Genomic DNA, 57,671 nt, shown 5'->3' with positions numbered 1-57,671 from the left:
GTGCCGGCGGCAGTGCGGGAAGCGCTAAATAATCCTATCGGTTCGCCGCCGCTGAAGGAAGTGGTGAAGGCGGGCGATAAAGTCGCGATCATTGCCAGCGACATTACCCGCCTGTGGGTCAAACATGACCAGTTTTTGCCGGTGCTGCTTGATGAACTCAATGCTGCTGGTGTGCCTGACAAGGACATCAAACTGGTTGTTGGTCTCGGCGCCCACCGTTACCACACCGATAAGGAAAATGTCATGGTTTATGGTCAGCAGGTCGTAGACCGCGTCGAGATTGTCCAGAGCCATGCGCAAAATGAGGAGGACTTTGTTTATGTCGGCAAAACGTCGCGCGGCGTTGAGACCTATCTCAACAAACATGTTGTCAATGCCGACAAAGTCATCCTTACCGGCGGCATTGTTTACCATCTGATGGCTGGTTTCGGCGGCGGTCGTAAGGCGATCATGCCCGGTGTGTCAGGTTATGCCACCATTCAGGGCAATCATAGCTATTGTCTCCATGACGAAGTGGGCAAGGGCATTAGCCCTCACTGCGTTTCCGGTAAATTGGAAGGCAACAATATGCACGAAGATATGACCGAAATGGCGGCCATGCTTAATCCTGCCTTCTTGCTCAACGCCGTGTTTACGCCCGAGGGTCAGTTCGCCCGGTTTGTGGCCGGTCACTGGTATGATGCTTGGCGGGAAGGCTGTCGGACTGTCGAGGAGATCTTCGGCGTGCCGGTCAGAGGCAAAGCCGACTTGGTTATTGCATCGGCCGGCGGTTTCCCCAAAGACATTAACCTCTATCAGGGATCCAAAACGATTGATAACGCTTTCATGGCCGTAAAAGAAGACGGTGTTATCATCCTGCTCTTGGAATGCCGTGACATAATGGAGCCGCCTGATTTTAGCGGCTGGTTTAACTACGAGTCGCTGTACGACCGAGAAGTAGCGCTGCGCAAAGGTTTCACCGTGCCAGGCTTCATCGCGCTCAAGTGCGGTCTCATGGCGGCAAAAGTGCCGCACATCGTTGTTACTTTGCCGGAAAACAAGGCCTTTGTTGAAAAAGCCGGCATGATTGCCGTAACCACCATTGAGGAGGCCATGGCCCTGGCCGAACAAAAACTGGGCCGTAAAGACTATACCATTACGGTCATGCCCCACGCCGCCAATACGGTGCCGCTGGTGCAAGAATAAGGACGCTGCCTTATTATCAGCCCCCGGAATTGTCTGGGGGCGTTTTATTGTTTGTCCGCCCTTCGGGCACACTAAAAACATTGACAGGAAAACGCCGCAAGTTTATACTATATACTATACGGGGGTATAGTATATAGGGGGTGACTTAATGCTGACAGAAGCGGAAAAAGAAGTCCTCCGCGTCCGGTTGCGCCGGATTGGGGGGCAGATTAACGGTATTGAAAAAATGCTTGATGAAGGGCGCTACTGCGTGGATATTCTGCAACAGGTGACAGCGGCCCGGGCCGCCCTTAATAAAGTGGCGCTCCTCATCCTGGAGAGCCATGCCAAAAGCTGCCTAGTGGCAGCTGTTCAGCAGGACCGGGCCAACGAAGCCATTGATGAGCTGATGGATTTTCTCGATAAATTTACGCGATGATGAAAGAAGGTATGCATTATGGCAAACTTGCAATCGGCAACTTTAAAAATCAGCGGCATGTCGTGTGCGGCCTGCGCTAGCCGCGTGGAGAAGGGGTTGGCAGCGCTGCCTGGCGTGGCCAAAGCGGTTGTTAACTTCGCTGCCGAAAAAGCGACGGTGTCTTATGACAAGGACCAAATCAGCCTCCGCGATATGGCAGCTAAGGTCGAAGAACTGGGCTATCAGGTCGTTAAGGATAAAGCCGAATTTAAAATTACCGGTATGAGCTGCGCGGCCTGTGCCCGGCGCATTGAGAAGGGGTTGGCGGCCATGCCTGGCGTCTACTCGGCCGTCGTCAACCTGGCCATGGAAAAGGCGACCGTGGAGTTTAACCCAGGCGAACTCTCCGAAACTGAAGTTAAGGCGCTGGTGGAGCGACTGGGCTTTGGCGCCCATAGCCTGGCGGACACGCGGGAAATTGACCGCGAACAGGCGGCGCGAGACAGTGAAATCCGCAGCCAGCGGCTGCGCCTCCTTATTTCGGCTGTTTTTTCTTTCCCGCTCCTCTGGGCGATGGTGCTGCATATGCTCGGAGTGGGCGGCGCTACCGCCCAGCTGCTAATGAATCCTTACCTGCAGTGGGCGTTGGCTACGCCGGTTCAGTTTATCGCCGGCTGGCAGTTTTACCGTGGCGCTTATTTAGCGCTGCGCGGTGGCGGGGCCAATATGGACGTGTTGGTTGCACTTGGGACTTCAGCGGCTTACTTTTACAGCATTGCCAATGTGCTGCGTGGCTTGCCTGACTTGTACTTTGAGACTTCGGCCATTCTTATTACCTTGATCATCCTGGGCAAACTGCTGGAAGCACGGGCCAAAGGCCGCACGTCAGAAGCGATCAAAGCGCTGATGGGCCTGCAGGCGAAAACGGCGCGGGTCGTGCGGAACGGGCAGGAAGTGGACGTACCAGTGGAAGGGGTCGTGCCAGGGGATATCGTTGTCGTCCGTCCTGGCGAAAAAATTCCCGTTGATGGTGTGATTGTCGAAGGCACTTCGACCGGTAGATGAGTCAATGTTGACCGGGGAAAGTATTCCCGTCGACAAAAAGGTGGGCGACGAGGTGGTCGGCGCCACGATCAACAAGTTTGGCGCCTTTAAGTTCAAGGGCAACCCAAAGGTGGGGCAAGGGATACGGCCCTAGCCCAGATTATTCGCATCGTGGAAGAGGCGCAGGGGTCGAAAGCTCCCATCCAGCGGTTTGCGGACGTCGTTTCCGGTTATTTTGTGCCGGCGGTAATAACCTTGGCCGTTCTTACTTTTCTGGTTTGGTATTTTGTCCTGGATCCCGGCAACTTTTCTCGCGCCCTCGTCAACTTTACGGCCGTGTTGGTCATTGCCTGCCCCTGTGCGCTTGGTTTAGCCACGCCTACATCTATCATGGTGGGTACCGGTAAAGGGGCGGAGAACGGTATTCTGATAAAAGGAGCGGAGCACCTGGAAAACGCGCACCGGCTAACGGCGATTGTTCTGGACAAAACGGGGACGATAACTAAAGGTGAGCCGGCAGTGACGGACATTGTATCTCTAAACGGCCAAACTGAGACCCAGCTGCTCCATTTGGCCGCGGTAGCCGAGAAAAATTCGGAACATCCCTTGGCCCAGGCCATTGTTCGCCATGGGCAAGCCCAAGGGGTGGCGAGCGGTGATGCCGCGGAGTTTGCCGCCATTCCCGGCCATGGCGTGCGGGCACAGGTGGACGGAAAAACCGTCCTGGTAGGAACGCGGAAACTGATGCGGGAAAACGGCGTTGATTTCGCTGTCAGTCTCAGCCGGGTGGAAGCTCTGGAACAACAAGGGAAAACCGTTATGCTTATGGCGGTAGATGGTAAACCCGCCGCCTTGATTGCCGTCGCCGACACCGTCAAGGAACACTCGGCCGCAGCGGTGGCGCAGCTAAAAAAAATGGGGCTGGAAGTCTGGATGATTACCGGGGATAACGAACGCACGGCCCGGGCAATTGCGCGCGAGGTGGGCGTTGACAATATCCTGGCCGAGGTACTGCCTGAGCATAAGGCGGAAAAAGTGCAGGAACTTAAACAGCAGGGCAAAGTGGTGGGCATGGTCGGCGACGGTATTAATGATGCGCCGGCGCTGGCTATCGCTGATGTTGGTTTTGCCATTGGCACCGGTACGGATGTGGCCATGGAGGCGGCCGATATTACTCTCATACGCGGCGATTTGCGCGGCATTGTGGCTGCCATTCAGCTCAGCAAGGCTACCATGCGCAATATTAAGCAAAACCTCTTTTGGGCGCTTATCTATAATTTGTTGGGGATTCCAATCGCCGCGGCCGGATTTCTGTCGCCCGTTCTTGCCGGCGCGGCCATGGCCTTCAGTTCGGTTTCCGTGGTAACCAACGCGCTGCGGCTGCGGCGGTTCCGGCCGCAGCTTTCCTAGAGTCCCACCGTGAGCACTGCGGGGGTTCTTGCTGCCTGGCGGCAGGAAAGCGGCGGCGTCAGCCAGAACATTTGGAAAATTACGGGATATTGCCTGGCCAGCCGGGCATACTAACGATTGTATCAAGAGGAGAGGATTAGTGTGCGTTTTGAAGTAAGTGAGGATATTTTTCGGCTCTTTCCTACGGCATGTTTCGGCGTCGTCGTGGCCGCGGATTTCCAGCCCCGGGACCAAGAGATGGTTGCCCGGCTCTTGACGGCGGCGGTGGCGGCGGCGCCGGCCAAATTTCCCGACGGGGTACGTAGCCACCCGTCAATCCGGGTATGGCGCGAGGCGTTTACCAAAATGCAGTTAAACCCGAACAAATTCTTAAGCTCGGTGGAGGCGCTGCATACCCGGGTTTATAAATCCGGGCATTTGCCGCAAATTAATCCTATTGTCGATCTGGTTAATGCCCTTTCGCTTAAATATGTGCTGCCCATGGGGGCGCATGACCTGGAGCGCATGACAGGGGATATGCGGCTGCGGCTAAGCCGTGCAGGCGACGTGTTCACGCCGTTCGGCGAACAACAGGCGGAAGTTGTGCCGCCCGGCGAGATTGTTTACGCCGACGATGTTGAGGTGCGCACGCGCCGCTGGGTGTGGCGACAGGGCGAAAAAGCGAAGATCGTTGTTGAGTCGCGGCATATCTTTTTCCCGATTGACGGTTTCGCCGATGTTAACAAAGCCGATGTCTTAGCCGCTCGCGATGAGCTGGCCGAGCTCGTCACCAGGCTGGGCGGACGGGCAACCGTGTTTTTCGTCGACTGTGACTGTCCCGTTGCCGAGTGGGACTAGAGGTAAGCGAAAAGTTATGCCAAGACTTGACTGGTAAACTTTCGGCGGTTTATAATTTTAATAAACCGATTGGAATACTAGGAATTAGAGGTGCATTATGGCAAAAATTGCGAAAAATCTAACCGAACTAATTGGCAATACACCCCTGCTGGAGCTGGCGAACTATAACGAGCGCCAGGGGCTTAAGGCCCGCGTTGTCGCCAAGTTGGAATATTTTAACCCGTTGGGCAGTGTTAAAGACAGGGTAGGCTACGCCATGATCCAGGATGCCGAAGAGCGGGGGCTGCTCCATAAAGACTCGGTCATTATCGAGCCCACTAGCGGCAATACCGGCATCGGCCTGGCCTTTGTCGCCGCGGCCAAAGGCTACCGGCTCATTCTCACCATGCCTGATACTATGAGCGTCGAACGCCGCAGTCTGCTGAAAGCCCTTGGCGCCGAGCTTGTGTTGACGCCGGGCGCGGAGGGGATGAAGGGGGCCATCCGTAAGGCGGAAGAACTGGCGGCCGAATTGCCGAACGCATTTATCCCTCAGCAGTTTCAAAACCCCGCTAACCCCGCTATGCACCGCCGGACGACAGCTGAGGAGATTTGGCGTGACACAGACGGACAAGTTGACATATTTGTCGCCGGTGTTGGTACTGGCGGTACGATTACTGGCGTAGGAGAAGTGCTTAAGGAGCGCAAAAAAGACGTGCGGGTTGTCGCCGTAGAGCCCTACGATTCGCCGGTCTTATCAGGGGGGCAGGCCGGTCCCCACAAGCTTCAGGGAATCGGCGCCGGTTTTGTCCCTCCTATACTCAATACCGGCATTATTGACGGCATTGTTAAAGTAAAAACGGAAGAAGCTTTCGCTACGGCCCGTAAGTTAGCCAAGGCTGAAGGGCTGCTGGTTGGTATCTCCAGCGGCGCCGCTCTCTTTGCCGCTACCGAACTAGCGAAGCAGTCCGAGAATGCGGGCAAAACGATTGTTGTTCTCTTGCCTGATACGGGTGAGCGATATTTGTCTACGCCGCTGTTTCAGTTCGAAGATTGATTATTTAAGGCCCTGCGCTATGCAGGGCTGTTTATTTTAGATGCGAGTTGTACTTATTGGAAACTCGGCGCCATAGACTGTTTCTGTGGATTTTTCCCAGAATAGGAGATGGCGCCTGTTGAAAAGGAACTGCGCGCTGGCAGCTGTAATCCTGTAATTGTGTCGGAACGGCTCGCTGGTTAGTGACAGAAACAGAAATTCCAATTAATAATAAGTTGACAAGATAGGGTAGAACGGCTATAATAAATAACTGTCAACAACATCTGCTGTGACTCCGTAGCTCAGTTGGATAGAGCGTTTGACTACGAATCAAAAGGTCGCAGGTTCGAATCCTGCCGGGGTCGCCACTTCAAGTATAACCGCCAAGATCGGCGGTTTTTTATTTTTGCCGTAGGTAACTATTTTCTTGATTTGCTTGACTGGAGCGCCTACTATTCAGGAGTGTTTTGAAATTATGTTTGGCAGACAACTGGTCAGGCGATGTTATAAGTTTCCGAAGTGTAAGCAAGTCGGCGGATAATGCTGTTTATAAAATGGTGCCCGGCTTTGCATAAGGCCGATATAGCAAAGAAGGCGCTAAAAAGATAGGTTAAACGAACAATTTTGTCGAAAAAAGGTCTTGCGACAAATGGGCAAGTCTGCTATACTTACCGTTGCTGCTACTCGTAGCGGCGCGACGAAAATAATTAAAATTATGCTTGACATAATTGGGTAAGTCTGATAGAATATACTTCGTCGCGAGAAATGATCATGGTGGCTGTGGTGAAGAGGCCAAACACGGCGGATTGTGGCTCCGTTATTCGAGGGTTCGAATCCCTCCAGTCACCCCACAAGTTTTATATAGGGGCGTAGCCAAGTTGGTAAGGCACGGGACTTTGACTCCCGCATGCGTTGGTTCGAGTCCAGCCGCCCCTGCCAGTGTGACCCACTAGCTCAGTTGGTAGAGCACCTGACTTTTAATCAGGGTGTCGATGGTTCGAGTCCATCGTGGGTCACCATTTCTTTGTGTGAGGAAAATTGACAGATATTGGCCGTCTGTGATATGATATTGGCATATCTAAGTTAGTATGCGGGCGTGGCGGAATTGGCAGACGCGACGGACTTAGGATCCGTTGGGCAACCGTGGGGGTTCAAGTCCCTTCGCCCGCACCAATATAAAGAGATAAGGCTTCACGGTATTTTAGTCGTGAAGCCTTTTTTCAATTTGTACAGCAAATAACGATAGCGGCGGCGTTTGGCTAGCCAGTGGCAGTGTTTTACTGGACGCTGCCAAAAAAGCTGCCCATGGGAGGGCAGCTTTTTGGTGTGATTATTCGTAATCGTTGTTGGCGTCAGCTTTGGCGGTCAGGGTGCCATATTCGGATTTACTGGCTTTTTGCTTGCTGGCAGTATTGGTTTTGGAAGTGTCCGACGACGTATATTCGCCATTAACGTCTTGCGTCGCCGTCAGGGTGCCGTACTTGGATTTGCTGGTCTCAAGTTTTTGTTTGTCCGCCATGTGTTAGAAAGACCTCCTTTGTGGATTTGTTTGGGGTCCATTATTTATTTTCGCTTGCAATGACGGACAAATACCTGGAAGTTTTAGCATAAAGACATAAATTATTATTCCAGCTCTTCCAATTTTTGCAGACCACCGTTGCGGCCTACGACAATCAGTACGTCGCCGGCTTGGATTTTTTCACCGGGATTAGGCGGGACAATAATTTGCTCACCACGTTTAATGGCTACGACGTTGGCATCATATTTTTCCCGCAGCCGCGATTCGGCTAGTGTTTTGCCCACCAGGCAGCGGGGAGCGCTGGTTCGATGAGGCTGAGGTCGGGCGACAGTTCGATATAATCAAGGACGTTGGTCGAGACAAGATTGTGCGCTACTCGCTGTCCCATATCCCGTTCGGGATATACTACCCGGTCGGCGCCAATTTTCGCCAGCATTTTGCCGTGCAGTTCATTGCGCGCCTTGGCGACAATATATTTAACTCCCAGGTCTTTTAATAGCAGCGTGGTCAAGACATTCGCCTGGATGTCTTCGCCAATGGCTACGACGACAACATCAAAGTTGCGGATGCCCAGCGCCTTAAGCGAATTCTCGTCGGTTGTATCGGCGATGTAGGTATGAGTAACCTCGTCGGCCACCTGCTGTACCCGTTCCTCCTCGGTATCGATTGCCAGCACTTCATAACCCAGCCGGGAAAGCGTTCGGGCAACACTGGTGCCGAAGCGGCCAAGACCAATAACGGCGAAACTTTTATTCCTTTTCATAAATATATAATACCTCTCTTATGTAACGATATTACCCGATAATAACCCGGCCCTCTGGCAGCTGTAAAGCGCCTTTGCGCGCCCGCAGAGCGATGGCCAGGGCCAGCGTCACCGGTCCCACGCGACCGGCGAACATGGTGAGTATAAGCCAAAGTTTGCCGGCAACTGTCAGTGTCGGCGTGATGCCTGTTGATAAACCAACCGTACCGAAAGCGGAAACAACCTCGAATAAAATGTTCAAAAAGGGCGCCTGCTCAGTCACGGTTAGCGCCAGGGTGACCAATATGACAAGCAGCGCTGACAGAAAGACAACCGTAAAGGCTTTGTAAACGGTAGCTACTGGAATGCGGCGTTGAAAAATTTCAACGTCATTTTTGCCGCTGATTTGGGCGGCGATGGCGAGAACCAATACGCCGAATGTTGACGTTTTAACCCCGCCGCCGGTTGAGGCCGGTGAAGCGCCGATAAACATTAATATGATTAGAAAAAACAGGGTGCCGCTTTCCAGCTTACCAATATCGAGAGTGTTGTAGCCGGCGGTGCGGGGGGTCACGGACTGAAAGTAGCTGGCGAGGAGTTTGCCTTGCCAGCTTAGGCCGCCGAGGGTGTCGGGGTTATTCCATTCCAGCAGGGAAATTACCGCCGCCCCGAAGATGATAAGAAAAGCGGATACGGTTAGTACAAGTTTGGTGTGGAGCGAAAACTTGCTGAAACGGCGGTTGTCCCACACGTCGGCAATGACAGTGAAGCCGATGCCGCCAAGAATGATGAGCAGGGTAATGACGATATTGACGGTTAAGTCGTCCACATAACCGGTCAGACTGCGAAAGTCGCCAAACAAGTCAAAGCCGGCGTTACAAAAGGCGGAAACGGCGTGCCAGTACCCGTAGTAGATACCTCGCGGACCGTAATCGGCAAACCAGCGGATGGCGAGAATGGTCCCGCCGATCAGTTCAATGATGAACGTGGTCTTCATGACATAGATCATCAGGCGCACCACGCCGGCCATTGTGAGCTGATTGAGCGCTTCCTGCATGATGAGCCGCTCGCGGAGCTGAATTTTTTTGCCGATCAGCAGCGCTATCAAGGTGGCCATAGACATGATGCCCAAGCCACCTATCTGAATTAAAGTGATAATGACCAGTTGCCCGAATAATGACCAGTGGCTACCGGTGTCTACCACCACCAGACCGGTAACACATACGGCGGAAGTGGCGGTAAAGAGAGCGTCAACGAACGGAGTGGGTTTACCGCTGGTCGACGCCAGGGGGGAGGTCAGCAGCAGGGCGCCGACGAAGATTAAGCCGGCAAACCCCAGTACCAGCACCTGGTATGGGGTCAGCCGCCATTTCGCTATGTCTAGCAGGTCGTCGGTTCTTGGGTCAATACTCAAAATTATTCCCCCATCAAACATGGATTGGTGAATGGAAAAATAACTCGTCATAATCGGGGCCTATCCGCTCATTTTAATATTCCTCCGTACTTTGTGAAATATAAAAAGCCGGCGCGAACGAAGTGCTAACCCTCTGGCCTAGCGCCCCACGCACCGGCTTGCAAACTCGCGGGACCAAATCCCCGTAGCTTGTCGCCAGACATGCTGCGACTATAGTCTTGACGGTTCTTTAGTTAATACCACAATATCCACGATATGCCCTGTCGAGCGGCCTAAGGCCAATCGGGCAGAGACTATAATGCAAGCAAAAAGAAAGACCGCAGCGGTTATATTGCCGTAGCTAATTTGGTCTTGTAGTCTCGTGCAGTCTAAATAGATTATAGCGCAACGATGGCAGAAAGAAAGTTCTGTTTTAAAGGGCAAAGACACTGTTTTAGGTAGCGACGGGCGGAAAATAAAAAAAAAGCAGGCCCGTCGCTCCTTTTGACGCAATTCCTCACTCTTTAATCGTTTTCCAGTTTCCGGTATAAGGATTATAGTCGCAATCATTTGAGCAGGCGAGCCAACGTTTGGCGGTATCGCTTCCCTGGGCCAGCGGACGGCAATCGGTGCAGGCGTAGCGATATTCGCAGTCCTGGCACTTTTCCACTTGGTCCTTAGTGGTGCGCCAGCATTGCTCAAGTTTTTGACCTGCCAGGATGGTAGCCAGTGATTGGCGGAGAATATTGCCGCATAGCTGGTCGCGTGCGAAAATGCAGGGAATGACGTCACCGGCGGCGGTAATGGCAATTTTGCCGGCTAAACAAGAGTGATAGCACTGGGCCCGGAAAAAGCTTTCCTCATCGGTGAAAAAGGGCGGTCTGATGGGAGGCTTTTGGTATTTGTCCGGTAGCAGCTTGCTATTGTCACCGCGGCCGGTGGGGCGAACGACGTCAGGCGGCGTCACTTCCACGCCTAATTCTTCGCATAGTTTCATAATGTTTTCAGCTTCTTCCTCATTGGCCTTCATGATAATGGAAGCGATGCGCAAAGGTACACCGGCGGCCAACAGTTTACGGACGGCGGCCATCGTCTGATTGAAGCTGCCGGGGTTTAAGGTGACGCGGTCATGGACGGCAGCATTGGCGGCGTAAATGGTCGTGGCAATATTGATTTGGTTGTCTTTAACAAACTTTATACAGTCGTCGTCAATGAGGGTGGCGTTCGTAAAAATTTCAATGAATTCATAGCCGTCCTGGCGGGCGCGCTGGGCTAACTCTTGCCATCGGGGGTAGAGCAGCGGCTCGCCGCCGATAAACTGAATGGCCGTGGCGCCGGCCTGCCGGGCTTCGGTGATAAGGGACAGCCAGCGGTCGTGGGGCACGGCGTCGTAGCCGGCACAGGGGCCGCTGGTAGCGTAGCAGTGCAGGCAACGGTTATTGCAGCTCGCGGTAAGTTCCAGCCAGACAAATTCCAGCTTGGGCGGCGCGACTTGAGGCGGCGCCGGACGCTCGGCCGGTTGGCTCAGGTAAAACGAGCCCAGACCCATGGCCGTTAGCTTGTCGAGAAAAGCCAGCTGCGGCTTGTTTTCCGGCAAAGCGAGGTCGAGCAGATCTTCCAGGGCACTATTTTCGCAGGCAAAGAGAAAATCAACGGCACCTTTATTGATAGAATGCACCTTGCCGGTCTGCAGGTTGTAGATGGCGCCGCGCTTGGCCCCGCGGACAAGGTAGCAGTAGGGGTGAAGGCGATAATACAAAGAACTGTCCTCCTTTAGCGCATTTTTCTACATCATATGCGGCGGCGCCAGTAGGGGTGCGGAGAGAAAAAAGGCGCCGCTTGCGGCGCAGGGAGAAAGGGGAATATGAAGTTTTAAAAAGGAAGGCAGCCATAGCCCCAGTAATAGGGACGGCAGCTGTAACCTCCCCAGAAGTAAGGACGACAGCCATACCACCAGTAGCGGGGACGGCAGGCAAAACGAGGGCGGCAATTGCCTAGTATAAAGCCTAGACCAATTCCCAACCCGAAGAAAGGAACGCATTGGCGCTCACCGGCGCGCATTGCCTCCTCTTCGTCCCAATTCCAGTCATCAATTTCAGGGACATCCCAAGGAGGGCGCTTTCTTTTATCAGCCACTGCCTAATTTCACCTCCCCGATTTTGCGGGTGGTTACCCGTTCTAGTTACATAATATGCACAAGGGTAAAATAGGGTGAAGATTTTAACACAGCGCAGGCAAAACGCCATTTTCGCGCAAAAAAAAAACATCCTGGCAATGACGCGGCGATGCCCTGATGGAATTTTATTTTACTTGGACGAAAACTGAAGGGGTTTGTCGAATTTTATTGAATAACTAAGGGAAGTGGTCCGAGGGAGACGTGACTTATGAACGTGTCTTTTGTTGTGGTCGATGACGATGTTAGTGTCCGCAAAATTATTCAGCACATAATTAACGAATATGAGCTTGGCAAAGTAGTAGCGGAATGCGGCGACGGAATTGCCGCAGAAAAAATTATCCGCGATGTGCGGCCACATATCGCCCTGGTGGATTTGCTGTTGCCTAAGCAGGACGGTATTGAGCTGATAAGAAAGTTAGCGGCCGACCGGCTGGATACATCATTTATTATGATCTCTCAGGTTAATAGTGAACCCATGATTACCAGGGCGTATGAATGCGGCATTGAATTTTTTATTCACAAGCCCATTAACGTTCTTGAAGTTGTATCGGTCATTAACCGGGTAAAAGAAAGTCGCCGGCTAAGGCAGTTCGTTTCCATCATTCAGCAGACGGCTTCGCAATATTCCGTAGCTTTAAAGTCGGCGGAGCAGCCGAAAAATAATTTAAAGACCAATGTGTACCGGATATTTTCCGATATCGGGATTATTGGCGAAGCCGGCGCGAAAGATATTTACCAGATTGTCGAGTTGGTAGACGCTTGGTCGGAAGGAACGGCGAATTACTGTTACCAGTTGAGCGATGTCTATAGCAAGTTGTCGGCCAAAACACAGCAAGATGCCAAAACGATCGAGCAGCGGGTGCGGCGGACGATTGCCAAGGCGCTACAAAATTTGGCCAATCTCGGTATTGAAGATTACTATAATGAGAAATTCCAAAATTACAGTACGGTGTTATTTGACTTTAAAGAAGTGCGGCAGGAGATTAACTTTATTAACGGTAAAAGCACTTACCGGGGAAAAATTAACGTTAAAAAGTTTATCGAAGGCTTGATTTTTGCCGCTAAGCTGAACTGATTGGTTTTTGACAACTCCGAAAGATGGTGAATAGCATGCACCTAGTACTAGCTCGCAATCAAGAGCGCAACAAACTGTTGGTTAACGCTATCATGCTGGTAACACTTACCAGCATGATATTTATTTATCCTTTTGACAATCAGTTTCGGTTTACCTTGGGAGTAGCGGTGCTTTCCACCCTGCTGCTTTACTTTGCTCGGCTGTCGGTGCTTACGACGGCGATATTGAGCGGCATTGCCATTGTCATTTTACGGACGGCAGCCAACTTTGCTTTAGGTGATGACAGCTTTGAGGAGGTGGTCTTTAAAAATCTACCTTCGCTGGCTTATTACCTGTCTTTTGGCATCTGTTTTCATGTTTTTCGGGTTCGAAAATGTATTGATAATTTGCCGGTCGCAATTTTGCTTATCAGCTTGGCGGATATAACTAGTAATTTGGTGGAGATTTATTTACGCCCCTTGAACGTGGCTGATAGTGAAGCCATTCTTGGCAGTATTATTGCCGTGGCCGTGTTGCGCGCCATTGTTGCCGTTTATTGGTATGCGCTTTTATGCCGGTATCATGCTTTCGTGTTGGAAGAAGAACAGCGCGCCCGTTATGCCGAACTTACGATGATGATCGCCAAATTGCGGGCGGAAGTTTTTTATCTGAGAAAATCGTCGCAGGACATCGAGCAGGTAATGGAGCAAAGTTATTGGTTGTATGACCACCTACAAAATAGCGGCGCCGCTCCTGCGGATCACGCCTCAAGCGCCGCCAAGGCGCTGGCGATCGCCAGAGATATCCACGAGATTAAAAAGGTGTATGTCAGGGTTATTGCGGGAATAGAGAAGATTCTTAAGTCTTCGACTACGGACAATGCCATGAAGTTGTCGGAAATTTTATTCATCATTCAGCAGAATACGCAACGCTATTTGGCGGAAATGGGAAGCTCCATCTCTATTACCTTTGCCTATGGTGAGGATTTTTTGACCGATAAGCACTACACAATTGTTTCGGTGCTGGACAATTTGATTATAAATGCCATCGAGGCCTGCGGCCAGACTGGCGCTATCAGGGTAGCGCAAACCAGTGCAGACGGCCATATCGTGTTTCGGGTCGAAGATACGGGTTGCGGTATTCATCCCCAGAACTTTGCGCTCATTTTCAACCCCGGCTTTTCGACCAAATTTTCGCCCCATACCGGTAAGATGTCTACCGGGTTGGGGCTTGCTCATGTGAAAAATTTGACGGAGGCATTGGGCGGTTCGATCAGTGTTAGTTCGCAACCTGGCGCCGGTGCTGTCTTTGTCGTAACGGTACCGCGCAGTAGATTGATTATTAATGAGGATTAGTTTTTGGCATTGTAACCCGTTAGCAAAGTCGCTATCTCTTTTTAATAATGTCGCCGTTTCGACAAACTACCCACCCGGAACGAAGCGTTTATCTTGTTTGATCTGCTGGTCCATTTCTTCTAAAGCCATTTTCATAAGAACGGTCAAACTCATCACAATACTGGAAGACTTACTGTAAAAGCAAAGCCCCGGGCTGCCGGGGCTTGAATTTTTTAAGAACACCGGTTTTATATAAGATTAGTTATCCAGATATAAATTTTATTGTTAGACTACTAACTTTTTGTGATAGCATTTTCGACAGGGAAATAACACAATATGGCGAACTAGCTGAATAGTCAATGTGCTGGGCCTGTGTGTATCTACCGGGCCGAGGAGGTGGAGAAAGTCGGATATGAACATCCAGTTTGCCGGCCCGTTAGCCAAAGTGCTTGGCCACAAAAGGTGGGTCATCCGGTCCGGCGGCCAGTTGACGGCCGAGGAGGTCATCGTGCGGCTGGCCCATGATTTCCCGCAAGCGGAGGTCTTCCGGGAAGTCCGGCGTGGTAAGCCGCCCATACCGTATATGTTTATGGTGATAAAAAACGGCAAGTCCCTGCTCAGGCCCCACGACCGGCTGGACGACCAGGATGAACTGGAGATTATTCCACCGATTATGGGCGGGTAAATGAGAGGAGCAACCTTTTTGGGCGGATATATGGGAAAAATCGCTGTCGTCGACCTGACGTCAGCCAGGATTGATTTTATTGCGATAAGCCCGGCCGAACGCCGGCAGTGGCTGGGCGGCAGCGGGCTGGGGGCCAGACTGCTGGCGGAAAATACGCCGCCGGCGGCTGACCCGCTTGGGCCGGACAACTTGCTGATATTTATGACCGGCCCCATGACCGGGACGGCCATCCCAGCCTCCGGACGTCATCAGGTGGTGGCCAAGTCGCCGCTCACTGGCATCTATGGCGAAGCCGACGCCGGCGGCAGGTGGGGTGCTTGTCTGAAAGCGGCCGGATTTGACGGTATCGTCGTCCGCGGTATAGCGTCGCAGCCGGTATACCTGGTCGTACAGGACGGGGAGGTCAGGCTGCTGCCGGCGGACAGTCTGTGGGGTCTTGATACCTATGCGACTGACCGGCAGCTGAAGAAGCGCTGGGGACCGGACGTGGCCGCGGCCTGTATCGGACCGGCCGGCGAACGGCTGGTGCCGCTGGCGACGATCATCCATGAAGGTAAAAACGGGCGCTCGTCCGGCCGGGGTGGCCTGGGAGCGGTCATGGGCGCCAAGCGCCTTAAGGCCGTAGTAGCCGGCGGCAGCCGCCAAGTCCCAGTGGCAGACCCGGCTGCTTTGGCAGCGGCTATTGATGCCGCTGTCCCCCGTGTCCGGGAGAGGACGCGCCTCATGCAGGAGTACGGCACGGCCGGCGGCATCATCGGCGCCGAGCGCATCGGTGACCTGCCCCTTAAAAACTGGACGCAGGGTACCTGGGACGGCGTGGAAAAGATATCCGGACAGGCTATGGCCGAGACTATTGTCACCGGACGCTACCACTGCGCTTCCTGTCCCATTGGCTGTGGCCGCCAGGTGCGGGTGGAGCGCAGCCCCTACGGCCGGGTGGAAGGCGCCGGGCCGGAGTATGAGACGGTGGGCATGTTTGGCGGCGCCTGCCTGGTCAGCGATCTGGCGGCCATTGCCATGGCCAACGAGCTGTGCAACCGCTACGGCCTGGACACTATTTCCACCGGGGCGGTTATCGCCTTTGCCATGGAACTGTATGAGCACGGCATTCTGACCGACCGGGATCTGGGCGGCTGTCCGGCGCCGGTATGGGGGGACGGCCGGGCGGTGGTCGGGCTTATCCAGGCTATTGCCAGCCAGGAAGGCATCGGGCGCCTGCTCGGCAGTGGCGTGCGGCGGGCCGCAGAACTAATCGGCGGCCGGGCCGGGGAGTTTGCCATGCACGTCAAGGGCCTGGAGCTGCCGGCCCATGATCCCCGCGCTTTTTACAGCCTGGCCCTGGGATATGCCACATCGAACCGGGGTGCCTGCCACCTGCAGGGCGCCAGCTACTTTTTCGAAAAGGCGGCTGTACTGCCGGAAGCCGGCATCAATGAAGTGCTGGACCGCTTCCGCACTGACGACCAGGGCCTCATCCAGGCGCGTCTGCAGGACACCATGTGCCTGATGGACTCGCTGAAACTCTGCAAATTCCTGTTCTATGGCGGCATTGACCTGACCACTGTTACCGGCTGGCTTAACCACCTTACCGGCTGGGACTGTACAGTGGCTGAGCTGTTGACCACCGGGGAGCGTATTTTCAACCTGAAACGGTTGTACAACGTCAAATGCGGCGTATCCCGCCGTGATGACGTCCTGCCAGAGCGCATCCTCCGGCAGCCGCGCCCGGACGGTGGAGCGGCCGGTGCCCTGCCGCCGCTTGACGCTATGCTCAGGGAATACTACCGGGTTCGCGGCTGGGACGAGGTAGGCCGGCCCCGGCCGGAAACACTGGCCAGGCTTGGTATAGATAAATTCCTGTAAAGACAGAGAGGAGGAAAAAGATGGCAACAATTGGCAGGAGGACATTCCTTAAACTGCTGGCGGCAGGGGCGGCGGCGACTGTCTGGCAGGGCAACCCGGCCGTGCCGGCGATAGCTGCGCCGGCGCCGTACCGCCTTAAGGACACCAAAGTCAGCCCCTCGGTCTGTATTTTCTGTGGGGTGGGCTGCGGCCTTCTGGTATATGCCAGGGACGGCAAAGTCGTCAACGTGGAGGGCGACCCGGACAACCCCAACAACGAAGGCGGGCTGTGCGCCAAGGGGGCGTCGGCCTATGAAGTGTACATAAGCCCGCGCCGCCTCAAAAAAGTCCTCTACCGGGCTCCTGGCTCCGACAAGTGGGAGGAAAAAGAATGGAGCTGGGCTATCCCCGAAATCGCCCGGCGCATCAAAAAGACCCGGGACGAGAGCTTTAAGACCAGAGAAGGCAGCGTCACTGTCAACCGGGCCGAGGCTCTCGGCCAGCTGGGCGGTGCATCCCACGACACTGATGAATGCTATCTTTTGTCTAAATTTGCCCGTGCGCTCGGGATTGTCAGCCTGGAACACCAGGCGCGTATCTGACACTCCTCAACGGTGGCCAGTCTGGCCCCATCTTTCGGACGTGGCGCCATGACCAATTCATTGGTCGATGTTGCCAATTCGGACGTTATAATGATCTGCGGCGGCAACCCGGCGGAGAACCACCCCGGTGTGGCCCGTTTCATCAACCGGGCGCGCGAACGGGGCGCCAAGGTCATCTCGGTTGACCCGCGCTACACTCGGACATCGGTATTGTCTGATATCTATGCCCCCATCCGGCCGGGGACGGACATCGTCTTTTTCAACGGCCTGGTAAACTATGTCCTTGTAAACAAAAAATACTTTGAGCCTTATGTCAAAGGCTACACCAACGCCAGTTACCTCCTGAAGCCGGAATTTGGCTTTAAGGACGGGTATTTTACCGGCTGGGACCCGGTCAAAAAAATGTACAACTACGATACCTGGCAATACCAGACCGGCCCGGACGGCAAGCCCCTCACCGATCCGACGCTTGAGCACCCGGACTCTGTTTTCCAGCACATGCGCCGGTTTTATGCCCGCTACACGCCGGAAATGGTGGAAAAAGTCACCGGGATGAAAAAAGAGCTGTTCCTTAAGATTGCCGAGACTTATGCCGCCACCGGTGCGCCGGACAAGTCCGGTTGTCTCCTTTACGCCATGGGCCTGACCCAGCACACTGTCGGTGTGCAGAACATCCGGGCCTTCGCCGTACTGCAGCTCCTTCTGGGCAACATGGGCCTGCCGGGCGGCGGCATCAATGCCATGCGCGGCGAGGCAAACGTCCAGGGGTCGACCGACATGGGCCTGTTGTACCACTCTCTGCCGGGGTACCTGGCTGCGCCCAACGCCGGCCTGCACCCCGACCTGAAGACTTACCTGGAAAAAACCACCATAAAGGACAGCTACTGGGCCAACACTCCCAAGTTCATTGTCAGCCTGCTCAAGGCCTGGTGGGGTGATAAAGCTCAAAAAGACAACGATTTCTGCTATGACTGGTTGCCCAAGTGGTCGCGGCCGCACTCGTTCATGGACATGGTCACTGACATGTACGAAGGCCGGCTGAAGGGCCTCATGATCTGGGGAATGAACCCGCTGGTCTCCGGCCCGGCTTACGAAAAGACGGCGCGTGGCCTGGAAAAGCTGGAATGGCTGCTGGTTGTCGACCTGTTTGAGTCTGAGACCGCCCGGTTCTGGAAACGTCCCGGCGTTGACCCCAAGACGGTCAAGACCGAAGTATTCCTCCTACCGGCGGCATCCATGGTGGAAAAAGACGGCTCGGCGACCAATACCAGCCGCTGGCTGCAGATGCGTTACAAGGCGGTCGAGCCGATCGGCGATTGCAAGGAAGACTCGGTTATTTTGCACCTTCTGGTTCAGGAGCTCAAAAAACTTTATGCTGCCGACCCCAAGGCGGTATTCCCTGACCCGATTGTCAACCTGACCTGGAACTATGGCGGCGAGCACCACAGCGCCGACGAAGTATTCAAAGAGATCAACGGCTATGAAGTGGCTACCAGAGTGCAGCTTGCCGGTTTCGGCGCCCTCAAGGATGACGGTTCTACCACCAGCGGCTGCTGGATCTACTCCGGCATGTTCCCGCCGGCCGGCAATCTTGCCAAACGCCGCAAGCGGGAAAAAGAGGGCATCGGCCTCAACTCTGAATGGGGCTGGGCCTGGCCGCTCAACCGGCGCATCCTTTACAACCGGGCCTCCTGTGACTATGCCGGCAACCCCTGGAGCGATAAAAAATATATTATCAGGTGGGACGCTGCCGCCAAGAAATGGACCGGGCTCGATGTACCCGACTTTATCGCCACCACTGCGCCAGATGCGCCCGGTGGCACTCAGCCGTTTATCATGATTGCCGGCGGGCTCGGCCGTCTATTCGTACCCGGCGGTATAGTCAGGGACGGTCCCTTCCCGGAACACTACGAACCACTGGAGTCGCCGGTCAAAAACATAATGGGCCCGGTGCAGTGCAACCCGCTGGCCGTTACCTACAAGACCGACCTGGATAAATATGCTGCGCTCGGTAATTCTGATTTCCCGTACATCTGCACCACTTACCGCGTGGCCGAGCACTACCAGACCGGCAATATTACCCGTAAGATACCGACTACCGTGGAAGCCGTGCCGGAGATGTTTGTCGAGATTGACCCGGAACTGGCCAAAGCCAAAGGTATCACCAGCGGCGACTGGGTCGAAGTCGCCTCCATCCGTGGCAAAGTCCGGGCCAAGGCCTTTGTCACGCCGCGTATTCAGCCTTTTGTGGTCGACGGCAAAAAAGTGCATGTTGTCGGCCTGCCTTGGCACTGGGGATTTACCGGGGCCGACCCGATGAGCGAAACTAAGGAAGCATTTGTCGCCAACATCATCACTCCCCAGGCCGGCGACCCCAACACCCGGATACCTGAATATAAGGCCTTCATGGTCAACATAAGGAGGGTGTAGGATGGCAAGACTGGCCTATTGCTACGACAGCTCCAAATGCGTCGGCTGCCACGGCTGTCAGGTGGCCTGCAAGCAATGGAATGAGGAAAAGACTCTCGCCACTCGGTTTGCCGGTTCCTACCAGAATCCGCCGGACCTGGATAAAGATACCCGGATGGTCATGCGCTACTATGAGCATTTTGAACAAGACACCATCCCCAGCCTCAACTTCCTGAAATACCAGTGTTTTCACTGCGGTGAGGCGGCCTGCGTCAAGGTCTGCCCGAGCGGCGCGCTGTTTAAGACCAAAACCGGCATAGTGGCCGTTGACCGGGAAAAATGCATCGCCTGCGGTTACTGTCATAACGCCTGTCCGTTCAACATTCCGGCTGTCGGCAAACATGTCAACAAGTGCGACATGTGCCGCAGCCGCACCGAGAACGGCCAGGATGGCGATAAAACCAACGTTCCGGCCTGCGTCAAGACTTGTCCGGCCGGGGCGCTGGAGTTTGGCGACCGTGACCAGTTGGTGGCCAAAGCGCAAAGAAGGGTGCAATGGCTAAAGGCGCGCGGCTACAAGGACGCCAACCTGTACGGCGAGGGCTTCCTGGGCGGCCTGGGCATTATTGCTGTCCTTAAATACCCGCCGGCCAACTATGGGTTGCCGCCCAGCCCGACGGTGCCGGTGGAGGTCACGGTGTGGAAGGACATATTCGGTCCGCTCGGTCTCCTGATGCTCGGCGGCGCGGTGGGTATGACCGCCGTCCACCGCTTGTTGCAGGGCAGTGGCCAGGAAGACAAGCAGCACACTGACGCCGGCAGCAAAGGAAAGGAGGCTTAGAGGGATGCAAGGCTATCTCTTGAAACACCAGCGCCCGACCCGTATTTTTCACTGGGTGCACTTGGTCATGTTCCTGGCCCTCCTGTTTAGCGGTCTGGCCGTCTTTAACAAGAATTTACAGTTTTTGGCCGGGCTGTTCGGTGGGCTGAAAAACGCCGCAGTGGTGCACAAGTACCTGGGGTTTGCCTACTTTACCGTACCGCTTATCTATATAGTGCTGTACTGGGACCTGTTTAAAAAGTTCATCAGAACCATCAGCACATTTGACGACGATGACAAAAAATGGCTGAAAGTGGCAGGCGGTTATCTTGCGCCGCTTATCAAGGGCCAGGTTCCGCCCCAGGGCAAATACAACGCCGGGCAAAAGCTTCTAGGCTGGCTGGTAATCGCCTTCTCCTGCGTCCTGGCGGCGACCGGGCTGGTTATGGTCTTTTATACCGCCTTTCCGCCGCTTGTGGTGCGGCTGGCTTATCTAGCGCATGCCTTTTCCGGCGTATTCCTGGGATGCGCGGTTATTGTCCACTTTTACTTGGCGGCAGTCAACCCGTCTTCGCGCCGGGAGCTTAAGACCATGCTGGGCGATGGCTATATCGAAGAAGAATTCGCCCGGAGCCACAACTTGAAATGGTACAAAGAAATGACTGCCAATAAAGGCAATTAAACTGGCGGAGGTCGGTATGGGACTTAGTGAGCTTGCCGGGAAATACCCGTTCTTAAAAGAGAATATCCCTTTTTGGGAAAGATACCTTGCGGCTCGCGACAAAGTACTGGATATGCTGCCGGCCGTGCTGGACGTGTCTGCACTTGAGGCGGCCGGCTTTAAGGGGCGGCTTGCCCGGGGCGTACCGTTTCTGGCGGACGTGCCGGTCGGTATTGCACCGGCGGACTACGCCGCCCTTACCGGCGCCTTTGCCCGGGCAATGGCCATAGAATACAGTCCTGACTACTGGGGGGAACGGGTTCCGGCTTGGGCCGACCTTACCGTCACCCCGGACGCGCAGGGCTTTGTCCAGGCCGAAGTCCACGCGGCGGTGGCGTCGTTTCTTGAAAGCGTTGTATTACCGGACGAGGACACCGCCGGCTGGCTGGAGCCATACTGCCCGGTGTGCGGCGCCGGCGCCGCCCTGGGGTTTATCGACCAGTCGGGTAAAAAGACGCTGGTCTGCTCGCACTGCCACGCTGTCTGGCAGTACCTGCGGACGGCCTGTGGCCTGTGCGGGCACAGCCAGGAGCGCGGCGCCGTGTTTCTGAGCGCTGACGAGCTGCCCGGTTGGCGGCTGGAGCTTTGCGAGTCCTGTTCGCACTATCTTAAAGTGTTTGATATGCGGGAAGGACTGCCGGACATCATCAGCTACCCGCTATTTTACCTGACTACCTGGGAGCTTGACCTGGCAGCCCGAAGCGAAGGGCATCAGCCGGCCCTGTTTGCAATATTCGGGCGGGCCGGGTGGCTGCTGCCCCGTACCCGGCATTAATTTTCCGAAAAAAGTCGTGTCAAGCGTCAATGATTTTGTCACCTAAAAACGGTCTATGATTATGTCACTGTGGTGGTTATCTAAGCAATTGGCTCCGGTCAGAGTTTGGAATTATATCTGCAGCGCCCCGCCTGTCAAGGACATGGGCTTTGCCCGCCTTGACAGGTGGGGACTCATTTGCAGATACGGGTTGGTCAGGGGCCGGATGCCAAGGAATTCGATCCGGTGTTTAATTGTATATTTTCGGTGGAACAATTGGTTTTAGGCTTGATTAGTTGTTTACGCCAGGGTGATTGGGCGCAGGTTTGCGCGGAGTCGTAGCCCCCGTCTTTTCTTTTGGTTTGGCGGCATGTGTATTCTCATTATTTTTAAGAGGCGTGACATTTTCTCAGATCACTTTTAAGGTGACAATATCATAGAACGATCACAAAAATATATTTTTTTGTTGACAAATAGCATAATCAATACTATACTTAATTATGTCATCTGGATAATCACCCATGCGGAAGTAGCTCAGTGGTAGAGCATCGCCTTGCCAAGGCGAGGGTCGCGAGTTCGAATCTCGTTTTCCGCTCCACAAAAATCCCGGCAATAAAAATGCCGGGATTTTTCCGTGTTGCTTGTGTTTGTTTGGCAATTATGGTATCATATTATGCATGGCATAGCTGAATTGACTCTATTATGCCAAATTCGGCAATACTAACAATGAAAAACCAGCAAATGCCGCATTTTTAAAAATGAGGAGGATTACATAAATGAAGGTAACAGCGGAGAGAATAGACAATCATAAATTAGTTTTGGAAATGGAAGTACCCCAGGAAGAGGTTGCCAAAGCCTTCCAAAAAGCTTATCAAAAACTGGCTGCCCGGGTGAACATCCCTGGTTTCCGCAAAGGCAAGGCGCCGCGTAAGATTTTGGAATTGCACGTGGGCAAAGAAGTATTGAAAGACGAGGCTTTTGACCTGCTAGCTAACAAGGCCTACTGGCAAGCCCTGGACGAACAAAAGGCCGAGCCTGTAACCCGGCCGGAGATTGAAATCCTTACTTTTGAAGAAGGTAAACCCCTCCGGTTCAAGGCGACGGTAGTTACGAAACCAGAGGTAACGCTTGGCGAATACAAGGGGTTAAAGGTTGCGAAACCGGCGGCGGAAGTGACGGTCGAAGACGTGCATAAACAATTGGAAAATCTGCGCAACCGTCATGCCAAGATGGTGGTGGTAGAGGACGCCGCTTTGCAAAAAGGCGATTTCGCGATTATTGATTTTGAAGGCTTTATTGACGGCAAACCGTTTAAAGGCGGCGATGCCAAGGGTTATCCGCTGGAGGTTGGCTCCGGCAGCTTTATTCCCGGCTTCGAAGAGCAACTGCTCGGCGCTAAAGCCGGCGAAGAGCGCGAGGTCAACGTTGTTTTCCCCGAAAATTATTTCGTGCCCGAATTAGCCGGCAAAGCGTCTACCTTCAAGGTTAAAATCCACGATATCAAGCGTAAGGAACTACCTGAGTTGGATGACGACTTTGCCAAGGATGTCAGCGAGTTTGACACGTTGGAGGAATTAAAGGCCGACATCGAGAATAAACTAAAAGAGGCCGCAGCCGAGCGGGCTGAGCGGGAATTCCGCAACCAAGCCATCAAACTGGCCGTGGACAATGCTACAGTAGATATTCCGGAAGTTATGATCGAGCAGCGCATTGACGATATGGTCAGCGATTTGGATATTAATCTCCAGAACCGCGGCATGAAACTTGACGATTACCTCAAGGCCACCAAGATGGATCTGGCCGGCCTGCGGCAGAATTATCGCGAAGCGGCTGCATATAGCGTTAAAACCGACCTGGTGTTGGAGGCAATTGCCAAAGCCGAAGGGATCGAAGTCAGTGACGAAGATGTGCAGGCCGAAGTTGTTGCGATGGCGCGAAGCTATGGCGCGTCGGTCGAAGAGGTGGCGAAAATCATCCGTGAACAGGGACGCGTAGGTGCACTTTATGAAACGGTGAAACGCAAGAAAGCGGCCAAGTTGATCATCGACAGCGCCGTAGCCGAATAAGACCCAATTTGATTTCGAGGTGGTTTTTATGACATTTGTGCCGATCGTTGTTGAGCAGTCTAACCGTGGGGAACGGGCTTACGACATCTATTCCCGCCTGTTAAAAGACCGCATTGTCTTCATTGGCGGGCCTATTGACGACCATGTGGCTAATCTGGTTATTGCCCAACTTTTGTTTTTAGAGTCCGAAGATCCGGATAAAGACATTCATCTCTATATTAATAGCCCGGGCGGAGTGGTTACCGCCGGTTTGGCCATCTATGACACAATGCAGTATATCAAACCCGACGTGTCCACCATTTGCCTAGGCTCGGCGGCCAGCATGGCGGCGGTATTGCTTGCGGCCGGCGCTCCCGGCAAGCGTTATGCCTTACCTTACGCGCGCGTCATGATTCATCAACCGCTGGGCGGTGCGCAGGGCCAAGCCACTGACATTCAGATCCAGGCCCGGGAAATCCTGCGTTTGCGGGAAATCCTTAATGATATTCTCGCTCGCCATACCGGAAAACCTTTAGAACGGATCCAGCACGACACGGAGCGCGACTATTTTATGTCCAGTGAAGAAGCAAAGGAATATGGCATAATTGATGCTGTCGTGGTCCGGGGTGAGCAGCGCAAAGACGGCCGGACTGCCAGATAGAGAGGTGGTTAGATGTTGAAGTTTGGGGATGACAGGGGACAACTCAAGTGTTCCTTTTGCGGTAAATTACAGGAACAAGTCAAGAAACTGGTTGCCGGCCCCGGTGTGTACATCTGCGATGAGTGTATCGAGTTATGCAATGAGATCATCGAAGAAGAACTCAGCGAAGACATGGAGCTTGAGCTGAGAGACATACCTAAACCGAAAGAAATCAAAGAAATTCTCGACCAATATGTCATTGGCCAGGAAGAAGCGAAGAAGACGCTTGCCGTTGCCGTTTACAATCATTACAAGCGGATTAATCTCGGCAGCAAGATGGAAGATGTGGAACTGCAAAAGTCTAACATCGTCATGCTCGGTCCTACCGGTAGCGGCAAAACGCTTTTGGCGCAAACGCTGGCCAAAATTCTCAACGTTCCCTTTGCCATCGCCGACGCCACTTCCCTGACTGAGGCCGGTTATGTCGGCGAGGACGTTGAAAACATTCTGCTGAAACTCATCCAGGCTGCTGATTACGATGTAGAAAAGGCTGAAAAAGGTATTGTCTACATCGATGAAATTGACAAGATTGCCCGCAAATCGGAAAATCCGTCCATAACGCGCGATGTTTCCGGTGAGGGCGTACAGCAGGCTCTGCTCAAAATTTTGGAGGGTACTATCGCCAGCGTACCGCCGCAGGGCGGCCGTAAGCACCCGCACCAGGAATTTATTCAGATTGACACAACCAATATTCTGTTCATCTGCGGCGGCGCTTTTGATGGTATTGACAAGATTATCAGCGCCCGTACCGGTAAAAAGACGCTTGGTTTCGGGGCTGACATCAAGAGCCGGGAAAAGAAGCAGGTAGGCGAAATCCTCCGGCAAATCCTGCCGGAAGATCTCCTCAAATTCGGGCTTATTCCCGAATTTGTCGGTCGGTTGCCGGTTATCGTCACCCTTGACGCGCTTGATGAGGATGCGTTGGTGCGGATCCTGGTCGAGCCCAAAAATGCTTTGGTGAAGCAGTATCAGAAGTTTCTCGAACTTGACAACGTGCAACTGGAATTTAAGGAAGACGCGCTACGGGCCATCGCCCAGGAAGCGCTCAAGCGCAATACTGGGGCACGGGGTCTTAGGGCCATCATCGAAAACTTGATGCGCAACGTCATGTACGAGGTTCCGTCTCGCACCGACGTAACCAAGTGCATCGTCACCAAAGAAGTGGTCTTAAACAAAGAAGAACCTATATTGGTTACGGCCGACCGCAAGAGCAAGAAGAAGGAAGAAACAGCGTAAAGAAGGAGAGCAATCTCCTTCTTTCTTTTTGCCAAAAACAGCCTGATTTTGCCGGTTTTTGCCAGGATAAAAAGGTCTGCTTTGCCCATACTAAAACCACACATTCAAAGATTGCTGTGGAAAGGAGGTTTTTGGGCAAAGTGGATTACGCCGTCAACATTATCAGTTTGATCCAGTTCTTTTTTGCCGTTGTCATCGGCTTGTATTTCCTGAATCTTCTCAGGTCGCAACAGGGGAACAGGGTTGCGGTCGAACGGGAATCCAAAAAGGAAATGGACAAACTGCAGCGGCTTCGGGAGATTTCTTTGACCGAACCGCTGGCGGAAAAGACGCGGCCGTCGACTTTCGCCGAAATCGTCGGCCAGGAAGAAGGACTCAAGGCACTGAGAGCCGCACTTTGCGGGCCAAACCCACAGCATGTGCTTATCTACGGGCCGCCAGGCGTTGGCAAGACTGCTGCCGCCCGCCTGGTACTGGAAGAAGCCAAACGCAACCCGCTGTCGCCCTTTGGGCCCAATGCCAAATTTGTGGAGATGGATGCCACTACCGCCCGATTTGACGAACGCGGTATCGCCGATCCGCTTATCGGTACGGTACATGACCCAATTTACCAGGGAGCAGGAGCTCTTGGCATGGCCGGTATTCCCCAGCCCAAACCGGGAGCTGTTACCAAAGCCCATGGCGGCATTCTGTTTATCGACGAAATCGGTGAACTTCACCACATCCAGATGAACAAACTGCTTAAAGTGTTGGAAGACCGCAAGGTATTTCTGGAAAGCTCCTATTATAACAGCGAGGATACCAACATTCCTTCCCATATTCATGACATATTCCAAAACGGACTGCCGGCCGATTTCCGGTTGGTAGGTGCCACGACGCGTATGGCCCACGAAATCCCGCCGGCCATCAGGTCCCGGTGCGTTGAAATTTTTTTCCGACCGCTCCTGCCTGACGAAATTTCCCTTATCGCCGGCAATGCCGCCAAAAAAATCGGTTTTGGCCTCGAGGACGGCGTGCTCGATATTGTCAAACGCTATGCTACCAGCGGGCGTGAGGCGGTGAATATTATCCAGATTGCAGCCGGTATTGCCCAGAATGAGGGCAATAAGACCATTACCCGCGCCCACGCCGAATGGGTAATAAACTTTGGCCAGTACAATCCCCGGCCGGACAAAAAAATTCCTGCGCAGCCCATGGTCGGTTTGGTCAATGGCTTAGCCGTTTTCGGGCCGAATATCGGCACAGTGATGGAGGTAGAGGTATCGGCTGTTCCTAACACTTACGGCACGGGGAAACTAACGGTGACAGGCGTAGTGGATGAAGAGGAAATCGGCGGCTCGGGCCGGACGATGCGGCGTAAGAGCATGGCCAAGGGCTCGCTCGATAATGTACTTACGGTATTAGCTAATCATTTTGGCATAGACTGCCACAAGTACGACATCCATGTCAACTTTCCCGGCGGTGTGCCCATTGATGGCCCGTCAGCGGGCGTTACGGTGTTAACGGCGATTTATTCGGCGCTGCACAAAATACCGATTGATAACACGGTTGCCATGACGGGAGAAATCTCCATCCGCGGTCTGGTCAAGCCGGTAGGAGGCGTCAGCGCCAAAGTAATGGCAGCCAAGCAGGCCGGGGCGCGAAAAGTTCTCATTCCGCGGGAAAATTGGCAAGAGCTGTTTAAAAACATGGATATTGAAGTGATTCCTGTCGATACGGTTGAGGATGTGCTGCGTCATGCCCTCGTGCAGACTGCCGACCAGGCGCCCCGCCTTGAAGTTGTGGCGCCAAAACCGGAACTACTAACGGCGGCAGGGGTTCAAAGGTAGAAAAGTGGGCCTTCCCAGGCTCACTTTTTCTTTCCTCAAAGTATGGATAAAAGGGATTTTCCGCTTGGCTAAGAATATTTATAAATACATGCGTTGAAACTAACACTGACGTTTCGTGCGTGCGCAAAGGAGGCCCTTTTTATGTCTAAAAAAAGGCGTTTTATCCCGCTTTTGCCGCTGCGGGGCATTCTTGTCTTTCCGTACATGATCATTCATCTGGACGTAGGGCGGGAGAAGTCCATCAGCGCCTTGGAAGAGGCAATGGTGCACGACCGGCTGATTATGCTGGCGTCACAGAAGGACGCGCAAAATGACCGGCCCGAGCCTGACGATATTTTCCGCATTGGTACCATAGCTGAAATTAAGCAGCTCCTCAAGCTGCCGGGTGGAACCATCCGCGTTTTGGTTGAAGGACTGCACCGCGCCCAAATTCTGCGTTACACTGAACTTGACCCCTTTTTTCAGGTGGAAATCGAGGAATTCGATGAAATTCAAACCAAGACGCCGGAAATTGAGGCGCTTACCCGCACCGCCATCAGCCAATTTGAGCAATGGGTAAAGTTGAGCAAAAAAATCCCGCCGGAAACGCTCATATCCGTGGTGACAGTGGAAGAGCCTGGCCGGCTGTCAGATCTGATTGCCAGCCATTTAGCCTTGAAAATTGAAGATAAGCAGGCGCTGCTCGAAGCCGTAGGCTACAAGGAACGTTTGGAAAAACTGTGCGAAATTCTCGGGCGGGAAATGGAAATCCTGGAACTGGAAAAGAAAATTAACGTTCGAGTCCGCAAGCAGATGGAGAAAACGCAAAAAGAATATTATCTGCGCGAGCAGCTCAAGGCCATTCAAAAAGAGCTCGGCGAAAAGGACGACCGGCTGGCGGAAGCGGACGAGTATCGGCAGCGCCTTAAGGAACTTGATATTCCAAAAGAAGTAGCGGAAAAGATAAATAAGGAAATCGAGCGCTTGGAGAAGATGCCGCCCATGGCGGCGGAGAGCGCTGTTATCCGTACATACCTCGACTGGCTGCTCGCCCTGCCGTGGACGAAAGAAACGACCGACCGCCTGGATATTGCTGTTGCCGAAAAAATCCTTGACGAAGATCATTATGGCCTGCAGAAAGTCAAGGAACGCATCCTCGAGTATTTGTCGGTTCGCAAATTGACTGAAACCATGAAAGGCCCCATTCTCTGCCTGGTCGGGCCGCCCGGTGTCGGTAAGACTTCGCTGGCTCGTTCCATTGCCCGGGCGATGGAGCGCAAGTTCGTCCGGGTGTCGCTCGGCGGCGTGCGTGATGAGGCTGAGATCCGCGGTCACCGCCGGACCTATGTGGGCGCCCTGCCGGGGCGGATAATTCAGGGCATGCGCACCGTCGGCTCGAAAAATCCGGTTTTCCTGCTGGACGAAATCGACAAAATGAGTGCCGATTTTCGTGGCGACCCCTCGGCGGCGCTGCTGGAAGTGCTTGATCCTGAGCAAAATAACACCTTCAGCGACCACTATATTGAGGTGCCGTTTGACTTGTCGCGCGTGCTGTGGGTGGTGACGGCCAACGTTATGCACAACATCCCGCGGCCCCTGCTCGACCGGATGGAGGTTATCTCCATTCCTGGTTATACGGAAGAGGAAAAGGTGCAAATCGCCAAACGCTATCTCATTCCCAAGCAGACCCGCGATCATGGTCTCAGCGAAGGGCAGATCATCTTTTCGGAAGGCACCATTCAGAAAGTAATTCGTGATTATACCCGCGAAGCGGGTGTGCGCAACCTGGAACGCAATATCGCCGGGTTGTGCCGCAAGGCGGCGCGGCAAATTGTCCAGGAGCAGCGCACAGCGGTCAAAATCACGGCCCAAAACCTCCACACTTTTTTAGGCGCCCCCAAGTATCGTCACGCCCAAGCGGAAAAAAGCCCGCAGGTAGGTGTCGCTACCGGCTTGGCCTGGACCGAAGTGGGCGGCGATGTGCTGGCTGCCGAAGTCTCGATTATGAAAGGCAAAGGCAAGCTAACGCTTACGGGTCAGTTGGGCGAAGTGATGCGGGAATCGGCGCAGGCCGGCTTTACCTATATTCGCACCCGGGCCAAGGAGCTTGGCATTGATGAAGAGTTTCATGAAAAAACCGATATTCATATTCATCTGCCGGAAGGTGCCATCCCGAAGGACGGTCCATCGGCCGGCATCACCATGGCCACAGCGGTAGCGTCTGCTTTGACCGGCCAGCCGGTACGTTCAGATCTCGCCATGACCGGGGAAATTACGCTGCGCGGGCGCGTCCTGCCGGTAGGGGGCATTAAAGAAAAAGTATTGGCCGCTCACCGGGCCGGGATTAAGAAAGTCATCCTTCCTCAGGAAAATCGGCGGGATTTAGAAGAAATTCCGGCCAACGTCAAGCGCAGTCTTGAGTTTATCTTTGTAGAACATATGGACGAAGTGCTTCGGGCCGCCCTGGTGACGGATAATGGCTGATATGCAACTTAATGTCATCAAAGCCCAATATGTTGCGTCAGCCGTGCGGCCCGACCAGTATCCGCCGGAAGAATTGCCCGAAATCGCGTTCATTGGCCGCTCCAATGTGGGTAAATCGTCATTAATTAATTCATTGTGCCGTCATCATGGGCTGGCGCGGGTCAGTGCCAGCCCTGGCAAGACCCAAACCATTAATTATTATGTTGTGACCGCCAAACTGCCCAACGAACGGCGGCTGGAATGGTATTTGGTCGACCTTCCCGGTTACGGCTACGCACGGGCGGGCCAAACCCAACGTCGGCAGTGGACCAGGTTTGTCGAAGAGTACTTTCTCCGTTCGCCGCGCCTGAAACTGGTGTGCCAGTTGGTTGACCTCCGCCATCCGCCGCAGGCCAGCGATGTGGCTATGTACGGTTGGTTGAAAACGCATAACCTGCCGGTGCAGGTGGTGGCCACCAAAACGGATAAAATCGGCCGTACCCACGTAGCGCGGCATTTGGCGGCGATTAAAAACGGGTTAAAGCTGGAAACGGGCGGGATTATCGCCTATTCAGCCCTTAATGGGCAGGGGCGGGACGACCTTCTTGACGTAATTGGCCAAATTTTGCTAAAATAAGCTCATCGGTAAGCGGGGATGCGATGCGGCGTCCCTGCTAATTATCTAAATGCGAGATTGTCTCGATATTTAAGAGGAAAGGCGATTCCATGCTTACTCAGTTCGATAAAGCTTTGCTAAATATTATCCAAACCGATTTGCCGCTCGCTAAGCGGCCTTTTGCCGAGCTGGCTAAGCGGCTGGGCGTCGACGAGGCCACGGTCATTGACCGGCTGCGCGCGCTCAAGGCCCTTGGCTACATCCGGCGGATCGGGCCGTTCTTTGATTCCGCCCGGCTGGGGTATGTGGGCACGCTGGCGGCCGTGCGCGTCAGGCCGGACAAAATAAGGGAAGTAGCGGAAGCGATTAATGCCTTCCCGGGTGTTACCCATAATTACGAGCGGGAAGGGGACTACAACTTATGGTTTGCGCTCCTCTCGCCAAGCAAGGAGGCCCAGTGCCGCGTCCTCCGGCACATTGGCAGCCTCGACGGAGTGGACAAGCTGATTAGCCTGCCGGCAACCAGGAAATACAAAGTAAGCGTTAAGTTCACGCTTGGGTAGGCAGGTGGGAGTATGTTGGACGCCTTAGATAAAAAGATTATTGCCGCTATGCAAGACGAATTTCCGCTGGTGAGCGATCCCTACCGCGTCGTTGCCGAGCGGCTGGGCATCAGTGAAGACGAACTCTTGCAGCGGCTGGAGCGGTACCGGCAAACAGGGCAACTCCGGAAAATGGGTGCCGTTCTTCGTCATCGCGAGGTGGGCTATGCGGCCAATGCTCTCTGCGCCTGGGTGGTAACGCCGGAGCGCGAAGAAGAGGTAGGGAGGTTGATGGCTGCCCATCCTGCTGTTACCCATTGCTACAGCCGGTTGCCGGCCGAAGGCTGGCCGTACAACTTCTACACCATGGTTCATGCCCACACCCGCGATGAATGCCGGGAAGTGGTCGAAGCGTTGGCCCGGGCCGCCGGGTTGGACCAATATGTTATGCTGTTCAGCACCCGGGAATGGAAAAAAACGAGTATGCACTATTTTCGAGAGGACGAAGAACAATGTTAAAAAGTTTTGCTGATGTACTCGCGGCGGTTAAAGGATTACCGCCCCGGCGGGTGGCGGTGGCTGCCGCGCAGGATGACGCCGTCCTTGAGGCCGTCAGAGGGGCGAAAGAACAGGGCATCGCCGATTTTATCCTGATAGGCGACCAGGACAAGATTGAACGTACCGCGGCGAAAATCGGCGTCAGTCTGGATGGGCTAACAATCGTCCATGAGGCCGACGACCGCCAGGCCGCCTATCGTGCCGTGGCCATGGTCTCAGGCGGGGAAGCGGATGTGCTGATGAAAGGCCTTATCAACACCGCCGATTTACTACGGGCCGTCCTGGATAAAGAGGTTGGGCTGCGTACCGGCAGGGTGCTTAGCCATGCCGCCGTCTTTGAAGTGCCTGGCTTTGACCGCTTGCTCATTGTTACTGACGGCGGCATGAACATCGCGCCAACTCTCGCGCAAAAGGCCGATATCATCCAAAATAGCGTCGGTTTGGCCAAGGTATTGGGCATTAGCCCTGCCAAGGTCGCGGCGCTTGCCGCCGTGGAAGTGGTTAATCCTGATATGCCGGCGACGCTGGATGCCGCCGCGCTGGCCAAGATGGCCGACCGGGGCCAGATTAAAGGCGCGGTCGTTGATGGTCCGCTCGCCCTCGACAATGCGATTAATCTTGAAGCGGCCAGACATAAAGGCATAGCGAGTCCAGTAGCCGGTCTGGCTGATATTTTGTTGGTTCCTAATATTGAAGTGGGTAACGCCTTGGGCAAATCGCTTATTTACTTTGCCCGCGGTCGCATGGCCGGTCTTATTCTCGGCGCGGCCAAACCGGTTATCGTGACTTCCCGGGCCGATACGCACGAAGGGAAAATCATGTCCATTGCCTTAGGGGCTTTGCTCGGACCAAAAAGAAAATTATTTAAAATAAAAAAAGGAACTTGTCCGGGAAAAGCGAATTGTAAAAAGTGTTGGCCTGACCACCTGTCCATTAGACTATAAATAATATTATGGGACATGGGAAAACTACATGGGTAGGAATGCCTGCTTTTTCAAGGCGGGACTCTGGGCCGCTTAGCCAGGGTATATGAAGGTACGGTACATACCGGCCTTTGTATATAAACCGGTGTATAATTTTTCAGGAGGTGCTCTTATGGCCGAAGTTTCACTGCAAGGTGAACAAAGAGTATTCATGACAGGCAATGAAGTCGTTGCCTGGGCTGCCGTTGCAGCCAAAGTCGACATTATGTACGGCTATCCCATCACGCCGCAAAACGAGATCATGCATTACTGGACGCGGCTTGCGCCCAAGTACGGCAAGAAGTTTCTCCAGGTTGAGGACGAAATTTCCGCCGGCTTTACCACGCTGGGCGGTGTAATTTCCGGCAGAAAAGCCTTCACCGCCACCGCCGGCCCGGGCAACGTACTGATGCAGGAGTCGGCAACCATGGCCGAGATGATGCGCTTGCCGATTGTCTATATCATTCAACAGCGCGGCGGCCCCTCTACCGCTACCGTTATTTACTCGCAGCAGGAGGTAACGCTGACCACTTTCGGCGGCAATGGCGAAGGACACCGCATTGTGTATTCTACCGCCACTCACCAGGAATTGTTTGACTATACCATCAAGGCCTTCAATTCCGCCTGGACTTACCGGTTCCCCACCTTTGTGCTTGGCGACGGCTACCAGGCCAAAATGCGCGAGCCGCTGACCATTTATGATCCCGAAGCGCGCGGCATCAAGCTCGTCAAACCGGAGCCCATTCTTGGCGATACTACGCCTGGCAAACAGTTTAAGCACATCCGCAATACATATAACACCGAAGACGAGTTATATGAAGTGGTCATGGCCAATCAGCGCGATTGGGAAGCCATGGCGCCGAAAGTTGTCGAATGGGATGCGAAAGACTGTGCCGACGCCGATGTGATTATTCTTACCCATGGCGTGGTATTCCGTGCCGCTCAGGGAGCGCATAGCCAATTCCGCAATGAAGGCAAGAAGGTCGGCTACTTCCGCCCCATTACGCTCCGTCCGTTCCCTGTCGAGCAGCTCCGTGAGGCCGCAAAAACAGCCAAGAAAATTTTCATTGCCGAGTCTTCGTACGGACAGCTTATGAAACTTGTCCAACAGGCGCTGTACGGCATGAATGTGGAACTTGTTCCTATGTTGCGGCCGGGCGTCGGCATCACCACCGAGGAAATCTACGAAGAAGTATCCAAACTGTTAGGGTAGGAGGGGAAGATTATGCAAGAACTGAAAGAGCAAGGTATTCTTCAGCCGGCGATGCCGTCAAGCTGGAACGAAGAATCAAAACCGCATAAATTCTGTCCGGGCTGCGGTCATGGCATTATTCTCAAGTGTCTGGGCGAGGCCATTGACGAGCTGGGGATCAAGGACAAAATGGTCTTTGGGTGTGACATCGGCTGTTCACTCTTGGCCTGGGACTTCTTTGCCGTTGACTCGGTTCAAACCCACCATGGCCGGACGACGCCGGTTATTGTCGGCATGAAACGGGCCAATCCGGAATTGATTGGCGTTGCCTATATGGGCGACGGCGGCGGTTACGCTATCGGATCGCAGCACCTCTTCAACGCCGCGGTGCGCAATGAAAAAATTACGATTATTCTTTGCAATAACTGTAACTACGGCATGACCGGCGGTCAAATGGCGCCGACTACGCTGCCGGGGATGAAAACCGAGACCTCGCCGTACGGTCGTGACGTCGAACAGACCGGCCTGCCGACCAAGGGTCCGGAAATGGTCGCCGCCGTAGCCCCCGAAGGCGCCTATGTGGCCCGGGGTACCATTGCCAACCCCCGCCAGCTGAAAGGCTTCATTAAAAAGGCGCTGGAAAACCAAATGGCCGGCAACGGGATATCTTTTGTCGAGGCGCTGTCTGGTTGCCCGACCAACTGGCGGACCAACGCCAAACAAACGTGGGAATTCATCGAGAAAGAAATGACGCAATACTTTAAAGTCGGCGAACTGCGCGTGCCGCAAGTAAAGGAGGGCTAACACATGGCGAAAGTTACCAAGATCGCTCTGGCCGGCGAAGGTGGCCAAGGCGTTCAGTCCATTGCGGAAATTCTGGCGGAAGCCGCTAACGAAGAGGGCAAGAACGCGCTGTATATTCCTAACTTCGGCGTTGAGCAGCGTGGCGGCGTGTCCATTGCCTATGTGCAAATCAGTGACGGCCCTATTGGCGCTCCCAAGTTCCAGAAGGCCGACATTCTTATTCCCCTTAGCCCTCGCGCCGTCCGCCGCACCAAACTGCATGCCGGCCGCAACACCGTTTATATCTATGACAACTCTCTCATCCAGGAAGGCGAAGTCAACGATAATATCGTTGGTTTGCAATATATGGACGTGACGCCGCCGAACCCAGCCGCCGGCATGCCGAATTCCGCCGAGGCGCCGGCAGCAGGCCAACCTAATCAGGATTTGCCGCAAGACATGATTGCCGGTGAACCTAAGACCGCTTCGTTCACCGTACCCGGCCCCGGCGTTGATCCGGCGGATATTCCCGCGCAAGTTAAGCGCGTCATTCCGATTCCGGCCAACGACATCGCGAAAAACGAACTACACCCCCGCGTTTTCAATATGATTATTCTCGGGGCAGTTATCGCTGCGACGGAAGTGCTGCCGCTTGAGACAATCAAGCGAGCCCTGGAAACCAAACTGGGCGATAAATTTAAAGCCAATCCGGAGCTTCGCGATATGAACTTTAAAGCCCTTGAGCGCGGCTACGAAATTATTAAGGGTTCGATGTAAGGAGGGGAAACAATGGCCAAAGTTAACTGGGAATCGGTAAAATACGAAAGCAGCAAAGGCCAGTGGAGTATATTCCCGGGACTGTGCAAGGGCTGCGGGCTGTGCATGGAAAAATGTCCGGTTAAATGCATCGGCTGGTCCGAAGGGCTGGGCGTTTATGGTACGCCGCGCGTCGAAGCCAATATGGAAAAATGCATTGTCTGCGGTATCTGCCAAATGATTTGCCCCGATTGCGCCATTCGGGTTGAGAAAAAGAAATAGTAGACGGTAACAGGGCGATAGTGTATTATAAAAAAAGACTCTTACGCAGGTGATCACATGACCAAAACTACCATGTTTGCCTTAGTCGAGGCTGATTTATTGGCTGTTGAGCAGGCGCTGTCAGAAATAATACACTCGCCCGTTGACCAACTTACTCAGGTGGGAAGGCACTTATTGCAGGCGGGCGGCAAACGGTTGCGGCCCGCCTTGTATCTTTTGTGCGCCAAAAGCCGTCAGGTCGAGACAGCATCACTGCTGCCAATTGCGGTGGCTATCGAAATGATCCATATGGCTACTTTGGTTCACGATGACGTTATCGACAATGCCGCGACCCGCCGGGGATTGCCTACGGCCAACTCCCGCTGGGGCAACCATGTATCCGTCCTGTCGGGCGACTTTTTATTTGCCAAGGCTTTTTCGACGGTGGCCAAACATGCCACTCCCGCCATGCTGCGCATCCTCACCGATGTAGTATGTTCCATGTGCGAGGGGGAAATTTTGCAAATTCGGGATACGTTTAGCGCCGAGCAGTCGGAAGAGGATTACTTGGTGCGGATAGCCAAGAAAACCGCCGATTTTATCGCGGCTAGTTGCGAATTGGGCGGCCTGTCGGCAGGCCTTGCGCCGGACGAGGTGGCGGCTCTGCGCCGGTACGGGCATGCGGTGGGTATGGCCTTTCAGATTACCGACGATATTCTGGATATCACTGCTTCTTCAGCCCAACTAGGCAAGCCGGCGGGCAATGACCTGCGGCAGGGCATTATCACCCTGCCGGTGTTATACGCTTTGCAGCACAGCCCCCGCCGGGAAGAATTGCGCCGACTGGTTATCAGCCGCGACATGGATGAACCTGGTCTTAAGCAAGGACTGGCGATTGTGCAGGACAGTGGCGGCATCGAGTATGCTTACGAGTATGTCAGCCGTTATCTGCAAGAAGCTCGTTTAGCCTTACCGGCCGGTCTCGATGGCGCCATTCGCCAAACGCTTATCGCTATCGCCGATTTTGTCGGATTGCGTAAGTATTGATAGGAGGCAGGGCGATATGTTTAAGCCGGTTAAGACGCGGAAAGTGTATGAAGAAATTGTCGAGCAGATCAAGCAGTTAATTGTCGAGGGCAAACTGCAGCCAGGCGATAAGCTGCTTTCTGAGCGCGAACTCAGCGAGCGGCTGAATGTCAGCCGGGCGTCGGTGCGTGAAGCCTTTAGCGCCCTGGAAATGATGGGGATTATCACCATCCGCCCAGGCGAGGGCAGTTTTGTTCGGCAGGTTTCCTACGAGGGGATGCTGGAGCCGCTATCCTTTCTTTTGCAGGTCGATGCGGCTGACGTTCTGCAACTGTTGGAAGTACGCAAAATCCTGGAGGTGGAAACGGCGGCGCTCGCTGCCTTGCGGGCCACGCCGCAGGACCTGGAGGACATTTACCGGGCGATGAACAGCATGGTTGAGCAGGTAAACGCCGGCGATATTGGCGACTTGGGCGACGCTGCTTTTCATTGCAGCCTGGCGCGGGCGACGAACAACATGGTACTGATCAAAGTCATGAATACCATTACTGACTTGATGAACAATACGTTTCGCTCTTCCCGCCAGCGGCTTTTTTTGGTGGAACATATGCCGGAGGCCCTTCATCGGTCGCACTGCGCCATTTATGAAGCTGTCGCCGCGAAGGATGCGCAACTGGCGCGGGCGCGAATGCGCGACCATTTGGCGATGGTGGAACAGGCTATGCTCAAATTGAAAAACGGCAAGGTTAATATTGTTATTAAAAACTTTGAACATAATGATAAAATTGCGGCGGATAGCAAGAACAAAAAGGATTTTAAGCAGTCGTCGTAGAATTAAGTTCATAACGTTTATGAACTAAATGAACTTTAACGGCGACTTCTTTTTTTTGCAAAACAATTTCACGAATATTCCTAAAAGTTAGGTTTTTCACGTGTTATAACTGCAAAGAGCAGGCATATAAGTATTTTATATGGCGTTAAGTGTTAGCCGATGACTATCTCAGTATTCTTAAAATTGGTACAATAGTGTTGGCGTAATGCTGAGGTAGTTAAGAAAACCATGGGGCGCAAGGAGGTGACAAGAGCACAAAAAATTTCCCCAATAATAGAAATTAAAAAGCAAGGGAGTGTATTTAATGACGTGGACGCAAGTGTATAATCCCCTTGGCAACATTGGACTTTCGGCATTGGTTGCCGCTATTCCGCTCTTCATTCTTTTATATATGCTCGGCGTCAGACGGTCAAAAGGTCATCATGCCGCGATTGTTGGCGTGACTTCGGCGGTGCTGCTGGCCATTTTGGTCTGGGGCATGCCTGCCGGGCTCGCCATCAGCGCTACCTTAAACGGCGCCATGTTCGGTATTTTCCCTATTGTGTGGATTGTTGTTACTGCCATCTGGGTTTATAATATGACGGTTGAATCCGGTGAGTTTGAAATTATTAAAAATTCATTAGCCTCTATTACCGATGACCGCCGCCTCCAAGCGCTGTTCATCGCCTTCGCCTTCGGTTCCTTCATTGAAGGTACGGCCGGTTTCGGCACGCCGGTGGCGATTACGGCCGCCATGCTGGTGGGTCTGGGCTTCAACCCCATCTATGCTGCCGGTATCTGTCTCATTGCTAACACCGCACCGGTAGCCTTCGGCGCTATCGGTATACCAATTGTCGTCGCCGCCAACGTTACCCAGCTTGATATGATGCATATCAGCCAGATCGTTGGCCGCCAGTTGCCGTTCCTGTCTATCATTGTGCCGCTATGGCTGGTCGTGACCATGTGCGGGTGGAAGCGGGCTATGGAAGTGCTGCCGGCTGTGCTGGTCGCCGGCATCTGCTTCGCCGGCACGCAGTTCATTACTTCCAACTATGTTAATCCCTATCTGCCGGATATTACCTCGGCCGTTGTCACCATTGTCGGTCTGCTCGTTTTCCTGAAAGTATGGAAGCCGGCGAACGTCTGGCATTTCCCCAACGAAAAACCTGCCGCGACGGGTGGGGTGAAGCTCCAGTACACGACCGGTGAAGTGCTCCGCGCCTGGGCGCCATACATCATCCTGGCGGTGCTGGTCTTCCTGTGGGCTGACGACAAATATCTGAAACTCAAGCTGAGTCTGCTGAACATCGACAAAGCGATGCCCTGGTTTACGATTAGCTGGCCGGGTCTTGACGGCCTGGTTATGAAAGCGGCGCCGGTTGTCGCCAAACCGTCTCCCTACCCGGCTAAATATGTTGTCAATATTTTCTCTGCCGCCGGTACGGCCATTTTCCTCTCCGGCCTGCTGTCGTTATTCATCATTCCCAACTACGGTTTTGGTCGGGCGATGGCTTGCTTCGGCCGGACGATTAAGCAGCTCATCTATCCTATCTTTACTATTGCCATGATCCTTGGCCTGGCATATATCATGAACTACTCCGGCATGAGCTCGACGCTAGGCTTGGCTTTCACCGCCACCGGCGCCCTGTTCCCCTTCTTTTCACCGATTTTGGGCTGGCTCGGCGTGTTCCTGACCGGTTCGGACACCTCGTCCAACGCGCTCTTTGGCTCGATGCAGAAGACGGCGGCCCAGCAGATTGGCGTCGATCCCAATCTGACGGTAGCGGCCAACTCGTCGGGGGGCGTTTGCGGCAAGATGATTTCACCGCAAAGCATCTCGGTCGCGACGGCGGCAACCGGCCTGGTAGGCGAAGAAGGCACCATCTTCCGCTTCACGCTGTGGCACAGTATTGCGATGATTCTCTTCATGGCCGTGTTGACTTACCTGCAGGCATACGCTTTGCGCTGGATGTTGCCTTAGTAGAATAGTGTTATCGCGGCGGGTTTTATGCCCGCCCGTTTTTCTCAGAGGGGGAAGGAAGGCAATGGAACAATGGGTTATTAAAGCTTTGGCCGAAATTGTTGGCTGGGAAAATGTGCTGACCTCGCCGGAGGAATTAATTTGCTACGGCTATGATGCCACGCCCGGCTTTGCCCGTGTGCCGGAGGTTATCGTCCGGCCGGCAGACAAAAATGAAGTGTCCCGCATCCTAACCCTGGCCAATCGCGAAAAAATTCCTGTCTATACGCGCGGTTCGGGAACCAACCTCAGCGCCGGCGTTGTCCCGATGGATGGAGGAATTGTCTTATCCACCGTGCGGATGAATTCCATCCTGGAGATTGATCCGGAAAATTTCATCGCCGTTGTTGAGCCGGGAGTCATTGTGGCCGAGCTCAATGCGGCGGTGGAAAAGTATGGTCTTATTTATCCGCCCGATCCCGGCACAGTCACCACTGCTTCGATGGGCGGCACGGTTGCGGAAAACTCGGGCGGCCTGCGCGGCCTTAAATACGGCGTGACCAAGCATTACGTACTGGGCTTGGAAGTTGTACTGGCCGATGGCCAAATTGTTGAGTTTGGCGGGCGCACGCCGCGGGCGCCCGGCTACGATATGGCTATGCTGTTTACCGGTTCAGAAGGCACCCTCGGCGTCATCACCAAGATTATTGTCCGGCTGGTGCCGGCACCAACCCATCGCAAGAGCATGATTGCCGTATTTCACGACCTTAACGGCGCTGGTAAATCAATCGCCGATATTATTGGCAACAAAATTATCCCGGCAACCCTGGAAATTATGGACAACTATACCATTCGCACGGTGGAAAGTTTTGTCAAACTGGGACTGCCGGTCGAAGCCGAGGCGATTATTTTGGCTGAGGTTGACGGTGACGAGGCCACCGTCGAACAGGACGCCGTCAAGATGGAGAAAATTCTGCGCGAAAATGGCGGTCAGGTACGAGTGGCTACTAGCGCTCAGGAACGGGACCAGATCTGGGCGGCCCGCCGGGCGGCATTGCCGTCGCTGGCCAAGCTGCGACCGTCCACCTTCTGCGAAGATGCCACCGTGCCGCGCAGCAAGGTGCCTGACATGGTGCGCCGCATAACGGAAATCGCCCAAAAATACGACGTGCAAATCGGTACTTTCGGCCATGCCGGTGACGGCAATCTTCATCCGACGCTTGTATCCGACCTACGCAACAATAGCGAAATGGAACGGGTCTACAAGGCTATGGACGAGATTTTCCTGACCGCACTCGAGCTGGGTGGTACGTTATCCGGCGAGCACGGCATTGGCCTGGGCAAACTGAAATATATGCCCGACCAATTTGGCGAGGTAGGTATGGATGTTATGCGAGTCATTAAAAAGGCCTTGGACCCCAATGGTATCCTTAATCCCGGCAAACTGGTTGGTCAACTGCAGTAGTGTGAAAAGAGTGGTGGCTGCGGCCGCCACTCCAGTTTCTTGTCAATGTTGGCATCCCTCCTGGTAGGGGGGTGGAGGTCGTTGTATTTTTCCAGGGCGGGCGGTATAATAGTAGTGGGCAAAAACTCGTAAACAAAATTTAAAGAACAGGAAGTGACACCATGTTTAATCTTGGCATTCCGGAACTTATTCTAATTTTAGTTATCGCCTTGGTGGTCTTTGGTCCGGGCAAGCTGCCGGAAGTCGGCCGGGCTTTGGGCAAGGGCATTCAGGAATTCCGGCGGGCGACGGCAGGTGAGCCGACTAAGGAAGAACTAAAGGCCGAAGCTAAAGCAGAAGAGAAGAAGTAAGGAGTGGCGAAATGGCGGAGACCAAACCGGGGCTTCAGGACGAGCAAGCGGGCGCTCTGCCGCAAACCGAAGCCCAGGCTGCCGATACTGACGGTGGCGCGGAAATGTCGCTTATTGATCATCTGGAGGAACTGCGCCGCCGGTTGATTATATCGCTGGCGGCCGTGGCTGCGGGCAGTATTGTTTGTTATTTTTATGCTCAGGAGCTTGTGCATTACATAACCGCTCCCGCCGGCAAACTATACTATATGAATCCGGCTGAAGCGTTTTTCACCTATCTTAAGGTGTCCTTTTTTGCCGGATTTTTGCTGGCCCTGCCAGTCGTTTTATATCAGATGTGGGCTTTTGTCGTGCCGGCTCTGACCAAACGGGAGCGGCAAGCATCGCTGATTTTGGTGCCAGCGTCGCTGGCGCTGTTCTTTCTGGGGCTGGCCTTTTCGTATTTTCTCGTGCTGCCGGCCGGCGTTAAGTTTTTCATCGGTTTTGCTACCGAAGACTTGCAGCCGATGTTCTCGATCGGCCAATACCTTTCGTTTGTCATTTCGTTTTTGCTGCCTTTTGGCGTGATTTTTGAACTGCCTTTGCTCATATTTATCATGGCGAAATTTGGGCTTATCAGTTCGGCCTATCTGGTGGCCAAGCGGAAAATTATGCTGGTTATGGCTTTTGTCGTGGGCGCTGTAATTTCGCCGACGCCCGACGTTTTTTCGCAGACCATGGTGGCCATTCCCTTACTCCTTCTGTATGAAATCAGTATTTTGGTTGTGAAGTATATTCTGCGCAAGTAAGATAAACTATGGATAGAAGTTTCCGAAAGGAGCATAGTTTTGGCCTTTAACGACTTACGGGAATTTATCGCGGCGCTGGAGCGGCGCGGCTGGCTGAAGCGCATAACGGCGCCGGTAGACTGTGAGCTGGAAATTACGGAAATTACCGACCGGGTGTGCAAACGTCAGGGCGACAAGAACGTGGCCCTGCTGTTTGAAAATGTTAAGGGTTATGATATTCCGGTGCTGATGAATGCTTTCGGCAGTATGGAGCGCATGGCTTTGGCTCTGGGGGTTGACAAGGTCGACGACATCGCCGACGAAATCCGCCGGCTGATTAAATTGCCGCAAGCGTCACTGCAGGGCGCTTTCGATGTGCTTAAACTGCTGCCAGCCCTGAAACCGGCGTTTAATTTTCCAAAAATCGTAAAAACCGGCCCGTGCAAAGAGGTCATTATCCGGGATAATCCTTCCTTGGACAAGTTTCCCATCCTTAAGTGTTGGCCCGGAGACGCTGGCCGGTTTATCACCCTGCCGCTCGTATTCACCAAGAACCCCACGACCGGCAAGCGCAATGTCGGGATGTACCGCATGCAGGTCTATGACGGGCAAACGACTGGGATGCACTGGCATATCCACAAAGGTGGGGCGGAAAACTACCGGGCTCATAAGGAAGCGGGCAAAAACCGGGTTGAGGTGGCAGTGGCAATCGGCGGTGATCCGGTGGTAACCTATGCAGCAACGGCGCCGCTGCCGCCCGGCATGGATGAAATGGTGTTCGCCGGCTTCCTGCGCAAAAAGCCGGTCGAAATGGTGAAATGCGAGACCGTTGACCTGGAAGTGCCGGCAACGAGTGAAATTGTCCTGGAAGGCTATGTCGATCTGAACGAATTGCGCCGGGAAGGTCCTTTTGGCGACCATACCGGTTATTATTCACTGGCCGACCTTTATCCCGTCTTTCATATCACCTGTATTACCCACCGCCGTGATCCCATCTATCCGGCGACCATCGTTGGCAAGCCGCCGATGGAGGATTGCTACCTGGCCAAGACGACAGAACGGATTTTCCTGCCGCTCTTGCAGCTGCAGCTGCCGGAAATCGTGGACATCAACCTGCCGCTGGAAGGGGTATTTCACAACTGTGCCGTCGTATCGATCCGCAAAAGCTACCCCCAACATGCCAAAAAAGTAATGCATGCCCTGTGGGGCATGGGGCAGATGATGTTTACCAAAATGATCATCGTGGTCGATGCCCATGTCAATGTCCAGGACATGAACGAAGTGTGGTGGCGTGTTTTTAACAACATTGACGCCCGCCGCGACATCGTCATGGTTGACGGTCCGCTTGACGCCCTTGACCACGCTTCGCCGATGCCGCACTGGGGAACCAAGGTGGGCATCGACGCTACCAAAACCTGGCCGGAGGAAGGTCACCCGCGCGAGTGGCCTGATGAGATTGCCATGTCTGACGACATTCGCCGCCAGGTAGACGCCAGATGGGCCGAACTTGGGCTGGATTAGGGCGAAACTTGACAGGTTTGGCCATTTATTGCTATGATAATGCTAACATTGGCAAGCGGCGATGACGGGAAGGAGTAGCCCCATGCCCCGCCAGAGAGAGCGCTCCCTGGGCTGCAAGGGCGCTTCGGATTAGCATGTGGCCAAGTCGTCCCCGAGCCGGCAGGCTGAAGGGTGAGTAGGTCTGCCCGCACGGCCGGGGCGTTATTCCGGCAAGAGTGTCCGCTCAAGTAAGCGGGAATAAAGGTGGTACCGCGGAAGTAGGCCTTTCGTCCTTTAGGAGGATGAAGGCTTTTTATTTTTGGGCGAAAAAAGACAGGAGGTTTACGCATGGAGGAAAAAACCATCCCGACCGTCTATGATCCGGCGACGGTGGAAAGCAAATGGTACAAATATTGGGAAGACGAGGGTCTGTTCCACGTCGAAGTGGAACCGGACAAAGAGCCGTTTAGTATCGTTATTCCGCCGCCCAACGTTACCGGGCAGCTTCACATGGGCCACGCCCTTGACAATACGCTCCAGGATATCCTTATTCGCTTTAAGCGCATGCAGGGTTACAACACGCTATGGATGCCCGGTACCGACCATGCCGGCATCGCTACCCAGATCAAGGTCGAAGAGATGTTGGCCAAGGAAGGGCTAACCCGCTACGACCTTGGCCGGGAAAAGTTTATTGACCGCGTCTGGGAATGGAAACGGCAGTATGGCAGCCGCATCATCAAGCAGCTCAAGAGCCTTGGCGCATCTTGCGACTGGGTGCGTGAGCGGTTTACCATGGATGAAGGTTGTTCGCGGGCAGTGCGGGAAGTTTTTGTTTCCCTTTATGAAAAAGGTCTTATCTACCAGGGTAACCGCATTACCAACTGGTGCCCCCGGTGTAAAACGGCGCTTAGCGACATCGAGGTGGAACATGAAGAAAAGAGCGGTCACCTCTACCATGTACGGTATCCGGTGGAGGGAATGGACGGCGAATATGTTACTGTTGCCACCACTCGGCCGGAGACCATCCTGGGCGATACTGCGGTAGCCGTACATCCCGACGATGCCCGGTACCGCCATTTGGTCGGCAAACAGCTGATTTTGCCGCTGGTAGGGCGGCGGCTGCCAATCGTGGCCGACGAGTATGTCGACCCATCGTTTGGCACCGGTGCGGTGAAAGTGACGCCGGCTCACGACCCGAACGACTTTGAAATAGGTCTAAGGCATCAGCTGCCGGAAATTATTGTCATCAATCCGGATGGTACCATGGCGGAAAATACCGGTAAATACGCCGGGATGGATCGCTACGAATGCCGGCAGGTTCTTGTCCGGGATTTAAAAGAGCAGGGCTATCTTGTCCGTATTGACGAACATGTTCATTCCGTCGGCCACTGCCAGCGCTGCAGCACCGTCGTCGAGCCCCTGATATCCAAACAGTGGTTTGTCCGGATGAAGCCGCTGGCTGAACCGGCGATTGAAGCGGTTGCCTCCGGTAAAATCAAGTTTGTTCCCGAGCGGTTTACCAAGATTTATATTAATTGGCTGGAGAATATCCGCGACTGGTGCATTTCCCGCCAAATCTGGTGGGGCCATCGCATTCCCGCCTGGTACTGTGAATGTGGCGAGACCATTGTATCTCGTGAGGATGTCAGCTGCTGCCCGAAATGCGGCGGTAAGGTCGAGCAGGACCCGGACGTGCTGGATACCTGGTTCAGTTCGGCCCTCTGGCCCTTTTCGACCATGGGCTGGCCGGAAAAGACGGCCGAACTTGCTCATTTCTATCCGACAAGCGTGCTGGTAACCGGTTATGATATTATCTTTTTCTGGGTCGCGCGTATGGTTTTCATGGCCATGGAATTTCAACGGGAAATTCCTTTCCGGTATGTCTTTATTCACGGCTTGGTGCGCGACGCTCAGGGTCGGAAAATGAGCAAGTCTTTGGGTAATGGCATTGATCCGCTGGAAGTAATCGAAAAGTACGGCGCCGACACGCTTCGCTTTACCCTGGTGACCGGCAACACACCGGGCAATGATATGCGGTTTTATTGGGAACGCGTCGAATCAAGCCGCAACTTTGCCAATAAAATTTGGAACGCTTCGCGGTTTGTGCTCATGAACCTCGACGGCTTTGATGCCGCCGCCCAGCCCGATCCTGCCCGGTTTGCCCTGGCCGACCGCTGGATCTTAAGCCGCTACGCGCAAACCGTTGCCGATGTGACGGCCAACCTGGAGAAGTTTGAACTGGGCGAGGCGGCCCGGCTGCTGTATGAATTCATTTGGAACGAATACTGTGACTGGTACATCGAACTAACCAAGGGGCGGCTGTACCGCAAAGAAAATGCCCAAGATCGGGAGACGGCGCAGTATGTCCTGTGGTATGTCCTGCGCGGTACCCTGGAGCTGCTGCATCCATTCATGCCCTTCATCACCGAAGCTATCTGGCAGGCGCTGCCCCATGACGGCAAAAGCATTGTCGTCGCTCCTTGGCCGAAGGAGCAGCCTGAGCTAATCGATGTTGAGGCAGAGCGGCACATGACGGCCATCATGGACACCATTAAAGCCGTGCGCAATATGCGGGCCGAAGTCAACGTGCCGCCGGGCAAAAAGAGCGAGGTCATTCTCCATGTTGGCGCAGATGAGCTGGCGGAAGTGTTCCGGAAAAACATCGCCTATTTGCAGGCGCTGGCTGCCGCCGAGCCTGTTGCCATTTGCGGCACCGACGCTGCCAAACCCGAAAACGCCATGGCGGCTGTGGTTAGCGGGGTGGAAGTATATCTTCCCCTCAAGGGACTGATTGATGTGGAAAAAGAAACAGCCCGCCTAAGCAAAGAACTGGCGGGGATAGAAAAAGAAATTGCCCGCATCGCCGGTAAACTGGCCAACCCCGGCTTTCTGGCCAAAGCTCCTGCCGATGTGGTGGAGAAAGAGCGGGCCCGGGAACGGGAGTACCAGGAAAAACGGGCGGCCATTCTTGAACGGCTCGCCTATCTGGCTAAACTGGCCTAAGGAAGACAGCCTATGACCTACCAACAAGCTCTGGAATATTTGGCAACGCTGAATAAATTCGGTATTAATCTCGGGCTGGCCCGGATAAAGCGGCTGCTTGACCTGATGGGCCATCCTGAGCGCCGCTACCGTACGGTGCATGTTACCGGCACCAACGGCAAAGGCTCGACTACGGCGATGCTGGCCGCAATCTTGCAGGCGAGCGGGATAAAAACCGGGATGTATACCTCTCCCCATCTGGTCGACTATACGGAGCGGATGGTGGTGGACGGCCGCCCGGCCGCTCCTGCCGCCTTCGCAGCCGCGATTGATTATACCCGCCGGTTTATTGAACAGATGACGGCAGAGGGGTGGGAGCATCCTACCGAGTTTGAAGTCCTGACGGCGGCGGCCTTTCATTATTTTGCCGAGGCGAAAGTGGAGTACGCGGTCATTGAGGTCGGTCTTGGCGGACTCTTGGACTCGACCAATGTCATTAGCCCCGAAGCAGCGGTTATTACTAATGTCGCCTTAGAACATACCGACCGCTGCGGCGCCACGGTCAGGGAAATTGCCCGGCACAAGGCCGGCATTATCAAGGCGGGTGTGCCGGTGATCACTGCCGCCGAAGGCGAGGCCCTGGCCGTAATCCGCGAGGCGGCTGCGGCCTGTGGCAGTATGCTGTATGTGCGGGGACGGGACTTTGTCGGCGAGTATCTGGGACGGTACGACTATGGCCAAAGGGTTGCCGTGCATACCGCGCAAACTGGCAGACTTGGGCCTTTTTCCCTTACCTTGCTGGGACGGCACCAGGTGGAAAATTGTGCTATCGCCGTCATGACGGCCCTGGTTCTTGCAGAACGGGGTGCGCCCATTACGCCGGACGCGCTTGCCGCCGGATTGGCCGCGGCGCGCTGGCCAGGGCGGTTTGAAGTTTTTCCCGGGGAGCCTGTCATTGTGGTGGACGGCGCCCATAATCCTCACGGCGCCCGGGCGCTAAGGGTTGCGCTTGACGAGGTTTTTGGCGGACGGCCCATCACTTTTCTGCTAGGGATACTGCGTGATAAAGACATTACCGGTATAGTGCGCGCCCTGGTACGGCCACAAGACATGGTAGTGGCCGCGGCGCCGTTGTCCGAACGGGCCGCGGCCCCGGGCGAGATTGCCCGGGAAATAGGCGGCTCCGTGGAAGAAGCGCCAAGTATTGCGGCAGGGCTGGCGCAGGCCCGCCGGTTGGCCGGTGCCGATGGCGTGGTTTGTGCGGCCGGCTCGCTTTATCTCATCGGCGCGGTGCGGCAGATACTTCTGACCATAGACAAATAAAGCGCCTTTGGATATAATAAAGCTGGTGAAAAATTGTGCATATATCCTACCGGACAACTCAGACTCAGTATATATTGGACTACCTCATCGAACACTGCATTATTGCGGTGGCCTTTTTTTTGCCGTTGTCCCTGACGGCTTCGTCGGTATTTCTCGGCGGCGGAGCGCTGTTATGGGCTGGCAAAATGGCGCTGGCGCGGCGTCTGGCGCTCAGGCCCACTCCACTGGACGGACCAATTGCCCTCTTGGTGGCGCTGTCGGCCGCGTCCGTCCTCGTCTCGCCGGACCGCTCGTTTAGTTTTTATAATTATTATCACTTGATGGGGCGGTATATCATCATCTATTATCTGGTCGTCAACAATGTCCACTCCCTGGAGCAGTTGAAACGCATTGTATGGGCGGTGCTGGTCTCGGCCGCCGTTGTTACGGCCTATGGCTTTTATCAATACATATACGGGATAGATATTTCCGCCTTTGAATGGGTGGATGGCGAGCAGTTTCCCGACTTAAAAGTGCGCGTCTTTTCCACGCTGCAAAATCCTAATCTCCTGGCCGGCTTTTTGGTCATGATCATGGCGCTGGCGGCGGGTCTGGCGCTGCGCGGCGCTCATTCCGTTCCGCGGCGGCTGGCATTTGCTATTTTCATTGGCCTTTTGGGCGTTTGCCTGGTGCTTACTTATTCCCGCGGCGCATGGCTTAGCGTGTTGGCGGTGATTGGCGTCTACGGCATGCTGCATAACCGGCGTATTTTCTGGCTATTGCTCTTAATTCCGGCTGCCGTGCTGCCGGCGCACGACGCGGTCCTGGAACGGCTGCTTTCGATTATTAATCCGACCGATACGTCATCCACCCTGCGTATCGCCCTCTGGGAAAGCACCGTGGCTATGATTATGGACCGGCCGCTGTTAGGAATCGGCTGGGGGGCATATTGGCTGGTATATCCGGAATATGACTTTTTTGTCCAGGATGCGGGAACGAAAATTTTTCATGCCCATAATCTTTATCTGCAGATAGCCGCGGAAATCGGCATTCCCGGTTTTGTAGCCTTTCTTACTGTAATGGCCGGGCACGCGCGGCTGGCGGTCCGCTTGATCGGCAATGCCGGCGACCAATGGGCCTCCGCCCTCATGCTGGGAGTAGTGGCCGCGTTAGTAGGACTGGCTGTCAACGGCTTGACCGACCACATTTTGTTTAACATCCAGCTGTCAATGCTGTTTTGGCTGCTTAACGCCATGGTGGTAGTGGTGTGGCACAACGCTTATATGCGGGCTTAAGTGCAATTTCGTTCACATTTTGTGTGCAATTTCCTGCAGATTTGTCTCAAGCCCAGCAGGGATTTTTCATGTTGGCTGCGAATATTATTATATCGAATATTAATATCGAGGACACCACAGGGCCTAGCGCCCTTAATTTTTTCTGCACAATTGTGTGAAATTTCGAACATAGTTTGAAACGGCGGTAGGAGGCTGTAAAGATGAAATTGGCCCAAGTCCGGGAAATACTGCAGGCCGAGGTGATTTGTGGCGAAAACTCGCTGGAAACGGAAGCGATCTGCGCTTGCGGCGCTGACCTGATGAGCGACGTATTGGCCTTTACCAAAGAAAAAACGCTGCTGTTAACCGGTTTGACCAATATTCAGGTTATCCGGACGGCTGAGGTGAGCGATTTGGTTGGCATCGTGTTTGTCCGCGGCAAGCGGCCGGGCGATGACGTGGTCCGGCTAGCCCAAGCGAAAGGGATTCCGCTCCTTGTCTGCAGCCTTCCCATGTATGAGGCTTGCGGGCTATTATACATTAGCGGCCTGGCTGGCTGCTCCCAGCGGTGATGGGCCGTGAATGCCGATGGGGCCATTGTTTTGGAGTTTCCGCTGACCGGGGGGAATTTTGAAGGCGCCGGGGAAGCTTCCAGCAAAGTCAAACGCGTACTCCAGCAGTTGGGCATCCGGCCTGATATCGTGCGCCGGATCGCTATCGGTGCCTATGAAGCGGAAATGAATGTTATTATTCATGCGTGGCGTGGCGTGCTGCGCGCTTGTATTTACGCAGGTCGTACTGAACTGACTATCGAAGACGAAGGACCGGGGATTGCTGATATCGAGCAGGCCATGCAGGAGGGGTTTTCGACCGCGCCGGATCACATCCGTGAACTAGGGTTTGGTGCGGGCATGGGACTGCCAAATATGTATAAATGCTCCGATGAATTTACGATCCAGTCGGAAGTTAATGTAGGAACGAAAATCCGAATGGTAATCCGCCATTCATGACTGTGTGGTGGGGAAAATGGCAGAGTATTTTCACTCGGTACGGCTTATTGCCAATCGCTGCCAGGGCTGTGTCAACTGCATCAAGCGTTGTCCCACGGAAGCTATTCGCATCCGGGGCGGCAAGGCGCAGATTACCGAGGCGCGCTGCATCGACTGCGGCGAATGCATCCGGCGCTGCCCCAACCATGCCAAAACGGCCGTGACTGATTGCCTCGCTGATTTGAAAAAATACAAATACAATGTTGCCCTGCCGGCGCCGTCGCTTTACGCCCAGTTCGGGCTGGAGGTCCCTATCGAGGCCATTTTATGCGGGCTAATAAATATGGGTTTTGACGAGGTCTTTGAGGTGGCGCAGGGTGCGGAAATAGTTTCCTTGGCTGTCCGGCGCTATCTGCAGCGTCGCGACATTAAGCGGCCGGCCATTTCTTCCGCTTGCCCGGCGGTCGTGCGGCTCATTCAGGTGAAATATCCCGAACTCATTGATCACCTCGTCCCTATCGACGCGCCGGTAGAAGTAGCCGCCCGGGTGGTGCGGACGCAGCGCGGCCCCGAATTAGGGCTGGCGCCGGAAGAAATCGGCACCTGGTTTATTACGCCTTGCCCGGCCAAGATGACAGCCGTCCGGCAGCCGCTGGGGACGGAAAAATCGAATATTAGTGGCGCACTGGCCATTGCGCAGGTTTACAGCTTTCTCCTTAAAACGCTGCCGACCAATCCTGCCGCGGATAAGTGCGGTCGCCGCGCATCCTGGCTTGGCATTGGCTGGGCCGTAGCTGGCGGCGAAACGGTGGCGGCCAGAGTGGACAATGCGCTTGTTGTCCATGAAATTCACAATGTCAGCGACGTCCTGGATCAGGTAGCTCTTGGCAAACTTGCGGGGGTGGACTATATCGAAGGGCTGGCTTGCGCCGGCGGCTGCATTGGCGGGCCGCTCACCGTGGAAAACCGCTTTGTGGCTGAACACCGCATGAAACAGCGGCTCAAAATTATGCGGCAAGAGGATGGTAAAAACGGCAAGCAGCCTCGCCAGTCTTTTGATGAAGCTGAGCTGGGCGGCGCCGAACGGCGGGCGATTGAACCCCGGCCCATTCTGCGGCTTGATGAGGACATTTTTAAGGCTATGTACAAAGTGGAAGTCATGGAAACCATGCTGAAAAAGCTGCCCGGCCTTGACTGCGGTTCCTGCGGTTCGCCAAACTGCAAGGCTTTGGCCGAAGACATCGCCCAGGGCACGGCCAGTGAAACGGATTGCGTATTTAAACTGCGGGAACGGGTGCGCGATTTGGCGCGGGAAATGGTAGACCTGGCGGAAAAGCTGCCGCCATCACTGGATAAAGAAAATGAGGAGTAGAAGTATGACCGTTAAGGAATTGGTAAGCATTTTGGAAGCGGAGGTATTAGCCGGGGCAGATTGCCTGACCGGCGCCGTTACCGGTGGTTATGTGTCCGACTTGCTAAGCAATGTCATGGCCCAGGCGCCGGCCGGCGCGGTGTGGGTTACGATGCAGGCCCATCATAATGTCGTGGCCGTCGCCTCCCTGACCGGCCTGGCGGCCGTGGTCATTGCCGGCGGCGTCCGGCCTGATGCCGCGACGATAAAAAGAGCCGCGGCCGAGAGAGTTGTCCTTCTTGCCACTGCCCTTCCGGCATTTGAAGCGGTAGGCCGGCTGTATACTCAGGGTGTGCGGGGCTTGTGATGCGCCGGTATGTTGCTGACCTTCATGTTCATACCGTGTTATCACCTTGTGCCGCCGTGGAAATGACGCCGCGCAACATTATCCGCCACGCTGCTGATGCCGGCATTGATATTGTGGCCGTTACCGACCATAATGCCGGCGACAATGTGCCGGCCGCGTTGGCCGCGGCGGTGGGCACGGGCGTGACGGTGCTGCCCGGCATGGAAGTGGAAACGCGGGAAGAAGTTCATCTCGTTGTCCTATTCGACCGGCTGACGGCGTTTCGACAGTGGCAGCGTCTGGTTGAAGCCAATTTGCCGCCGCTTGTCAACGATGAAGCCCGGCTTGGCGCGCAGTTTGTCGTTGACGCCGAAGATAACCTGCTGGAAGTAAAACAACGGATGTTGTTGACTTCGCTGAAAATGGGGATAGCCGAAGTGGTAACGGCGGCTAACGCTCTTGGTGGACTGTGCATCGCCGCGCACATTGACCGCCCGGCTTATAGCATCTTGTCCCAGCTTGGATTTGTGCCGGACGATTTACCGCTTGCGGCCGTGGAAGTATCAAGCCGGGTAACCCTGCAAGAGGCGCGGACGCGGTTTCCCCAGGCGGGAAACCTGCCTTTTGTCACCGCTTCCGATGCCCATACCATCGATGATTTCCTTTGCGGCGCCAAAACGATTTTCCTAATCGCGCAACCTACTCTGGCAGAAATCCGACAGGCTTTATATGGGCAAAACCTGCGAAAGGTGGTGATGGTATAGCCGCGGGGCTATTTTACGTTAATATGTTAATAAATTCACAAAGGAGGCTCTCTTAATGACTGGCAACAAGGAACACAATTGCTGCTGCTCAGGCGGCCAATCTACGGCGCTGGCCCAACTTGACGAAATTCTGGCCAAGTACCAGGGAGTCAAGGGCGCTCTTATCCCGGTTTTACAGGAAGCGCAAAACGCCTATGGTTATTTGTCCAAAGAAGTAATTGAATACATCGCTGAGAAACTCGACATTCCTGTGAGCCAAATTTACGGCGTTGTCACCTTCTATGCCCAGTTCCACCTTAACCCGCGGGGCCGTAACATTATTCGCGTCTGCCAAGGTACGGCGTGCCATGTGCGCGGCGCCAAAGCCATTTTGAAAGCGCTTGAGGACAACCTCAAGATCACTGCCGGCGGCACGACGGCCGACCTCAAGTTTACGCTGGAAACGGTGGCCTGCATAGGCGCCTGTGGTCTTGCTCCGGTCATGATGATCAACGATGATACCCACGGTCGCCTGACGCCGGAAGTTATTCCGTCCATCCTGGCTAAATACGAGTAAAGATGCGTGAATTGTCCCTGCATATTCTCGATTTGGTACAAAACTCGATTGAGGCGGGGGCTGGCGTAGTCGAAGTAACAATTAACGAAGACAAGCAGCAGGATCTTTTGGTGCTGCGGGTAAGCGACAACGGGCGGGGTATGGACGAAATGACGTGCCGGCAGGCAACCGACCCGTTTGTAACCAGCAGAACAACCCGTCGGATCGGGTTGGGACTGCCGCTATTGGAAATGACGGCCCAGCGCACAGGCGGTTATCTAAAAATTGATTCACAGCCAGGCCGGGGAACGGTGGTAGAGGCGGTGTATGGCCGCAGTCATTGGGACCGGCCGCCCCTTGGCGATCTGGCTGGCGCGTTGCTTGCGATTATCGTCGCCAACCCGGATTTGGACTTTTCTTACCGTCATAAAGTGGGTGAACGCGAGTTTACCCTGGCGACGCGGGAACTTAAAGCCGCATTGGACGGAGTGCCGCTGAGCCACCCGGAAGTGCTTGTCTGGTTAAAGGAATATCTGCGGGAAGGGATAGTTAATTTATACGGAGGTGTGACAGATGAAAACCATTGAGGATCTGAAACGGTTGCGTGAACAGGTTCAGGCCCAGACCAAACTGAGACACGGGGCCGGTACGCAAATAATTGTCGGCATGGGGACGTGCGGTATCGCCGCCGGCGCGCGCGAAGTCATGGCCGCCATTCTTGACGAGATTGCCAAGCGCAAGCTTCAGGATGTAACCGTCCGCCAGACGGGCTGCATCGGCATGTGCGAAAAGGAAGTGCTGGTCGACGTAATCCGTCCCGGCGAACCCCGCATCACCTACGGCAAGGTCAAAGTGGCCGACGTGCCCAAGATCATTGCCGAGCATGTGGTCAACGGGCGCATTGTGGAAGAAATGGTTGTGGGCAAACTTGACGCATAACTAGGACCAGCAGTGAATGGGAGGGAAAAAAATGGAACACATTAGAGCGCATGTTCTTATTTGCGCCGGTACGGGCTGTGTTTCTTCCGGCTCGAAGAAAGTGGAAGCGGCTTTGCGCGCTGAGTTGGCCAGAACAGGCCTGGACAAAGAAGTGAAAGTTGTTGAAACAGGCTGTCATGGCTTCTGTGAAATGGGGCCGATTGTCATTGTCTATCCGGAAGGCGTTTTTTACTGCCGCGTGCAAGAGAGCGACGTACCGGAACTGGTGGAAAGCCATTTGTACAAAGGCCGGGTCGTCGAGCGGCTTTTGTATCGCGAGCCGGTTTCGCACGAAAAAATTCCCCATTACGATGAAATCGGTTTTTATAAAAAACAAATGCGGCTGGTGCTGGCTAACTGCGGTCACATCAATCCCGAGTCGATTGAAGAATATATTGCGGTCGGCGGCTATGACGCCTTAGCCAAAGCGTTGACGGAAATGACGCCCGAGCAAGTGGTGGCCGAAGTGAAAAAATCGGGACTCCGCGGCCGGGGCGGCGGCGGTTTCCCCACCGGGCTGAAGTGGGAGTTTACCCGGAATGCCAAAGGCGACAAGAAATATGTGGTCTGCAATGCCGACGAAGGCGACCCTGGCGCCTTCATGGACCGCAGCGTTCTCGAGGGCGATCCGCATCGTGTTATTGAGGGTATGGCCATTTGCGGCTACGCTATTGGCGCCGATGAGGGCTATGTCTATGTGCGCGCGGAATATCCGCTGGCGATAAAACGGCTCAAGTTGGCCATCAAGCAGGCCGAGGACATGGGCCTCTTAGGCGACAATATTCTCGGCACCGGTTTTAATTTCCACCTAAAAATCAAAGAAGGCGCCGGCGCGTTTGTCTGTGGCGAAGAAACGGCGCTTCTTGCCTCGATTGAAGGCAAGCGCGGCATGCCGCGTCCGCGGCCGCCCTTCCCGGCCATTTCCGGCCTATGGGGCAAGCCTACGAATATCAACAATGTCGAGACTTTTGCCAATGTGCCGCAAATCATTACCCGCGGCGCCGACTGGTATGCCAGCATCGGCACCGAGCGCAGCAAAGGGACCAAGGTCTTCGCGCTTACCGGCCGGATTAACAATACCGGTCTGGCGGAAGTTCCCATGGGCATTACCATGCGGGAAATCATCTATGACATCGGCGGTGGCATCCCTGGCGGCCGGAAGTTTAAGGCCGTCCAAATCGGCGGGCCGTCTGGCGGCTGTCTGCCGGAAGAACTGCTCGATCTGCCCATTGACTATGACTCGCTCACCCAGGCGGGCGCGATGATGGGCTCGGGTGGCCTCGTCGTCATGGATGAAACGACGTGCATGGTCGATGTCGCTAAATTCTTCCTCAACTTTACTCAGTCGGAATCGTGCGGCAAGTGCACTCCCTGCCGTGAGGGCACCAAGCGTATGCTGGAAATTCTGACCCGGATTACGGAGGGCAAAGGGCGTCCGGATGATATTGCCCTGCTGGAGGACCTGGCCAAAAACATTAAGGCTACGGCGCTGTGCGGACTGGGGCAGACGGCTCCTAACCCGGTGCTCAGCACGCTGCGCTATTTCCGCCATGAATATGAGGCCCATATTAATGACAAGCGCTGTCCGGCCGGAGTCTGCGCCAAGTTGTCCGGCTATCAGATCACTGAGCTGTGCAAAGGCTGCGGTCTGTGCAAGAAAGCATGTCCGGTTGAGGCGATCAGCGGCGAAATCAAAGGGCGGCACAGCATCAACCAAGCGAAATGCATCAAGTGCGGCGCCTGCATGGCCAAGTGCCCTTTTAAGGCCATTATCAAGGGCTAAGATAGGAGCGTGAAACAATGGAAATGGTTAATATAACAATCGACGGCCAAAAGGTACAAGTGCCAAAAAACGCGACCGTTCTGGAAGCGGCCCGGTCCTGCGGCGTTAAAATTCCCAGCCTGTGTTACCATCCTGAACTGAGACCGGAGGGCGCCTGCCGCGTCTGCATGGTCGAAGTGGAAGGAGCGCGCACCCTGGTCGCGTCCTGCGTTTATCCCGTAAGCGAAGGCATGGTGGTGCGGACGAATACCCCGGCGGTACGCCAAGCGCGTAAGCTGGTCGTGGAGCTACTGTTGGCGAACCATCCGCAAGACTGCCTTTCCTGCCAGCGGAACCTCAACTGCGAACTCCAGACCATTGCCGCCGACCTGGGTATTCGCAAAATCCGGTTTGACGGCGAAAAGAAAAGTTATCCTCTTGATGCTGATAACCCCTCCCTTGTGCGCGACCCGTCCAAGTGCATTTTGTGCGGCCGGTGCATCCGGGCGTGCAGCGAGCGCCAGGGCGTTCATGTCTACAGCTTTGTAAACCGCGGGTTTAATACCACCGTAGCGCCGGCGTTCAATCAAGGGCTCCATCAAGTTGCATGCACTTACTGCGGACAATGTGCCAGTGTCTGTCCGACGGGCGCCATTGTGGAAAAAGACGATACCGCCGCTGTTTGGCAGGCGCTCAGTGACCCGGCTAAACATGTCGTTGTCCAGACTGCACCGGCCGTGCGGGTCGCCTTGGGCGAGGCGCTGGGCATGGGCACCGGCAGCATTGTTACCGGCAAAATGGTGGCCGCTCTGCGCCGGCTCGGCTTTGACAAAGTTTTTGACACCGACTTCACGGCTGACCTGACCATCATGGAAGAAGGTTCGGAGTTTCTTGACCGGCTGGCCAAGGGCGGAAAGTTGCCGATGATTACTTCGTGCAGTCCCGGTTGGGTAAACTTTATTGAGTTAATGTACCCTGACCTCTTAGATCACCTTTCCACCGCCAAATCGCCGCAGCAGATGTTTGGCGCTCTCGCCAAAACGTACTATGCGGAGAGGGTAGGGATTGACCCCAAAGACATCGTATCGGTGTCCATCATGCCCTGCACCGCGAAAAAGGCCGAGGCCGTACGGCCGGAGATGCGCGCCAGCGGGTATCAGGATGTTGACTATGTTCTTACTACCCGGGAACTGGCTCGCATGATCCGTGAGGCGGGCATTGACTTTGCCGGTTTGCCGGAAGAAGAATATGATGCGCCCCTCGGTATTTCGACCGGCGCCGGTGTTATCTTCGGTGCAACCGGCGGCGTTATGGAGGCGGCGCTGCGGACCGTGGCCGAACTTGTTACCGGTAAAGAACTGGAGTGCATCGATTTCCACAACGTCCGCGGCCTTACCGGTATTAAGGAAGCCGAAGTACCGGTTGGCGACATGACTGTTAAGGTGGCGGTAGCCCATACCCTAGCTAATGCCCGGATGCTGCTCGACCAAATCCGGCGGGGTGAAGCCGACTATCATTTCATTGAAATTATGGCCTGTCCCGGCGGTTGTATCGGTGGCGGCGGCCAGCCTATCCCGACCTGTGCCGAGGTTCGCCAGCAGCGCATTAAGTCCATTTACGAGTGCGACAGCTGTTCGCAGTTTAGAAA

At 54.4% G+C, this 57,671-nt stretch carries 54 protein-coding genes and 6 tRNA genes (2 of these 60 only partly in view); 54 read left to right on the top strand and 6 right to left on the bottom strand.

The features are described 5' to 3' along the window. From larAH10 to TCARDRAFT_RS04565, 12 genes are all read left to right on the top strand, one after another. Positions 1-1,185: the 3' portion of an NPN-dependent 2-hydroxyacid racemase, LarAH10 family gene (larAH10, locus tag TCARDRAFT_RS04610; protein ID WP_007288851.1), read on the top strand. The gene continues 111 nt to the left of window position 1, outside the view; 1,185 of the gene's 1,296 nt are visible here — the last part of the coding sequence; the start codon falls outside the window, past its left edge; its stop codon occupies positions 1,183-1,185. A gap of 148 nt (positions 1,186-1,333) precedes the next feature. Next, on the top strand, positions 1,334-1,603 hold the full coding sequence (locus TCARDRAFT_RS04605) for a metal-sensitive transcriptional regulator (RefSeq protein WP_007288850.1): 270 nt from the start codon (positions 1,334-1,336) through the stop codon (positions 1,601-1,603). A gap of 18 nt (positions 1,604-1,621) precedes the next feature. Beyond that, complete coding sequence (locus tag TCARDRAFT_RS16490) at positions 1,622-2,647, top strand: heavy metal translocating P-type ATPase (RefSeq protein ID WP_007288849.1); 1,026 nt, start codon at positions 1,622-1,624, stop codon at positions 2,645-2,647. Positions 2,648-2,651: 4 nt separating this feature from the next. Beyond that, on the top strand, positions 2,652-2,780 hold the full coding sequence (locus TCARDRAFT_RS16485) for a hypothetical protein (RefSeq protein ID WP_332248960.1): 129 nt from the start codon (positions 2,652-2,654) through the stop codon (positions 2,778-2,780). 17 nt (positions 2,781-2,797) lie between these two features. Continuing rightward, positions 2,798-4,036 (top strand): heavy metal translocating P-type ATPase, encoded by a 1,239-nt coding sequence (locus TCARDRAFT_RS16480; protein ID WP_007288847.1) that lies wholly within the window; start codon positions 2,798-2,800, stop codon positions 4,034-4,036. Between the two features lie 141 nt (positions 4,037-4,177). Further along, entirely contained in the window at positions 4,178-4,873 is a 696-nt protein-coding gene (locus TCARDRAFT_RS04595; RefSeq protein WP_007288846.1) for a B3/B4 domain-containing protein, read from the top strand. A gap of 97 nt (positions 4,874-4,970) precedes the next feature. Continuing rightward, complete coding sequence (gene cysK / locus TCARDRAFT_RS04590; protein WP_007288845.1) at positions 4,971-5,909, top strand: cysteine synthase A; 939 nt, start codon at positions 4,971-4,973, stop codon at positions 5,907-5,909. A 270-nt stretch (positions 5,910-6,179) separates the two neighbouring features. Next, a tRNA-Arg gene (locus TCARDRAFT_RS04585) sits at positions 6,180-6,256 on the top strand. Between the two features lie 406 nt (positions 6,257-6,662). After that, positions 6,663-6,739 (top strand) — tRNA-His (locus TCARDRAFT_RS04580). A gap of 12 nt (positions 6,740-6,751) precedes the next feature. After that, a tRNA-Gln gene (locus tag TCARDRAFT_RS04575) sits at positions 6,752-6,827 on the top strand. 4 nt (positions 6,828-6,831) lie between these two features. Then, positions 6,832-6,907 (top strand) — tRNA-Lys (locus TCARDRAFT_RS04570). Positions 6,908-6,978: 71 nt separating this feature from the next. Beyond that, positions 6,979-7,061 (top strand) — tRNA-Leu (locus tag TCARDRAFT_RS04565). 157 nt (positions 7,062-7,218) lie between these two features. Here the strand turns inward: TCARDRAFT_RS04565 and TCARDRAFT_RS04560 are convergent. The 6 genes from TCARDRAFT_RS04560 to TCARDRAFT_RS15450 all read right to left on the bottom strand — a co-directional run bounded on the left by TCARDRAFT_RS04560 (position 7,219) and on the right by TCARDRAFT_RS15450 (position 11,678). Next, positions 7,219-7,407 (bottom strand): hypothetical protein, encoded by a 189-nt coding sequence (locus TCARDRAFT_RS04560; protein ID WP_040683054.1) that lies wholly within the window; start codon positions 7,405-7,407, stop codon positions 7,219-7,221. A gap of 104 nt (positions 7,408-7,511) precedes the next feature. Continuing rightward, complete coding sequence (locus TCARDRAFT_RS16475; protein ID WP_007288844.1) at positions 7,512-7,691, bottom strand: cation:proton antiporter regulatory subunit; 180 nt, start codon at positions 7,689-7,691, stop codon at positions 7,512-7,514. After that, on the bottom strand, positions 7,676-8,170 hold the full coding sequence (locus TCARDRAFT_RS04555; RefSeq protein ID WP_007288843.1) for a potassium channel family protein: 495 nt from the start codon (positions 8,168-8,170) through the stop codon (positions 7,676-7,678). The genes TCARDRAFT_RS16475 and TCARDRAFT_RS04555 overlap by 16 nt, the downstream gene beginning before the upstream one ends. Before the next feature lie 31 nt (positions 8,171-8,201). After that, the gene (locus tag TCARDRAFT_RS04550) at positions 8,202-9,584 is read right to left on the bottom strand and encodes a TrkH family potassium uptake protein (protein WP_050769581.1); all 1,383 of its coding nucleotides are present in this window, start codon (positions 9,582-9,584) and stop codon (positions 8,202-8,204) included. Positions 9,585-10,059: 475 nt separating this feature from the next. Next, on the bottom strand, positions 10,060-11,301 hold the full coding sequence (locus TCARDRAFT_RS04545; RefSeq protein WP_007288841.1) for a radical SAM/SPASM domain-containing protein: 1,242 nt from the start codon (positions 11,299-11,301) through the stop codon (positions 10,060-10,062). A gap of 113 nt (positions 11,302-11,414) precedes the next feature. Further along, positions 11,415-11,678, bottom strand: coding sequence for a hypothetical protein (locus tag TCARDRAFT_RS15450; RefSeq protein WP_007288920.1), 264 nt, complete (start codon positions 11,676-11,678; stop codon positions 11,415-11,417). Positions 11,679-11,926: 248 nt separating this feature from the next. Between TCARDRAFT_RS15450 and TCARDRAFT_RS04540 the strand changes: the two genes are divergently transcribed. The 42 genes from TCARDRAFT_RS04540 to TCARDRAFT_RS04330 form a co-directional block, all read left to right on the top strand. After that, on the top strand, positions 11,927-12,793 hold the full coding sequence (locus TCARDRAFT_RS04540; protein WP_007288840.1) for a response regulator: 867 nt from the start codon (positions 11,927-11,929) through the stop codon (positions 12,791-12,793). 35 nt (positions 12,794-12,828) lie between these two features. Next, the gene (locus TCARDRAFT_RS04535; RefSeq protein ID WP_007288839.1) at positions 12,829-14,127 is read left to right on the top strand and encodes an ATP-binding protein; all 1,299 of its coding nucleotides are present in this window, start codon (positions 12,829-12,831) and stop codon (positions 14,125-14,127) included. A 391-nt stretch (positions 14,128-14,518) separates the two neighbouring features. Then, positions 14,519-14,791 (top strand): MoaD/ThiS family protein, encoded by a 273-nt coding sequence (locus TCARDRAFT_RS04530; RefSeq protein WP_007288838.1) that lies wholly within the window; start codon positions 14,519-14,521, stop codon positions 14,789-14,791. A gap of 18 nt (positions 14,792-14,809) precedes the next feature. Continuing rightward, positions 14,810-16,654: an aldehyde ferredoxin oxidoreductase family protein gene (locus TCARDRAFT_RS04525; RefSeq protein ID WP_007288837.1), complete on the top strand. Its 1,845-nt coding sequence runs from the start codon at positions 14,810-14,812 to the stop codon at positions 16,652-16,654. Between the two features lie 20 nt (positions 16,655-16,674). Next, a complete protein-coding gene (gene fdnG / locus TCARDRAFT_RS04515; protein ID WP_083795383.1) occupies positions 16,675-19,665 on the top strand; it encodes a formate dehydrogenase-N subunit alpha in 2,991 nt (996 codons plus the stop codon). A gap of 1 nt (position 19,666) precedes the next feature. Further along, positions 19,667-20,485, top strand: a complete 819-nt coding sequence (locus tag TCARDRAFT_RS04510; RefSeq protein WP_007288834.1) for a 4Fe-4S dicluster domain-containing protein — start codon at positions 19,667-19,669, stop codon at positions 20,483-20,485. 4 nt (positions 20,486-20,489) lie between these two features. Next, complete coding sequence (locus TCARDRAFT_RS04505; protein WP_007288833.1) at positions 20,490-21,146, top strand: formate dehydrogenase subunit gamma; 657 nt, start codon at positions 20,490-20,492, stop codon at positions 21,144-21,146. Positions 21,147-21,162: 16 nt separating this feature from the next. Then, positions 21,163-21,960 carry a formate dehydrogenase accessory protein FdhE domain-containing protein gene (locus tag TCARDRAFT_RS04500; protein ID WP_007288832.1) on the top strand — a complete coding sequence of 266 codons (798 nt, stop codon included), beginning with the start codon at positions 21,163-21,165 and terminating at the stop codon, positions 21,958-21,960. 502 nt (positions 21,961-22,462) lie between these two features. Continuing rightward, positions 22,463-22,537: transfer RNA gene (locus tag TCARDRAFT_RS04495), tRNA-Gly, on the top strand. 178 nt (positions 22,538-22,715) lie between these two features. Further along, complete coding sequence (gene tig, locus TCARDRAFT_RS04490) at positions 22,716-24,005, top strand: trigger factor (RefSeq protein WP_007288831.1); 1,290 nt, start codon at positions 22,716-22,718, stop codon at positions 24,003-24,005. A 28-nt stretch (positions 24,006-24,033) separates the two neighbouring features. Further along, a complete protein-coding gene (clpP, locus tag TCARDRAFT_RS04485) occupies positions 24,034-24,645 on the top strand; it encodes an ATP-dependent Clp endopeptidase proteolytic subunit ClpP (RefSeq protein WP_007288830.1) in 612 nt (203 codons plus the stop codon). Between the two features lie 12 nt (positions 24,646-24,657). After that, positions 24,658-25,920 carry an ATP-dependent Clp protease ATP-binding subunit ClpX gene (clpX, locus tag TCARDRAFT_RS04480; protein ID WP_007288829.1) on the top strand — a complete coding sequence of 421 codons (1,263 nt, stop codon included), beginning with the start codon at positions 24,658-24,660 and terminating at the stop codon, positions 25,918-25,920. Positions 25,921-26,060: 140 nt separating this feature from the next. Next, on the top strand, positions 26,061-27,749 hold the full coding sequence (gene lonB, locus TCARDRAFT_RS04475; protein WP_007288828.1) for an ATP-dependent protease LonB: 1,689 nt from the start codon (positions 26,061-26,063) through the stop codon (positions 27,747-27,749). A gap of 141 nt (positions 27,750-27,890) precedes the next feature. Beyond that, the gene (gene lon, locus TCARDRAFT_RS04470; RefSeq protein ID WP_007288827.1) at positions 27,891-30,212 is read left to right on the top strand and encodes an endopeptidase La; all 2,322 of its coding nucleotides are present in this window, start codon (positions 27,891-27,893) and stop codon (positions 30,210-30,212) included. Beyond that, the gene (gene yihA, locus TCARDRAFT_RS04465) at positions 30,205-30,828 is read left to right on the top strand and encodes a ribosome biogenesis GTP-binding protein YihA/YsxC (protein WP_007288826.1); all 624 of its coding nucleotides are present in this window, start codon (positions 30,205-30,207) and stop codon (positions 30,826-30,828) included. The genes lon and yihA overlap by 8 nt, the downstream gene beginning before the upstream one ends. Before the next feature lie 89 nt (positions 30,829-30,917). Then, positions 30,918-31,370, top strand: coding sequence for a siroheme decarboxylase subunit alpha (gene ahbA / locus TCARDRAFT_RS04460; RefSeq protein ID WP_007288825.1), 453 nt, complete (start codon positions 30,918-30,920; stop codon positions 31,368-31,370). A 12-nt stretch (positions 31,371-31,382) separates the two neighbouring features. Then, the gene (ahbB, locus tag TCARDRAFT_RS04455; protein ID WP_007288824.1) at positions 31,383-31,868 is read left to right on the top strand and encodes a siroheme decarboxylase subunit beta; all 486 of its coding nucleotides are present in this window, start codon (positions 31,383-31,385) and stop codon (positions 31,866-31,868) included. Further along, the gene (gene ptb, locus TCARDRAFT_RS04450) at positions 31,862-32,851 is read left to right on the top strand and encodes a phosphate butyryltransferase (RefSeq protein ID WP_007288823.1); all 990 of its coding nucleotides are present in this window, start codon (positions 31,862-31,864) and stop codon (positions 32,849-32,851) included. The genes ahbB and ptb overlap by 7 nt, the downstream gene beginning before the upstream one ends. A 151-nt stretch (positions 32,852-33,002) precedes the next feature. Beyond that, complete coding sequence (locus tag TCARDRAFT_RS04445; RefSeq protein ID WP_007288822.1) at positions 33,003-34,082, top strand: pyruvate flavodoxin/ferredoxin oxidoreductase; 1,080 nt, start codon at positions 33,003-33,005, stop codon at positions 34,080-34,082. A gap of 12 nt (positions 34,083-34,094) precedes the next feature. After that, positions 34,095-34,865, top strand: coding sequence for a thiamine pyrophosphate-dependent enzyme (locus TCARDRAFT_RS04440; protein ID WP_007288821.1), 771 nt, complete (start codon positions 34,095-34,097; stop codon positions 34,863-34,865). Between the two features lie 3 nt (positions 34,866-34,868). Continuing rightward, entirely contained in the window at positions 34,869-35,621 is a 753-nt protein-coding gene (locus tag TCARDRAFT_RS04435; protein ID WP_007288820.1) for a 2-oxoacid:acceptor oxidoreductase family protein, read from the top strand. A gap of 12 nt (positions 35,622-35,633) precedes the next feature. Next, positions 35,634-35,882, top strand: a complete 249-nt coding sequence (locus TCARDRAFT_RS04430; RefSeq protein WP_007288819.1) for a 4Fe-4S binding protein — start codon at positions 35,634-35,636, stop codon at positions 35,880-35,882. 57 nt (positions 35,883-35,939) lie between these two features. Next, on the top strand, positions 35,940-36,908 hold the full coding sequence (locus TCARDRAFT_RS04425) for a polyprenyl synthetase family protein (RefSeq protein WP_007288818.1): 969 nt from the start codon (positions 35,940-35,942) through the stop codon (positions 36,906-36,908). A 16-nt stretch (positions 36,909-36,924) separates the two neighbouring features. Beyond that, positions 36,925-37,719: a FadR/GntR family transcriptional regulator gene (locus TCARDRAFT_RS04420; protein ID WP_007288817.1), complete on the top strand. Its 795-nt coding sequence runs from the start codon at positions 36,925-36,927 to the stop codon at positions 37,717-37,719. Between the two features lie 304 nt (positions 37,720-38,023). Next, positions 38,024-39,679, top strand: coding sequence for an L-lactate permease (locus TCARDRAFT_RS04415; protein ID WP_007288816.1), 1,656 nt, complete (start codon positions 38,024-38,026; stop codon positions 39,677-39,679). Positions 39,680-39,743: 64 nt separating this feature from the next. Continuing rightward, complete coding sequence (locus TCARDRAFT_RS04410; protein WP_007288815.1) at positions 39,744-41,123, top strand: FAD-binding oxidoreductase; 1,380 nt, start codon at positions 39,744-39,746, stop codon at positions 41,121-41,123. A gap of 161 nt (positions 41,124-41,284) precedes the next feature. Continuing rightward, positions 41,285-41,473, top strand: a complete 189-nt coding sequence (gene tatA, locus TCARDRAFT_RS04405) for a twin-arginine translocase TatA/TatE family subunit (protein ID WP_007288814.1) — start codon at positions 41,285-41,287, stop codon at positions 41,471-41,473. A gap of 11 nt (positions 41,474-41,484) precedes the next feature. Next, positions 41,485-42,261: a twin-arginine translocase subunit TatC gene (gene tatC / locus TCARDRAFT_RS04400; RefSeq protein ID WP_007288813.1), complete on the top strand. Its 777-nt coding sequence runs from the start codon at positions 41,485-41,487 to the stop codon at positions 42,259-42,261. Positions 42,262-42,300: 39 nt separating this feature from the next. Beyond that, the gene (locus TCARDRAFT_RS04395; protein ID WP_007288812.1) at positions 42,301-43,761 is read left to right on the top strand and encodes a menaquinone biosynthesis decarboxylase; all 1,461 of its coding nucleotides are present in this window, start codon (positions 42,301-42,303) and stop codon (positions 43,759-43,761) included. A 327-nt stretch (positions 43,762-44,088) separates the two neighbouring features. Next, positions 44,089-46,743, top strand: coding sequence for a valine--tRNA ligase (locus TCARDRAFT_RS04390; RefSeq protein ID WP_007288811.1), 2,655 nt, complete (start codon positions 44,089-44,091; stop codon positions 46,741-46,743). Between the two features lie 12 nt (positions 46,744-46,755). Then, positions 46,756-48,045 (top strand): bifunctional folylpolyglutamate synthase/dihydrofolate synthase, encoded by a 1,290-nt coding sequence (locus TCARDRAFT_RS04385; RefSeq protein WP_007288810.1) that lies wholly within the window; start codon positions 46,756-46,758, stop codon positions 48,043-48,045. A 35-nt stretch (positions 48,046-48,080) separates the two neighbouring features. Continuing rightward, positions 48,081-49,319 carry an O-antigen ligase family protein gene (locus tag TCARDRAFT_RS04380; RefSeq protein ID WP_007288809.1) on the top strand — a complete coding sequence of 413 codons (1,239 nt, stop codon included), beginning with the start codon at positions 48,081-48,083 and terminating at the stop codon, positions 49,317-49,319. Positions 49,320-49,519: 200 nt separating this feature from the next. Next, on the top strand, positions 49,520-49,870 hold the full coding sequence (locus TCARDRAFT_RS04375) for a DRTGG domain-containing protein (RefSeq protein WP_007288808.1): 351 nt from the start codon (positions 49,520-49,522) through the stop codon (positions 49,868-49,870). Between the two features lie 6 nt (positions 49,871-49,876). Continuing rightward, positions 49,877-50,308 (top strand): ATP-binding protein, encoded by a 432-nt coding sequence (locus tag TCARDRAFT_RS04370; protein WP_007288807.1) that lies wholly within the window; start codon positions 49,877-49,879, stop codon positions 50,306-50,308. 16 nt (positions 50,309-50,324) lie between these two features. Beyond that, complete coding sequence (locus tag TCARDRAFT_RS04365; protein ID WP_007288806.1) at positions 50,325-51,659, top strand: [Fe-Fe] hydrogenase large subunit C-terminal domain-containing protein; 1,335 nt, start codon at positions 50,325-50,327, stop codon at positions 51,657-51,659. Between the two features lie 4 nt (positions 51,660-51,663). Beyond that, entirely contained in the window at positions 51,664-52,005 is a 342-nt protein-coding gene (locus tag TCARDRAFT_RS04360) for a DRTGG domain-containing protein (protein WP_007288805.1), read from the top strand. Further along, entirely contained in the window at positions 52,005-52,748 is a 744-nt protein-coding gene (locus tag TCARDRAFT_RS04355) for a PHP domain-containing protein (protein WP_007288804.1), read from the top strand. Before TCARDRAFT_RS04360 ends, TCARDRAFT_RS04355 begins: the two co-directional genes overlap by 1 nt. Before the next feature lie 55 nt (positions 52,749-52,803). After that, positions 52,804-53,304, top strand: coding sequence for an NADH-quinone oxidoreductase subunit NuoE (gene nuoE / locus TCARDRAFT_RS04350; RefSeq protein WP_007288803.1), 501 nt, complete (start codon positions 52,804-52,806; stop codon positions 53,302-53,304). Positions 53,305-53,306: 2 nt separating this feature from the next. Next, the gene (locus TCARDRAFT_RS04345; protein WP_007288802.1) at positions 53,307-53,870 is read left to right on the top strand and encodes an ATP-binding protein; all 564 of its coding nucleotides are present in this window, start codon (positions 53,307-53,309) and stop codon (positions 53,868-53,870) included. Beyond that, entirely contained in the window at positions 53,857-54,222 is a 366-nt protein-coding gene (locus tag TCARDRAFT_RS04340) for a (2Fe-2S) ferredoxin domain-containing protein (RefSeq protein WP_007288801.1), read from the top strand. Before TCARDRAFT_RS04345 ends, TCARDRAFT_RS04340 begins: the two co-directional genes overlap by 14 nt. Positions 54,223-54,253: 31 nt before the next feature. Next, positions 54,254-56,044, top strand: coding sequence for an NADH-quinone oxidoreductase subunit NuoF (nuoF, locus tag TCARDRAFT_RS04335; protein ID WP_007288800.1), 1,791 nt, complete (start codon positions 54,254-54,256; stop codon positions 56,042-56,044). 17 nt (positions 56,045-56,061) lie between these two features. After that, positions 56,062-57,671, top strand: partial view of an NADH-dependent [FeFe] hydrogenase, group A6 gene (locus tag TCARDRAFT_RS04330; RefSeq protein ID WP_007288799.1) — the 5' portion only. It continues 115 nt past the right edge of the window; only the first 1,610 of its 1,725 coding nucleotides appear in the window; its start codon is at positions 56,062-56,064; its stop codon lies off the right edge, out of view.

It is taken from the genome of Thermosinus carboxydivorans Nor1, assembly GCF_000169155.1.
Taxonomy (GTDB): domain Bacteria; phylum Bacillota; class Negativicutes; order Sporomusales; family Thermosinaceae; genus Thermosinus; species Thermosinus carboxydivorans.
Note: the sequence above shows the minus strand (reverse complement) of the source record. Positions and strands in the feature narration are given on the sequence as shown.

Bases quoted from the DNA above. Each gene is read 5' to 3' on its own strand.
- TCARDRAFT_RS04605 (WP_007288850.1), top strand. From the start codon at position 1,334: ATGCTGACAGAAGCGGAAAAAGAAGTCCTCCGCGTCCGGTTGCGCCGG.
- TCARDRAFT_RS16490 (WP_007288849.1), top strand. From the start codon at position 1,622: ATGGCAAACTTGCAATCGGCAACTTTAAAAATCAGCGGCATGTCGTGT.
- TCARDRAFT_RS16485 (WP_332248960.1), top strand. From the start codon at position 2,652: ATGTTGACCGGGGAAAGTATTCCCGTCGACAAAAAGGTGGGCGACGAG.
- cysK (WP_007288845.1), top strand. From the start codon at position 4,971: ATGGCAAAAATTGCGAAAAATCTAACCGAACTAATTGGCAATACACCC.
- TCARDRAFT_RS04560 (WP_040683054.1), bottom strand. From the start codon at position 7,407: ATGGCGGACAAACAAAAACTTGAGACCAGCAAATCCAAGTACGGCACC.
- TCARDRAFT_RS04555 (WP_007288843.1), bottom strand. From the start codon at position 8,170: ATGAAAAGGAATAAAAGTTTCGCCGTTATTGGTCTTGGCCGCTTCGGC.
- TCARDRAFT_RS04550 (WP_050769581.1), bottom strand. From the start codon at position 9,584: ATGTTTGATGGGGGAATAATTTTGAGTATTGACCCAAGAACCGACGAC.
- TCARDRAFT_RS04540 (WP_007288840.1), top strand. From the start codon at position 11,927: ATGAACGTGTCTTTTGTTGTGGTCGATGACGATGTTAGTGTCCGCAAA.
- TCARDRAFT_RS04535 (WP_007288839.1), top strand. From the start codon at position 12,829: ATGCACCTAGTACTAGCTCGCAATCAAGAGCGCAACAAACTGTTGGTT.
- TCARDRAFT_RS04530 (WP_007288838.1), top strand. From the start codon at position 14,519: ATGAACATCCAGTTTGCCGGCCCGTTAGCCAAAGTGCTTGGCCACAAA.
- TCARDRAFT_RS04510 (WP_007288834.1), top strand. From the start codon at position 19,667: ATGGCAAGACTGGCCTATTGCTACGACAGCTCCAAATGCGTCGGCTGC.
- TCARDRAFT_RS04505 (WP_007288833.1), top strand. From the start codon at position 20,490: ATGCAAGGCTATCTCTTGAAACACCAGCGCCCGACCCGTATTTTTCAC.
- TCARDRAFT_RS04500 (WP_007288832.1), top strand. From the start codon at position 21,163: ATGGGACTTAGTGAGCTTGCCGGGAAATACCCGTTCTTAAAAGAGAAT.
- tig (WP_007288831.1), top strand. From the start codon at position 22,716: ATGAAGGTAACAGCGGAGAGAATAGACAATCATAAATTAGTTTTGGAA.
- clpP (WP_007288830.1), top strand. From the start codon at position 24,034: ATGACATTTGTGCCGATCGTTGTTGAGCAGTCTAACCGTGGGGAACGG.
- clpX (WP_007288829.1), top strand. From the start codon at position 24,658: ATGTTGAAGTTTGGGGATGACAGGGGACAACTCAAGTGTTCCTTTTGC.
- lon (WP_007288827.1), top strand. From the start codon at position 27,891: ATGTCTAAAAAAAGGCGTTTTATCCCGCTTTTGCCGCTGCGGGGCATT.
- yihA (WP_007288826.1), top strand. From the start codon at position 30,205: ATGGCTGATATGCAACTTAATGTCATCAAAGCCCAATATGTTGCGTCA.
- ahbA (WP_007288825.1), top strand. From the start codon at position 30,918: ATGCTTACTCAGTTCGATAAAGCTTTGCTAAATATTATCCAAACCGAT.
- ahbB (WP_007288824.1), top strand. From the start codon at position 31,383: ATGTTGGACGCCTTAGATAAAAAGATTATTGCCGCTATGCAAGACGAA.
- ptb (WP_007288823.1), top strand. From the start codon at position 31,862: ATGTTAAAAAGTTTTGCTGATGTACTCGCGGCGGTTAAAGGATTACCG.
- TCARDRAFT_RS04445 (WP_007288822.1), top strand. From the start codon at position 33,003: ATGGCCGAAGTTTCACTGCAAGGTGAACAAAGAGTATTCATGACAGGC.
- TCARDRAFT_RS04440 (WP_007288821.1), top strand. From the start codon at position 34,095: ATGCAAGAACTGAAAGAGCAAGGTATTCTTCAGCCGGCGATGCCGTCA.
- TCARDRAFT_RS04435 (WP_007288820.1), top strand. From the start codon at position 34,869: ATGGCGAAAGTTACCAAGATCGCTCTGGCCGGCGAAGGTGGCCAAGGC.
- TCARDRAFT_RS04430 (WP_007288819.1), top strand. From the start codon at position 35,634: ATGGCCAAAGTTAACTGGGAATCGGTAAAATACGAAAGCAGCAAAGGC.
- TCARDRAFT_RS04425 (WP_007288818.1), top strand. From the start codon at position 35,940: ATGACCAAAACTACCATGTTTGCCTTAGTCGAGGCTGATTTATTGGCT.
- TCARDRAFT_RS04420 (WP_007288817.1), top strand. From the start codon at position 36,925: ATGTTTAAGCCGGTTAAGACGCGGAAAGTGTATGAAGAAATTGTCGAG.
- TCARDRAFT_RS04415 (WP_007288816.1), top strand. From the start codon at position 38,024: ATGACGTGGACGCAAGTGTATAATCCCCTTGGCAACATTGGACTTTCG.
- TCARDRAFT_RS04410 (WP_007288815.1), top strand. From the start codon at position 39,744: ATGGAACAATGGGTTATTAAAGCTTTGGCCGAAATTGTTGGCTGGGAA.
- tatA (WP_007288814.1), top strand. From the start codon at position 41,285: ATGTTTAATCTTGGCATTCCGGAACTTATTCTAATTTTAGTTATCGCC.
- tatC (WP_007288813.1), top strand. From the start codon at position 41,485: ATGGCGGAGACCAAACCGGGGCTTCAGGACGAGCAAGCGGGCGCTCTG.
- TCARDRAFT_RS04390 (WP_007288811.1), top strand. From the start codon at position 44,089: ATGGAGGAAAAAACCATCCCGACCGTCTATGATCCGGCGACGGTGGAA.
- TCARDRAFT_RS04385 (WP_007288810.1), top strand. From the start codon at position 46,756: ATGACCTACCAACAAGCTCTGGAATATTTGGCAACGCTGAATAAATTC.
- TCARDRAFT_RS04375 (WP_007288808.1), top strand. From the start codon at position 49,520: ATGAAATTGGCCCAAGTCCGGGAAATACTGCAGGCCGAGGTGATTTGT.
- TCARDRAFT_RS04365 (WP_007288806.1), top strand. From the start codon at position 50,325: ATGGCAGAGTATTTTCACTCGGTACGGCTTATTGCCAATCGCTGCCAG.
- TCARDRAFT_RS04360 (WP_007288805.1), top strand. From the start codon at position 51,664: ATGACCGTTAAGGAATTGGTAAGCATTTTGGAAGCGGAGGTATTAGCC.
- TCARDRAFT_RS04355 (WP_007288804.1), top strand. From the start codon at position 52,005: ATGCGCCGGTATGTTGCTGACCTTCATGTTCATACCGTGTTATCACCT.
- nuoE (WP_007288803.1), top strand. From the start codon at position 52,804: ATGACTGGCAACAAGGAACACAATTGCTGCTGCTCAGGCGGCCAATCT.
- TCARDRAFT_RS04345 (WP_007288802.1), top strand. From the start codon at position 53,307: ATGCGTGAATTGTCCCTGCATATTCTCGATTTGGTACAAAACTCGATT.
- TCARDRAFT_RS04340 (WP_007288801.1), top strand. From the start codon at position 53,857: ATGAAAACCATTGAGGATCTGAAACGGTTGCGTGAACAGGTTCAGGCC.
- nuoF (WP_007288800.1), top strand. From the start codon at position 54,254: ATGGAACACATTAGAGCGCATGTTCTTATTTGCGCCGGTACGGGCTGT.